Genomic DNA, 53,852 nt, shown 5'->3' with positions numbered 1-53,852 from the left:
GGCGCAACCCGAAGCGGGGATAGCGCTTGCGCGTTGCGCGCTGGTCGTCTGGGCGGTCAAGCCGCAGACCTTCGCCGATGCCGCCGTGCCGGTGCGTCAGTGGACCGGCGACAGTCTGCATGTGAGCGTCGCTGCGGGAATCCCGTCTGACAGCATCGCGCGCTGGCTCGGGACGGAAAACGTGGTGCGCGCCATGCCCAACACGCCGGCGTTGATCGGCAAGGGCACAACCGGAATGTTCGCGCGAACCGACGTCACGGACGAGGGTCGGAGCCTGGTCGAACGCCTGTTGTCGCCGACCGGCGAACTGCTTTGGGTGGACTCGGAAAGTGCCCTGGACGCCGTCACGGCCATGTCGGGCTCCGGCCCCGCGTATATCTTCTATTTCATCGAAGCGATGATCGAGGCAGGTGCCGAGATGGGCCTGAGCGCTACGCAGGCGCGACAACTGGCCATCGGAACCTTCACCGGCGCTTCTGCGTTGGCTGAGGCGGCGAGCGAGCCGCCCTCCGTGCTGCGCGAGCGGGTGACTTCCAAGGGCGGCACCACGCATGCGGCTTTGACGTCCATGGAGTCGGACCAGATCAAAGCGAAATTCAAGGTGGCGATTCGTGCCGCGGAACAGCGCGCCCGTGAGCTGGCGATCGAATTCGGCCGCGCCTGAACGAACCGCAAGCGCACGACTCAGCGTATCGCTTGCCCGGCTTTGATGGCATAGCCGGCGACTATTCCGGCGAATACGGCGATGCCGATCCAGTGGTTGAGGCGGAAAGCCTTGAAGCAACCGTCGCGGGTGCGGTCGCGAATCAGTTTCCAATGCCACAGCGCCTGGATAACGGCGGCTCCCATGCCGAGCAGGAAGACAAGGCCGAGTCCTGCCCTCAAACCCGCGACACCCCAGATGCACACGAACGCCGCATAGCAAAGCATCACGATGCCGACATCGGCGCGTCCGAAGGTGATGGCCGATGTCTTCATGCCAATCTTGAGATCGTCATCGCGATCGACCATCGCGTATTCGGTGTCGTAGGCCAGCACCCATGCGAGGTTGCCGACGAGCAGTGCCCAGGCCAATGGCGGGACGCGAGAAAGCATTTCGCCCGCACCCACATCCGGACCGCCGACGGCGCAGAAAGCCATCGGAATGCCGATCGAGAACGCGATTCCCAGAACTGCCTGCGGGACCGAAACGAAACGCTTCGCGAACGGATAGGCCAGCGTCACTGCCAACCCTACGACCGACCAGGCGATCACCGCCGCGTTGGTCGTCAATGCCAGACCGAACGCGGCGAGCGCAAGCAGCCCGCCGAAACCAAGTGCCTGCCTGACCGAAATCGCTCCGCTCGTCACCGGCCGTCGTGCCGTGCGTTTGACATGCCGATCGAAATCGCGATCCGCGACATCGTTGACGCAACAACCCGCGCTGCGCATCAGGATCGTGCCGAACACGAACACCACCAGCAGATGCCATCCCGGCCACCCACCCGCCGCGAACCATAGAGCCCCGAGCGTCGGCCAGAGCAGCAACAGCCACCCGGCAGGCCGATTCCAGCGGATCAGGTCCAGATACAGCGCCACGCGACCACCGGCCATCATCGACACGAAGTGCGCAAGCCTGGGGCGAGCCTAGTCCTCGAGGAGCGAGCGCAGCATCCAGGCGGTCTGGTCGTGCACCGTGCAGCGCGCAGTGAGCATGTCGGCGGTCGGGGCGTCGCTGGCTTCTTCGGCGACCGGAATGAACTCGCGCGAGATGCGCGAGACGGTTTCATGCCCCTTGACCAGGATGCGGACCATCTCCATCGCCTTGGGTGGCGTCTGCGGAACGTCGGGCACCGTCGCGATCTTGCTGAATTCGGCGTACGAACCTGGCGCGTAATGGCCCAGCGCGCGGATGCGTTCGGCGATGACGTCGGTGGCGCCCCACAGTTCGGTGTACTGGTCCATGAACATCGCATGCAGCGAGTTGAAATGCGGGCCGGTCACGTTCCAGTGGAAATTGTGGGTCGTGAGGTACAGCGTGTACGTATCGGCCAGCACGCGGCTCAGGCCTTCGGCAATGGCGGCACGATCCTGGCGCTCGATGCCGATGTTGATGATCGGTGCGTTGCGGCTGCCCGATTCCTGCGCGACTTGTGCATCGCCCTTGGTCGGAACCTTGCCTTCGCCGGACGACGACATCGGCGGAACGGGTTTGGTCTTCTTCAGGGATTTGCTGGGTTCTTTTGCCATGACGACGGATCCTTCGGTTTGAAACAACATGAACGACTCTAGCGCAGCCCTCGTGGGAAACCACGTCAGCCGGGTGCGCGAAAAACACATCAAGACAGTCGCTTGACGCCCGGCAATTCGCAACCATAGATCGCATTGCGCAATGCCGCAATCGCCTCGTAGCGCGTGAAACTGCGCCGCCAGGCCAGCACCACGCGTCGCATGGGCGGTTCGCGGCCTTCCCCGTCGTGGATCGGCAGGTAACGAACCAGCTGCTCCGGCTCCTTGCGGCTTTTCCCCTTCGGACTGAGCCCATCCGCGGGCACCGACAGGCGCGGTACCAACGTCACGCCCATGCCCGAGGCCACCATGTGCTTGATGGTCTCCAGCGAAGAGCCTTCGAAACTCTTGCGGATGCCTTCCGCGTTGCTGGAGAAGCGCGCGAATTCCGGACACACCTCGAGCACGTGATCCCGAAAGCAGTGGCCGGTGCCGAGCAGCAGCATGGTCTCGCTCTTGAGCTCGTCGGACGTGATCGATTGGCGAGCGGCCAGCGGATGGCTCACCGGCACGACCGCGACGAAGGGCTCATCGTACAAAGGGGCGATCGCCAGGCCGGTGTCTGGAAAAGGCTCGGCCATGATGGCGCAGTCGACCTCGCCGGCACGCAGCATCTCCAGCAACTTGGCGGTGAAGTTTTCCTGCAGCATCAGAGGCATTTGCGGCGTACGCGCGATGTTCTGGCGCACCAGGTCGGGCAGCAGATAGGGCCCGATCGTGTAGATGATCCCGAGATTGAGAGGACCGGCCAGCGGATCTTTTCCGCGCTTGGCAATTTCCTTGATGCTCGCGGCCTGATCGAGAACGCTCTGCGCCTGCTGCACGATCTGCTCGCCGAGCGGCGTCACCGTGACTTCGCCGGCGCTGCGCTCGAAAAGCTTAACCTCGAGCTCGTCTTCCAGCTTCTTGATGGCCACCGACAATGTGGGTTGAGACACGTAGCAGGCATCTGCCGCCTTGCCGAAATGCCGCTCCCGAGCGACTGCGACGATGTATTTGAGTTCGGTGAGGGTCATGCGCGACCTGATTATGCGTAAGCGCCACCACACTCTTACAAATATTCACCGCCGACCTTCAAGTTGTCGGGCTGTACGCCTTCATTTACGTCTTCATCTACGCCTTCAGGTATTCGGCCTTGGTGCCGAGCCAGCGATCGACATGCTTTTGCGCCATCGCCGGATGCTCGTCGAGCATCTGCGGCGCCAGTTCCCGGGCCCAGTCGAGCAGCAGCGCATCCGTTTCGAGATCGGCGAATCGCAGCAGCGGCGCCCCGGATTGCTTGGCACCCAGAAATTCGCCGGGGCCGCGAATTTCGAGATCGCGCCGCGCGATCTCGAAGCCGTCGCCCGTCTCCGCCATCGCCTTCAGCCGGGCACGCGCCGTCTCGCCGACGCGGCCGCCTTCGTTCGGCGCATAGAGAAGCACGCAGGCCGACGCCGCAGCGCCGCGCCCGACGCGCCCGCGCAGCTGGTGCAGCTGCGACAGCCCGAAGCGCTCCGCATGCTCGATCACCATCAGCGAGGCATTCGGCACGTCGACGCCGACCTCGATCACGGTCGTGCTCACCAGCACCTGCACTTCGTTGGCCGTGAACTGCGCCATCACCGCCTGCTTCTCGGCTGTCGGCATGCGCGAGTGCAGCAGCCCGACCTGAACGTCGTCGCCCAGCACGCCGGCGAGTTCATCGCGCGTTTCGGTGGCGTTGCGCAGATCGACCGCCTCGCTCTCCTCGATCAGCGGACACACCCAATACACCTGCCGGCCCTGCGCGAGCTGCGACTGGATGCGGTCGATGACCTCGTCGCGGCGGTGCTCGGCGACCAGCTTGGTCACGATGGGCGTGCGTCCCGGCGGCAACTCGTCGAGCGTGGAGACGTCGAGGTCGGCGTAGTAGCTCATCGCCAGCGTTCGCGGGATCGGGGTCGCGCTCATCATCAGCATGTGCGGTTCGCGTGCGGCGCCCGAACCGTCGCCGACCGCCTTGCCGCGCAAAGCCAGCCGCTGCGCCACGCCGAAGCGGTGCTGCTCGTCGATGATGGCCAGCGCCAATCGCTTGAAGCGCACTTTCTCCGAAATGACTGCGTGCGTGCCGATCACCAGCGCGGCTTCTCCGCTTTCCACGGCAGCCGACATCTCGTCTCGCGCCTTCTTCTTCTGGCTGCCGGTGAGCCAGGCGACGCGCAAGCCGCGCGCGGCGAGCAGCGGATCGAGCCAGCCGACCAGCTTGCTGAAATGCTGTGCGGCAAGGATCTCGGTCGGTGCCATCAGGGCGCACTGGAAACCGGCGTCGATGCAGCGCGCAGCGGCCAGTGCAGCCACGACCGTCTTGCCGGAACCGACATCGCCCTGCAGCAACCGGTGCATCGGCAGGTCGCGCGCGAGGTCGTGCGTGATTTCCTGGCCGACGCGCTGCTGCGCGCCGGTCAGCCCGAACGGCAGCACCGCCAGCAGCTGCGCATGCAACGACGTCGCGGCGGCGGACGGTTTCAAGGCGGGTGCGCGCAATTCGGCACGCGCGCGACGCGCCTGGAGCTGCGACAACTGCTGCGCCAGCAGCTCTTCCGCCTTGAGCCGTTGCCATGCCGGATGGCTGCGGTCCTCGAGTGCTGCCATCGACACGTCGGGCGTCGGATAGTGCAGGAACTGGAGCGCCTGGCGCAGCGTCCAGGCGCCGCGCAGGTCCTCCGGTTCGGGCACGGTTTCTTCAAGCGGCGCACGCGCCAGCCCGGACCGCACCTCGCGCCGCAACTGCGGCTGCGCGAGCCCGGCGATGGTCGAATAGACCGGCGTCAGCGCTTCAGGCAACGAAGTGCCGGCCGCCTTCACGGTCGGATGCATCATCTGCCGCCCGATGAAGCCGCCGCGGACCTCGCCGCGCAGCCGCACGCGTTTGCCGACTTCCAGCTGCTTCTGCTGCGACGGGTAGAAGTTGAAGAAGCGCAACTGGCAGGTGTCGCTTCCGTCATCCACATCCACCACGAGCTGGCGGCGCGGGCGATAGGAAACCTCGCACGTCGTCACGACAGCTTCGATCTGCGCCAGTTCGCCGTCGCGCACGTCGGCCAAGCGGACGACGCGGGTTTCGTCCTCGTAGCGCATCGGCAGGTAGAGCGCGAAGTCGATGTCGCGTACCAGCCCGAGCTTGCGCAAGGCGCGCTGGGCCAGGCTCGGGCCGGTGCCGGGCGGTTTCGGCGGCGCAGCAGCCGGTGCGGCTGGCACGGCGGGTTCGGGTTCGGCGGGCTGGGTCAGCACAGATCCTTCAACGCGCCCTTGGCATCGGGAAACTCGAAGCGAAAGCCGGTCTGCAGGAGATGCGCCGGCGCGACGCGCTGACCTTCGAGCAACAGATCGGACTGTTCGCCCAGCGCCAGCCGCACCGGCCATCCGGGCGTCGGCAGCAGGCAGGGCCGATGCAGCACCTCCGCAGCGGTGCGCGCGAAGGCCTCCTGCGTCAGCGCTCCGGGCGCAGTGAAGTTGTAGACCTGGGCCTGCGTCGGCGACGGCGAGCCCGGCGTCAGTGCCACTGCCCAGACATGCGCCATCGCGCGCAATACGTCGCGCTCATGGATCCAGGACAGCACCTGCCTGCCGCCACCCATCGGCCCGCCGAGCCCCAGGCGCACCGGCAGCAGCAGTTTCGGCAGCGAGCCGCCGCCGCGTCCGAACACGACGCCGAAGCGCATGCAGACCACGCGCACGCCGTGGCGGGTGGCCGCGTCGGCGGAGGCCTCCCAGCGGCGGCAGAGTTCGGACATGAATTCGGGCTTCGGCGGACTGGCTTCGGTCAGCGCCTGCGGATCGTCCTGCCGCTGCACGCCGTAATAGCCGATGGCCGATCCGGACAGCAGCAGCGCCGGTTTTGTGGCCAGAGAGCCGACCCAGTCGACCAGCGTGTTCGTCGTGCCCTCGCGGCTGCGCAGCAATGCGGCCTGGCGCGCGGCGGTCCAGCGCGGTCCGAAGATCGGTGCGCCGGCCAGATTGATGACGACATCGACGGTTGGCGTCGCCGGCAGATCTTCCAGTCGGCCGACGCACTGCACGCCGGCGCCGAGCTTGTGTGCGGCTGATTTCGGATCGCGCGCCCACACGCTGACCGTGTGACCGTCCGCTCGCAGCGCGCGCACCAGTTGCCGGCCGATGAATCCGGTCGCGCCGGTGACCAGCACATGCTTTGAAACGGCGCCGAAGTGCAGGGAATGAATACCGGTCGATTTGCTCATGACCCGATTCTGACGCGCACCCGATCAATGCCGCGTCGGACGCATGGGAGAATCCGCGCCCGCTTCCGGCCTTCAAGCACCATGCGCGCCTTCACGCTCTCCGATTTCGATTTCGACCTGCCGCCCGAACTGGTGGCGCAGCATCCCGCCGCCGAGCGCACGTCCTCGCGTCTGCTCGACGGAACCGTTGACGCGCATGCCGCTCCGGTCGACCGCATCTTCCGCGACCTGCCCGACCTGCTCCGCAGCGGCGACCTGCTGGTCTTCAACGACACCCGCGTCGTCAAGGCGAGGCTCTTCGGCGAGAAGCCGACCGGCGGCAAGCTCGAACTGCTGGTCGAGCGGGTGTTGCAAGGCCAGGAGGTCGTCGCGCACATGAAGGTCAGCAAGAAACCGCCGGTCGGCACCGTGCTGCGCATGATCGGCGGCTTCACCGCCACGCTGCTCGGCCGCTGGCCCGAAGAAGACGGCGCCCTCTTCCGCTTCGCCTTCCAGAGCCGCGGCGGCGAAGACCCGTACGCGCTGATGGCCCGCTGCGGCCATGTTCCGCTGCCCCCCTATATAGAACACACCGATTCGGCCGACGACGAAAGCCGCTACCAGACGGTTTTCGCGCGCGTTCCCGGTGCCGTTGCCGCACCGACCGCTGCACTGCATTTCGACGAAGGCCTGCTGGCGCAGCTCGAAGCGCGCGGCGTGCAGCGCGCCAGCGTGACGCTGCATGTCGGCGCCGGCACCTTCCAGCCGGTGAAAACGGAAAACATTGCCGAGCACACCATGCATGCCGAGCGCTACGAAGTGCCGGAAGCGACCCAGCGCGCTATCGCCGACTGCAAGGCGCGCGGGGGGCGGGTGGTCGCGGTCGGTACGACGACTGTACGCACGCTCGAGTCTTGGGCGAAGAGCGGCGAGGCGTCGGGCGACACGCGCATCTTCATCACGCCGGGATTCGAGTTCGCGCATGTCGATCTGCTGGTGACCAACTTCCACCTGCCGAAGAGCACGCTGATGATGCTGGTGAGCGCGCTGGCGGGCTATGAGCGGGTGATGGCGCTGTATGCGCATGCGATCGCGAACCGCTACCGGTTCTTCAGTTACGGCGATGCGATGCTGTTGAAGATCGCACCCGTCGATGGCATCGATAAGAAAACCGTGCAACGGTAGAATGATCGATATGAAGACCAATATCGTCACTGTGTCGCCCAAATACCAGGTAGTCATACCGATGGAGTTGCGCGAGCGGTTGAACATCCGCCCCGGCAGCAAGATGACGATGCTGGAAATCAACGGTCAGGTGCGGCTGCTTCCGCTGTTGCCGCCGGAAGCCTACCGTGGCATCGCCAAGGGCCTGAAGGACACCGATATCCCCGACGAGCCCGATCGTTTCTGATGCCGATATCCCGAAAGCGTCCGGTCGCCTCGGACACGGCGGCCCTGGTGCTCGACTCGTCGTGCTGGCTCGAATTCTTCATGGACACGCCACGTGCCGACGCCTTTGCAAATCCGATCCTCGCACCCGAGGCATTGATCGTGCCGGTTTTGACGATCTACGAAGTCTTCAAGAAGATGTCGCGCGAAGTCGGCCAGGAAGTCGCCAGCTACGCGGTCGGACTGATGCGACGTGGACAGGTCATCGACATCGACTTGCAGCTGTGCCTCGATGCAGCCGGCAACGGCCTCCCATTCGCAGACAGCCTCATCTATGCGACTGCGCAGAGCCGGAGCGCCATTCTGTGGACCCAGGACGCGCATTTCGACGGCCTCCCCGGCGTCAAATACTTCCCTAAATCCTGAAGCCGCCGCGCCCATGCTGAACTTCGACCTCCTCGCCACCGACCCCGCCAGCCACGCGCGCCGCGGCACGCTCACCCTGAACCACGGCAAGGTGCAAACGCCGATCTTCATGCCCGTCGGCACCTACGGCACCGTCAAGGGCGTGATGCCACGCAGCCTCGAGGAAATGGGCGCGCAGATCATCCTGGGCAACACCTTCCATTTGTGGATGCGTCCCGGCCTCGACGTGATGGCCAGCTTCGGCGGGCTGCACGGATTCGAGAAATGGGACAAGCCGATCCTCACCGACTCCGGCGGCTTCCAGGTGTGGTCGCTCGGCGCGATGCGCAAGATCAGCGAGGAAGGCGTGAAGTTCGCGTCGCCGGTCAATGGCGACAAGCTGTTCCTCACGCCCGAAGTCTCGATGCAGATCCAGACCATCCTCAACAGCGACATCGTCATGCAGTTCGACGAATGCACGCCCTACGACACGGCAGGCCACATCACGACCGAAGCCGAAGCGCGCACGTCGATGGAACTCAGCCTGCGCTGGGCCAAGCGCTGCAAGACGGAGTTCGAGAAGCTGGAGAACCCGAACGCGCTGTTCGGCATCGTCCAGGGCGGGATGTTCGAGCATCTGCGCGGCGAGTCGCTGGCGCAGCTGGTCGAGATGGATTTTCCCGGCTACGCCATCGGCGGCGTCAGCGTCGGCGAGCCGAAGGACGAAATGTTGCGCATCATGTCGCACACGCCGCACAAGCTTCCCGCGCACAAGCCGCGCTACCTGATGGGCGTCGGCACGCCCGAAGACCTGGTGCAGGGCGTGGCCGACGGCGTCGACATGTTCGACTGCGTGATGCCGACCCGCAACGCACGCAACGGCACTATGTTCACGCGCTTCGGCGACCTGAAGATGCGCAATGCCCGCCACAAGATCGACCCGCAGCCGGTCGATCCGAGCTGCACCTGCCACGCCTGCGCGGGCACGTCGGGCGTGTCATGGAACGACGGCGGCCGCGAAGGCTTCAGCCGCGCATATCTGCATCACCTCGACCGCTGCGGCGAGATGCTCGGGCCGATGCTCTGCACGATCCACAACCTGCATTACTACCTGAACCTCATGCAGGAAATGCGGGACGCGCTGGACGCGGGGCGGTTCGCGGAGTTCCGGATGCAGTTCAAGCAGGATCGGGCGCGAGGGGTTTGAGGTCACCTTCCTGCGACGGCGACGTGGATTTCGAATCCGCCCCGCAGGCGTGGCAGAACTTCGAGAACGCACTCTTCCGCGCGTCGCAGCGCCCGCAGTGGTCGTAAAGACCGATACCGCAGTGCGGACAGAAGTCGATCGCCGGATTCTTCAGGTCGACCGGGCGCTCGCAACCCGGGCAGACGCCTTTCGATAGCCGCGTCAGCGCCGTGTCGTAGCTCAGTTCCTCGCGCCGCACCAGATCGGGTTGTGCTTCTGCCAGCTTCTGGCGCGCCAGATAGCGGTTGAGCGCGACGATCGCATAGCGCCCTACCAGCACCGTGACCACGATGCCCACCACGTAGCGCACATAGCCGCCGTAGCTCGGCAGGTAGGGCACCAGCTCGACGAAGAACGCGAACAGCGCGAAGAAGATGAAGCCCCAGACGAAAGGCCAGTACGTGCTCTTGCGCTTTTTCGCGAACAGCCAGCCGGCGGCAAGCAGCAACGGCAAGGTCAGCGCCAACCGATAGCCGAAGACACGCAGTTCGACACGGCGGTACTCCGCCTGCAGTTTTTCATCGGCTGCCGATTCCAGCACGGCAAGTTCGCGCCGCGCCGCGTCCTGCTTCTGACGGGCGTCCAGCGCGAGCTGCTGCTGCGCGTCGATGGTCTGCTGGGCCGCGTCTTCGGCGCGTTTGAGAGCATCCAGCGCACGGGTGCGCGCAATCAGCTCGGCGTCCTGATCGGGCTGTGCGGTGGCACGGCGCGTCGCGATCCAGTTGCCGAAGCTTTCACGCGCATTGCGGCTGGCCTGCTGGGCAGCGCCGAGCCTGAGCCCGGCCTGTTCCAGGCTGTCCTCGGCGCGCTGCTGCACGACATTGGCCTGCTTGAGACTGGCGCGCAGCGGATCGGCTGCCGCTCGGTCGATGAAGTCCTCGACACCGAGCGTGTGCTCGACCTTCGGCAGGTCGCCGACGATCGTGCCGCCGAGTCCGATCAGGAAGGCCGCGAAGACCGCGGCCACGACCCACAGGCCGCGGTGGAACCATTTTTCGGAGAGGCGCAGGGACTTGCTCATGACTGTATTTTTTCTAGCGTCGGCGCAGCAGTTCGGCGCGCGTGTAGGGCTGCGTCGTCCCGGCCATCCGTACCGCGATCACTTCCAGAAGGTCCTGGGTCGGCGCCGGTGTTCCGGGCTGCAGGACGAACAGCGGCAAAACCAGCCCGGCGACGCCGACCTGCCAAGGGAAGCGCGGCATCGGGCGATGCCGGGCCAGCGCCAGGAAAATCGCACTGACCGCAAGGCCCAGCAGGAAGCCGCCGACAACTTCGGACACCGAATGCGCATAGAGCGCAAGCCGCGAAATACCGATTCCCGCGCCGAGCGACCAGCCGGCGAGCGCAGCCAGCTGCAGTCCGCGCCTCGAAGAAAGACCTTGCGGATGGCGTGCGGTCCAGCGCGAACTCGCCAGCCACAGCAGCACCGGCCAGACGCTTGTCGCGATGGCCGTGTGGCCGCTGAAACCAGTGAAATTGAGGCGCGGGCTGCCGATGCCCCAGCCCATGAAAGCCAGTTTCGACACCATGATCACCAGGCTGCCGACGCCGAACACGACGCACCAGAGCAGCGCCGTGACCCTGGTTTCGCGCGACCACGCGAGCAGCACCACGATCAGCAGCGACGCGGGCAGCAGGAGCCCGCTGTCTCCGAGCCAGGTGAAGCCGCGCCAATAGCCGTGCGGCACGGCGCCCAGGAAATTCCAGAAAACGTCGCGAAGACCGTTCATGAATTCGCCGTCCTCACGATGCGAGCAGGTCGCCGACGCGGGCACGCAGCAACTCGGGCTGCACTTCGCTGGCCGGGATCGCAGCCCCGACATGGAGCCCGACGCGGCTGTAGAAACCGCGACGGAACGGCTGCACCATCGCGACGCGCTTGCCGCCGCGCACCTCGATCCGGCTGAAGAACGAACCCCACAGGTTGATGAGCGCCATCGGCACCACCGGCGGCGCAATGCCTTTGGCGCGCGCGTCGTCGAGGATCTTCATCACGCCACCCCGGAAAACCTGCACCGACCCGTCCTGCGTGATCGCGCCTTCCGGAAAGATCGCCAGCAGATCGCCGTCGCGCAGCACCTTCGCGGCTTCGGCAAACGCACGCGCATAGGCGACCGGATCGTCCTTCTGCGGCGCGATCGGAATCGCCTTCGCCAGCCGGAAAAGCCAGCCGAGCACCGGCACGCGGAAGATGCGGTGGTCCATCAGGAAGCGGATCGGCCGGGGGCTCGCGGCCATCAGCAATACCGCATCGATGAAGCTGACGTGGTTGCAGACGAGCACGGCCGGGCCTTCGGTCGGGATGTGCGCGTCGCCGCGGATGCGAAAGCGGTAGATGAAGTTCGACGCCAGCCAGGAAATAAAACGCAGGAAATATTCGGGAACGAGCATGAAGATGTAGAAAGCGACCACCGCGTTGGCAATGCCGGTGAAGAGAAAGATCTGCGGGATGGTGAAGCCGGCGCCCAGCAGTGCGCCTGCAATCACCGAGCTGGCGATCATGAACAGCGCGTTGAGAATGTTATTCGCCGCGATGATGCGGGCCCGGTGCGTCGGCTGGCTGCGCAGCTGGATCAGCGCATACATCGGCACGCTGTAGAGCCCGGCGAACATCGACAGCAGGCCGAGGTCCGCCATCACGCGCCAGTGCGCCGGCTGAGCCATGAAAGCGCGAACGCCCATCTCGGCCACGGCAGGCAGCCCGCGCGCCGCGAAGTACAGGTCGATCGCGAACACGCTCATGCCGATCGCACCCAGAGGCACCAGCCCGATCTCGACCTGCCGCCGCCCCAGCACTTCGCACAGCAGCGAACCGATGCCGATGCCGACCGAAAACACCACCAGCAGCAGCGATGCGACCTGTTCGTCGCCGTGCAGCACTTCCTTGGCGAAGCTCGGGAACTGGCTTAGGAAGACGGCACCGAAGAACCACATCCAAGAAATACCGAGCAGCGACCGGAACACGACGACGTTGGTGTTCGCCAGCTTCAGGTTGCGCCAGGTTTCGCTGACCGGATTCCAGTTGATGGCCAGCGCCGGATCGGTAGCCGGCGCACGCGGAATCGCCTGCGCCACGCCGCGCCCGACCAGCGCCAGCAACACGCAGGCGATCGCCACGCTCGCGTGACCGACCTGCGGCAGCGCCACCAGCAATCCGCCAGCCACCTGCCCCAGCAGGATCGCGACGAAGGTGCCCATCTCGACCATGCCTGTGCCGCCGGTGAGCTCGCGCGGGCCGAGCACCTGCGGCAGATAGGCGAATTTCACCGGACCGAAGAAGGTGGAATGCAGCCCCATGAGAAATACGCAGCCCAGCAGCACCACTGCATTCGCGCTGAAAAAGCCCCAGGCGGCGAGCGCCATGATGGCGATCTCTGCGTTCTTGACGATGCGGATGATCTTCGTCTTGTCGAACTTGTCTGTGAACTGGCCGGCCGTTGCCGAAAACAGCAGGAACGGCAGGATGAACAGTGCGCCGATCACCAGACCCGCCATCGACGGCGGCATCCAGCCGAGCTGGAGCTGGTAGGTCACCATCACGGTGAAGGCGAACTTGAAGAGGTTGTCGTTGGCTGCGCCGGCGAACTGGGTCCAGAAGAACGGTGCGAAGCGGCGCTGGCCGAGCAGCGCGAACTGGTTGGGATGAACGTCGGGGGCCGAAACGGCGGGGTCGGATCTCGTCATTCGAATGTCCCTGTCGGGCTCCTCGGACCATCAGGTACGGCGGTTGCGGTGGCAGCGCGTGGATTGTGCCGCAGCACTCGGTCGCGGCTTCTTCGCACGACACGAAGCACCGGCCACGCAGCGCAAGCCGCGACCACGTGTTTCAGGCTGTGGCCGGCGACCCAATGATTCGTCGCTTCGTATACGGCGTGGTCGCCCAGCTCAAGCAGTTTGGCCAGCAGATAGAAACCGATGACGGCCGCCAGGCTCAGCCCGACAGCACCCGGCACTGGCCGCAACGGCGCCAGAACCAGTATCAGCGCAATGCCGCCGAATTGCACGACCGCCCACGGCAGCACATTGCCGCTGCGCATGTAGACGGCTGCCGCAAGCAGGCCGGCGCCGAGCGCGAAACAGGCGATCGGCCAGCCCGCGCGTCGGCTGCCTCGTTCGCAGACGGCAAGGCCGATCATTCCGGCGAAAGCGACAGCCATGCCTGCGCGGTCGATGCCGAGTCGCAGCACGTCCGGGCTCAGGTGATAGAGCGACGAACACGCCGCCGTGCACACGAGTCCGACGAAGAAAAGCCGGGCACAACGCAACGCATCGTCGGGAAGCGGCGGCGGCGCCAGTTCGATGCGGCGCAGCGCGAGGAGTCCCCCGATTCCGAAGATGGCGAACGGCAGGTTGCTCGACACGTCCATCGCGAACGGAAGTCCGAGCCAGGCCCGGGCGTCTGCGAACTGCACATTGGCGGTCGGATCTGGAACGGCAGGCGCCAACAGCGCGACCAGCAACAGCGTCCCCACCAGGGCAACAAGTGCACGCTCCCGCGTCAAAACGTTGTTCAGGATTTTCATGGCACGTGATCCGGTAGTTTTCTCAGAACACGAATCTAGGGGCGGCAAAGCCGATCCAGCATCGAAAATCGATACAGTTCTCCCAATCAAGCCCAGCAGTATCGACTGAAGGTACTTTTCGCGTAATCCATGAGCACATCCATCGATCTCGTCCTGGTCCTGAAGCAGGAACTCAAACGCGCCCATATGACCTACGCGGATCTAGCGAAGGCTCTAGGCATGGCCGAGTCGTCCGTCAAACGGATGCTGGCCAAAGGCGACATGCCGCTCAGCCGGATCGACGCCATCTGCCGCGCGCTGAAGCTCGACTTCGCCGAATTGGCGCAGCGGGTGGCCGACGCACGGCCGCTGCTGCGCGAACTGACGCACGCGCAGGAGCAAGCGGTCGTCGTCGACAAGAAGCTGCTGCTGGTTGCCATCAACGTGCTGAGCCAGTGGACGCTGGAGCAGATCACCGGCGCCTACCGGATCAGCGAGGCCGAATGCATTGCCTGTCTTGCGCAACTCGACCGCATCGGCATCATCGAATTGCGACCGCTCAATCGCTATCGATTCAAGCTGGCGAAGACTTTCAGCTGGCGGCCGAACGGGCCGGTGATGGAATTTTTCCGGGAGAACGTGGTGCTCGATTACTACGGCGGCGGCTTCGACGGTCCCGGCGAAAGCCTGCTGCTGGTGCACGGCTCGATCAGCCGGACGCTGGCGCCCTCCTTTGTCGAGCGGCTGCAGCGCGTCGCACAGGACTTTGCGCAACAGCACCAGGCCGACCAGAAGCTGGCTGCATCCGACCGTGAGGGCTACACGCTGCTCCTGGGTATGCGCAACTGGGAATTCGCGCTGTTCGCTCAACTTCGCCGTTAACCGGCGGCACGGCCCCAGTCAGGCGGCGAAACGATCGGTTGCGCGGATCAGCTGGTCGAGGATGCCAGGTTCCGAATAGGCATGGCCCGCGCCTTCGATGAGATGGAAGTCGGCCTCCGGCCAGGCCTTGTGCAGCGCCCAGGCGAAGCGCGCCGGGCACGGCATGTCGTAGCGGCCGTGGACGATCGTGCCGGGAATCTGCCGCAGCCGGTTCGCGTCGCGCAGCAACTGGCCCTCTTCCAGCCAGCACCGATGGGTGAAGTAATGGTTCTCGAGCCGCGCGAAAGCGAGCGCGAAATAGTCTTCGCCATGCGTCGCCGAGAACGCAGGATCCGGCAGCAGCGTGATGGTTTCGCCCTCCCAGAGGCTCCAGGCCTTCGCCGCCTCGATCTGACGCGCCCGGTCATCGCCGGTGAGCAGGCGGTGGTAGGCCGCGATCATGTCGCCGCGTTCCGCTTCGGGAATCGGCGCCTGGAAACGTTCCCACTTGTCGGGAAACATCTCCGACACCCCGAACTGGTAGTACCAGCGCAACTCGGCCGCGGTCACCGTGTAGATGCCGCGCAGCACCAGCGCGCTCACGCGATCCGGGTGCTTCTGCGCGTAGGCCAGTGCCAGCGTCGAGCCCCAGGAGCCGCCGAACACCAGCCAGCGCTCGGCACCGACGATGCGGCGAAGGCGCTCGATGTCGTCGACCAGATGCCAGGTGGTATTGGCTTCCAGCCCGGCATGCGGCGTCGAACGACCGCAGCCGCGCTGGTCGAACAGCAACACGTCGTAGCGCGCTGGATCGAACAGCTGTCGATGCGCAGGCGAGATGCCGCCGCCGGGACCGCCATGCAGAAACACGGCCGGCTTACCGCCGGGCGTGCCGACCCGCTCGTAATAGATGGAATGACCGTCGCCGACATCGAGCAAGCCGGTTTCGTAAGGCTCGATCGACGGGTAGAGCGTGCGCAGCGGCTCCACTTTCACAGATCCGGATCGGTGACGAACACCGTCAGCACGCCGGTGTAGGCATAGACATGGTGGCGTGCGATTTCGCCAGCGGCGAAGAAGCCGACCAGCGGCACATCGCCCAGCGCATGTCGGACGATCTGCATCTCCGCATTCGGTGCGCCGAAATGCGGACCGCCACGTCCCGAACAACTCACGTAGACAGCGCCCGCAACGCGACGTGCCGGATGTGGCGCGGCTTCTGCCTCACCCGCCGCGACGGCGCGCGCCGTGGCCAGCGTCTGTTCCTCGGGTTCCAGCTCTTCGCGGATTTCGGCGCAGATGCGCATCAGGTCGGCACGCGCAGCCTGTGCGTTGCGGCGGCAGAACGTCATCCGCATGCCGGCCTCGACCGTGTCGGCGATGGCCACGCCGCGACGGGTCGGGTCGAGCCCGATGATGTGACGTACCAGTACGTCGGCGCCCAGGTCGCCGGTGCGGCGGACGCCGTCGCTGCCGGCAGCGACCACGCCGACCAGCGTCGCGCGCACCGCGTCGATCGCATCCTGCGGTTCGTCGAGCGAGACTTTCAGGTCGGCCAGCAGCACGTCGAGCGCCGGTTCTCCGTCGAGCGTGAGCAGCAGGTTGCCGTCGGCGGACGTGATCTCGCGTTCGCGCGACACCGGCTGGCAGCCCTGCGTGACGCGAGATACCAGCTTGACGCCGTCGCCGAACACCACGCCGGAAAGTCCACCCGAGAACACGCCGCCCGCCGCGCCGTGGCCGCGAATGTTGCCGTTGCCGCCGACCGCGAACTGCACCGACTCGGACCGGCTCGACGTCAGGCCGCCGAACAGGTAACCGGTGTCGGTGCGGAAGGCCATTTCGCCGATCAGCTCCGACAGGTCGGTCGTCGCCGGATCGGCATGCACCAGCGCCGTGTGCGCCTCGAAGCCTGCCATCTCGGCGCTGCCGAGCGGCGCCACGCCGGAGAAGACGCGGTACTGATCGCTGGGCAGAGCGCACAGCATCACGCTGAGCGCAGGCTCGTCGAAGTACTCGGCGTTATTGGCTGCCACGCCGATGCCCACCGTGCCCGACCAGTCGGTGATCTCGGGCAGTTCGGCACTCAGGTGATCGAGGATTTCCTGAGCCTCTGAAGCGTAGTAATCGGTGATGTAGAGCAGGCCGAGCGTCGGCGTGTGCGCGTATTCGGGCAAGGCCATCTGTGCGCGCAGTTGCGCCAGGACAAGGCCGGCAGCCATCTGCCATTGCGGATGGGTGGCGTGCCCGGTGGAGAAAAGCTTCACGGTGTCGTTCGTCGGGGTTGAGGTGGAATGAGTCCGAAAAAATTCAGGCGCCGCGAGTTCGCTTTCGCGGCGCGGTTGCCTTGGCCGTCGGCTTCGCGGCGGTCTTTCCACCGGTCTTCGATGCCAGCTTCTTGCGAGCGGCGGCCGCCGTCGACGGCTTCTGTGAGGTGGGCATCACCGGCATCACCGGCATCTTGATCTGCGCCGCGTCGTGGATGGCGGAAGTCGCGATCTGCTGGAACTGGTCGGTCAGCGCGTTCCACCACTGCATGGGATCGACGACGCCGGGCGACGCATCGCCGGAAGCATCGCCGGCGTCCGCATCGCTTTCAGCTTGTGCCGGCGCCGACGGTGCGGGGGCAGGCGAAGATGCCCAGGCAGACGCGGCAGGCATGGTGGGTGCGGCAGGTGCAGCTGGCGCGGAAGAGGCCGACGCCGTGGCATGGCGCGTGAATGCGCTGGCCAGATCTTCCATTCGCACATTCATGCCGCGCAGCGTGGAGAGCGTCATCTTCTGCACCTCCAGCGCCTGGATCGTGGCCTTGAGCGCATGGCCGTTCTGCTCGAGCCAGTACTGCACGGTCTTGAGTTCCTGGATGCGCTTGTCGACTTCTTCGACGCTGATGGTCGGCGCCACCCAGCTCGACAGGCTGGGCATGCCCGGCAGTGCGCCGGCCGCAGCCCCGGCGATGCCGCCGGCTGCCGGATTCTTCGCAGTGGTCGCCGCCGCGGCATCTGCGAGGTTCTTCAGAAAGTCGAAACCCGGGACGAACTGGCTGAAGGCGAAAGGTGGGGTCGCGTCGCTCATGGCTATCTCCATCGGTTTTTGTGGCGTCAGCTTACTCCACGCCCCGGCCGATAATCCCTCTCCACCCAGAGCCTTTTTCCCCCGCGATCAATGACCTACACCTTCGCGTCTGCGACTGTCCTGCTGCTCCTGATCTGCGATCCGCTCGGCAACATACCGATCTTCGCCAACGCGCTGCGCAACGTCGCGCCGGAGCGCCGCGCCCGCGTGATCCTGCGCGAAGTGTCGATCGCATTCGGCCTGCTGCTCGGCTTCATGTTCATCGGCGACAGCTTCCTGCGCGTGATGGGGCTCTCGGGGCTTTCGCTGCAGATCGCAGGCGCGGTGGTGCTGTTCCTGATCGCACTGCGCATGATCTTCCCGAACCACACCGCCTACGAAAGCACCGACACCCGCGAGCCGCTGATCGTGCCGCTGGCGATTCCGGCGCTGGCCGGACCGTCGGCGCTGGCCACCGTGATGCTGCTGGTGTCGCAGGCGCCCGAGCGGCGTCTCGAATGGATCGCGGCGCTGAGCGTGACGATGGGTGTCTGCGCCGTCGTGCTGGTGCTCGCGGACCGCATCCAGCGCCACATCGGCGACCGCGTCGTGCTCGCGCTGGAGCGGCTGATGGGCCTGATCCTGGTCGCGGTGTCAGTCGAGATGATGATCCGCGGCATCAAGTCGCTGGTCGCGCAGATGGGCGCGTGACGCCGGGATGCTCAGTCCAGTTTGATGCCCTGCGCCTTGATCACCGGCCCCCACCGACCGGCTTCGACGCGCGCCAGCATCCGGAACTGCTCCGGCGTGCCTGCCAGCGACTCCATCCCGAAGTCGTTCATGCGCTTCATGACCGCCGGCGTCGCGAGCGCCTTGTTCAGCTCGGCATTCAGACGCTGAACGATGGAAGCCGGCAGCTTCGCCGGACCGAGCAGACCCTGGAACGCGAACACCTCCGCGTTCGGCACGCCCGCTTCGGCCAGCGTCGGCAGTTCGGGCAAGGCCGGCGCGCGACGCGCCGAACCGATGCCCAGCGCCCGCACCTTGCCCGACTGCACCACCGACAGCCCGGCAGCGAGGTCGAGGAACATGCACTGCACCTGACCGCCCATCACGTCCTGCATGGCCGGCGCCGCGCCGCGGTACGGAATGTGCGTCACGAAAATGCCGGTACGCGACTTGAACAACTCCATCGCCAGGTGATGCGGCGAGCCGTTGCCGGACGACGCGTAGTTCAGCTTGCCCGGATTGGCCTTGGCGAAGGCGACGAATTCCGCGACCGTCTTCACCGGCACCGACGGATGCACAACCAGCGCCAGCGGGAAACGGCTGATGCCGCCGATGTAGGTGAAGTCGGTCGTCGGATCGAACGGCAGCTTGCCGAACAGGAACTCGTTGAAGGCGAGCAACGCGTTGTCGGCGGAGATCACGGTGTAGCCGTCGGGCCGCGCGGTCGCGACGATCTGCGCGCCGATGTTGGTCGACGCGCCGGGCCGGTTGTCGACCACGATCTGCTGCCCGAGCGATTCGCGCATCGCCTCGCCCACCGCGCGGGCGAGCACGTCGGTGCCGCCGCCTGCGGGGTAGGGAACGACCCAGCGGATGGGCTGGTCGGGGTAGGTGGTTTGGGGTTGCGCAAGCGCGGCGCCGCCTGCAAGGGCGGCAAGCGAGGCGATGAGAGTTCTGCGGTGCATTTTTTGTCTCCTACTTTTGGTTGTTAGATTTTTTGACCGCTCAAACGGTCACACGGTTAGCCGGTCAGCGTCCGTGTTCGACGACGACACGACCTCCTGCTCGATCGCCCCGAACACCGACTTCCCATCCAGCCCCTTCATCTCGATCCGCGCCGTGTCACCGAACTTCATGAATTCCGTCGCCGGCTTCCCGTCCTGGATCGTCTCTATGCAGCGTTTCTCGGCGATGCACGAATAGCCTTTCGGCCACTCCATCCGCCCGTCCTTCTCGACGCCCTTGTTGCTCACCGTCCCGCTGCCGACGATGCTTCCCGCTCGCACGTTGCGCGTCTTCGCGATGTGCGCGATCAGCTGGCCGAAATGGAACGTCATGTCGTCGCCGGCGTCGCACATGCCGACCTTGCGACCGTTCCAGGTGCTTTGCAACGTCAGATGCAGCCGGCCGCGCTGCCAGGCGTTGCCGAGTTCGTCGAGCGTCACGGCGACCGGGCTGAAGGCTGTCGCCGGCTTGCTCTGCAGAAAGCCGAAACCCTTGGCGAGTTCGGCCGGGATCAGGTTGCGCAGGCTGACGTCGTTTGCCAGCATGACGAGCCGGATGCCGTCCAACGCCTGTTCGGGCGATGCGCCCATGCGCACGTCGCCGGTGACGACCGCGATCTCGGCCTCGAAGTCGATGCCGAAAGCCTCGCTCGCGACCACGACCGGATCGCACGGACCGCTGAAATCGTCGCTGCCGCCCTGGTACATCAGCGGGTCGGAGTAGAAGCTTTCGGGCACTTCGGCATTCCGGGCCTTGCGCACGAGTTCGACGTGATTGATGTAAGCGGAGCCGTCGGCCCACTGGTAGGCGCGCGGCAACGGGGCCATGCACTGCGCCGGGTCGAAGGGGAACGGATGGCGGGCCTTGCCCCAGTTGAGCTGGTCGTAGAGATCTTCCAGCTGCGGGCTGATGAAGCCCCAGTCGTCGAGTGCCTGCTGCAGGCGGTCGGCGATGCCGGTGGCGTAATGGGCGAGTGAGAGATCGCGGGAAACGACGACCAGCTGGCCGTCGCGCGATCCGTCTTTGAGGGTGGCGAGTTTCATGGTGGCTCGATCGTGGCGCTACTAAACTGACTGGTCGGGCGGCAGTGTAGCGAGCCGAACCTCTGCGACGCGCTTCGATCCATCCTCCATGACGCCATCTTCCCCCACCGTTTCCGACTCCGCCGCGCTGCCGACGCCTGCGAACCGGCGCGCGTCGTGGATGCCGATCGCGGTGCTGACTGCGGTGGTCGTGCTGGTGCACGGGATGTTGCTGGGCGCCGTGCCGATGATCGCCGGGCCAGGTCCCTCGCCGGTGACTGCGCGATTTGAAACTCGGACGATCGTGGCTGCGGCGCCCACGTTGCCGCTGCAACCTGTCATGCCCGCAGTCACCAGCAAACCGACGCCACCGAAAGCGGTGCCGACGCCGACGGCGAAACCCAAACCCAAACCCGTCGCCGCGCCGGTTTCCGCTCCCGCCGAAGCGTTATCGGACGCAGGCACGAAAGCGCCGGCGCCTGCTGAATCTGCCCTGCCGGCGAACACCGGCGAAACCGCACTGGCGCCCGCGGCCGAGCAGGTCGCAACGCCAGCCGCGCCGCTTTCCGCTCCAGCCCCGGCGCAAGCCGAAGCTTCGGCGCCGATTCCTCTGGCCCTCGACGTGCCCAGGTCTGTCAACCTCAAGTTCAACGTCAGCGGCCAGCAGGGCGCAGTGCCGCTGCAGGGCGTCATGGGCGAACTGGCCTGGTCGCAGGACGGCAATGCCTACGACGCGCGGCTCACGCTGCGCTTTCTGTTCAAGACACTGCGCACGCAGCACAGCAGCGGCGCGATCGGCCCGACCGGCATCGAGCCGACGCGCTTTTCCGATACCCGCAAGACCGAGGTCGCTTCGCATTTCGTGCGCGATCAGGGCCAGGTGGTGTTCAGCAGCAACGCACCGCCCGTGGCGCTGATGTCCGGCGCGCAGGACCGGTTGAGCGTGATGCTGCAGCTCGGCGCGCTGCTGGCCGGCGATCCGGCGCGCTACCAGGCCAACGGCGCCATCGCGGTGCAGACGGTCGGCCCGCGCGATGCCGACATCTGGATCTTCAAGATCGGCGACGAGGAAAAGCTGGATCTGCCGACCGGCGAACTGACCGCCCGCAAACTGACGCGGAACCCGCGCGTGCCCTTCGACGACACGGTCGAACTCTGGCTGGCGCCCGCGTACGGCTATTTGCCGGTGCGCATCAAGATTACGCAACCGGGCGGCGACTTCGCCGATATGCAATTGCGCAATATCGAAGGCGGTTCTTGAAACTGGCGCGTTGGTTGCTATCTAGGTTTCTTATGAATGCCATCGACATCTTCACCAGCCCCGCAATGAACATGCTCTACGACTCCGAGTCGTACGTCGTCGTGCATGTGCAGCCGACCGAGGGCGATGCCCCGCTGGCGCCGCATCTGCCGGTGCTGACGCGGCACGGCTTCGAGATCGTCGACAAGCGCTCGGGCAAGGAGGTGTACCTCGACGGCTCCTGGGCCGAGCTGTTCCAGCAGCAGATTTCGGCATGGCAGCTGAAGACGCCGACGCAGGAAGAAGTCGAGGACACGCTTGAGGGCTACGCCGAACTGGCGCAGAACCCGGTTCTGGTCCACTGAGGACGGCGCGCCGAGGCGCAGGCGCTAGGCGCTAGGCGCTGCGCCTGCCGTAGATCCACCGGTACATCGGCCCGACGATCAGCAGCACCGCGATCAGCCGGCAGACCTGGAAAGCCGTCACGACCGGCACACCCAACTGCAGCACCTTGGCCGTGATCGACATTTCGGCAATGCCGCCGGGCGAGGTGCCGAGGATCAGCGTCGCCGGATGCAAGCCGGTGCTCCAGGCCAGCACAGCCGCGAAGGCCGCGCAGATCAGCATCATGAAGACGGTGCCGCCCGCCACGCTCAGCATCCAGCGCGGGGCGGTATGCAGGAATTCACGACTGAACCGCACGCCCAGGCTCACCGCGATCACGACCTGCGCCGCATTCGTCAGCCACTGCGGTATCGCCGACAGCGACCAGCCGGCCGCCGTGATGCAGATCGAAAACACCAGCGGCCCGATGAACCACGGATTGGTTCGTCCGGTCGCGCGCATCACTCGCGCGCCCGCGCCGGTGGCGGCCGCGAGAAGCGCCAGACCGGTCGCATCCACCAGCCTGACGGGCGACGGGTGGAGGTCGAGCCCGTGCAATCCGCTCCACTGCATCGCGAACGGCACCGTGATGGTGACGATCATCAGGCGCAGGCTGTGCGCGGCAGCCACCAGATCGGTGCGCGCGCCGACGCGCTCTGCCAGCAACGTCATTTCCGAAGCGCCGCCAATCGCGCCGGAAAAGTAAGCGGTTGCTCGCATCGTCTCTTCGGAAAGCTGCGGCATGCGTCGCGCGTTCTGCCGCTCCAGCCAGCGACCGAAACCCCAGCCAGCCAGCAGCGCCCATCCGATGGCCAGCGCGATCGCCCACCAGACGCTGACGACCAGCGCCACGACCTGCGGCGTGAAGTAGAGCCCGAGCGCCGCGCCGATGATCCACTGGCCGATGTTGCGCAGCCATGAAGCGCTGGCGGTCGGCGCACCGGACACCGATGCGATCGACACGGCCAGCAGCGGGCCGATCATCCAGGGAAGCGGCGTGTGGAAATACCGGCAGACAAAGGCGGCGACCGCTGCGAAAAGCAGGGTGACCACGACGCGGGAATGGAAGCGCAAGGACATCGAAAGGGATCCGGGGAGACGCGGCAATACGGCTATCGATTCAGTGATCACTACAGAGATGCCGCGCCGAATAGTATCGGCGCATGAACAAGCGCCCTGCCCGGTCCGTCGTGTCGTCCGTGTCCGCATCCGCCGTGCTCGCAATCTTTCTGGCGGGATGCGCTTCGGCGCCGCCAACGCTCGATCAGCGCGTTGATCGATTGCTGCCGGCCGACATCCTCCTCGTCGGCGAGCAGCACGACGCCGCAGCGCACCAGCAGATCGAGCGCGAGATCGTCGAATCGCTGGCTTCGCGCGGGCGACTGGCGGCGCTCGCCGTGGAGATGGCCGAATCAGGTAACGACACCGGCAAGCTGCCCGCCGCCGCGACCGAAACGCAGGTTCGGACTGCTCTTCGATGGAGCGATGAGGCCTGGCCGTGGAAGAGCTATGGCCCGGTCGTCATGGCGGCGGTGCGGGCCGGCGTTCCGGTGCTGGGAGCCAACCTGCCGCGTGCGCGCATGAAGGATGCGATGGCAGATGTTTCGCTGGATGCGCAGTTGCCGGCGGGCGCCATGCAGACGCAGCAGGACGCGATCCGCGAAGGCCACTGCGGGCTGTTGCCGGCAACGCAGATCGGGCCGATGACGCGCATCCAGATCGCGCGGGATCGCGAAATGGCGCGCACGCTGGTCGAAGCACGCATGCCGGGCAAGACGGTAGTGCTGGTGTCGGGCGCCGGACATACCGCGCCGACGCTGGGCGTTCCGCAGCATCTTCCAACGGATGTCCGTGTGCGCACGCTCAGGCTGGATGCCGGCGCCGACGAAAGAAACGCCGGCTTCGACGCGGTCTGGACCACACCGCCCGCGCCGACCAAGGATCATTGCGCCGAGCTTCGCGACACGCTGCGCAAGCCCGGCTGATCCGCTACAGCTATCAGGCGGCGTGCCTGATCGCGTCCGCCAGCGTGTTGACCAGCGTGTCGATGTGCGACTTCTCGACGATGTACGGCGGCGCGATGACCACGACGTCGCCGGCCGGCCGCACCAGCGCGCCCTTGTGGAAGCATTCCACGAAGATGTCGTAGGCGCGCTTGCCGGGCGAACCGGCGATCGGAGCCAGTTCCACCGCGGCCGCCAGCCCCAGGCTGCGGATGCCGATCACGTTCGGCAAGCCCCGGAATGCGCTGTGGAACGCATTGCCCAGCACCGGACCCATTTCGCCGGCGCGCGAGAAAAGCTGTTCGTTCTCGAACAGGTCGAGCGTCGCGATGGCTGCGGCGCACGCGACCGGATGGCCGGAATAGGTGTAGCCGTGGAAGAACTCGACCACGTGCTCCGGCGCGTCGGTCTTCATCATCTGGTCGTAGAGCTTGTCGCGGCAGATCACGCCGCCCATCGGGATGAGCCCGTTGGTCACGCACTTGGCGAAATTCAGCATGTCCGGCACGACGCCGTAGTAATCGGACGCGAAGTTGGTGCCCATGCGCCCGAAGCCGGTGATGACCTCGTCGAAGATCAGCAGGATGCCGTGCTTGTCGCAGATTTCGCGTAGGCGCTTCAGGTAGCCCTGGGGCGGCAGGTACCAGCCGGCCGAGCCGGAAACCGGCTCCACGATGATCGCCGCGACGTTGCTCGGATCGTGCAGCGGCAGGATGCGCTGCTCGAGCTCCAGCAGCGGATCCTCGGCCCAGATCGGCTCCTCGTTCTGGATGTACGCATGATTCACCGGATCGTGGATGAAGCGCATGTGATCGACGCGCGGCAGGAACGCCGACCCGAACGCCTTGCGATTGCCCGGAATGCCGCCCACCGACATGCCGCCGAAGCCCACGCCGTGATAGCCCTTCTCGCGTCCGATGAAGACGTTGCGATGACCTTCGCCGCGCGCCCGGTGATACGCCAGCGCCACTTTCAATGACGTATCGGCCGCCTCGCTGCCCGAATTGCAGAACAGCACCTTGTTGAGGTCGCCCGGCGCCAGTGCTGCGATGCGCGTCGCAGCTTCGAAGGCCTTGTCGTTGCTGACCTGGAACGCAGTTGCGTAATCGAGCGTGTCGAGCTGCTTCTTGATCGCTTCGTTGATCGGCCGGCGGTTGTGGCCGGCACCCACGCACCAGAGCGACGAAATGCCGTCGATGACGGTGCGGCCATCGTGTGTCTTGAATTCCATGCCGTCGGCGCCGACGAACACGCGCGGGTCTTTCAGGAAGGCACGGTTGGGGGTGAAGGGCAACCACTGGTTGTCCATGTTGAATTCCTTGAAGGCCATGTCGGATCTCCACTGAGCAAAATGTCATTCTGGCACCGCAAGGCATGCGGAAGTGCGTGCAGCCACGCGGCAATTTGTGGCCTGCGACAATCGTTGCCCTTATGACATCCGCCTACATCCTGACCCTCTCCTGCCCCGACCGGACCGGCATCGTGCATGCCGTCTCCGGCTTTCTGCTCGAACGCGGCGGCAACATCGAAGAGGCAGCGCAGTACAACGACCACGGCACCGGCCTGTTCTTCATGCGGGTTCGTTTCAACTGCAAGACCGATATCCAACAGACCCACGCGCAGCTCTGCACCGAAATGACCGCGCTCGGCCAGTCGTTCGGCATGCAATGGAAGCTGCACGACGCCGCGCAGCCGATGAAGACGGTGATCCTGGTCAGCAAGGACGGCCATTGCCTGAACGACCTGCTGTTCCGCTGGAAGAGCGGCCTGCTGGCCATCGACGTGCGCGCCATCGTCTCGAACCACCGCGAGTTCTACCAGCTGGCCGCGAGCTACAACGTTCCGTTCCATCACATCCCGGTGACCGCCGCGACCAAGGCGCAGGCCGAAGCGAAGCAGCTGGAGATCATCGAAGCCGAAGGCTCGGAACTGGTCGTGCTGGCGCGCTACATGCAGGTGCTGAGCAACGACATGTGCACGCAGCTGGCCGGCCGCGCCATCAACATCCACCACTCGTTCCTGCCCAGCTTCAAGGGCGCCAAGCCTTATTACCAGGCGCACGACCGCGGCGTGAAGCTGATCGGCGCGACAGCGCACTACGTGACGGCCGACCTCGACGAAGGCCCGATCATCGAGCAGGACGTGACGCGGGCGGACCACACCGACACGGTCGAAGACCTCACGGCGCGCGGACGGGATACGGAAAGCCAGGTGCTGGCACGCGCCGTCAAGTGGCATGCCGAGCGCCGCGTGCTCATGAATGGGCACAAGACGGTGGTGTTCAAGTAACGGGTTTCAGAGGCTGCAGACGTTGAAGACCGAATCGAATCGCTTCAGCGCGGATTCCAGCAACTTCGTGTGACCCGCGCCCATCGGGTGCGGCCTCGCATTGCGCTGGCGCCAGTCGAACGACTTCGGCTGGTGAATCAGCACATAACCGACTTCGTCCTTCTCTCCTTTGGTGGCGATGGCGAATGGGTTGTCGGCATTGAAGGCTGCGTGCGTCATGGGAAAGCCGACGACGATGCCGGTCTTGTCGGCGAAGGCTCTGGCGGAAAACACCAGCATCGGATGATCGTCCGGCATTTCCTTGCCGACTTGCGGCTTGTACTGGATGAAGATGATTTCCGCCCGCTCGGGCACCCAGAGCGGCGACTTGCGAGACACCATCAGGAAAAGGCCTCGACGCCCACTGCGCCGCCGGCCATGACTTCACCGCCATGCTTGACTGGATCGAACTTCGCCAGCATCTGATCGAGCGTCGGCTCGGTTTCGACCTCGATGATGATGCGACCCGGCTCGACCGTTACCCGAACCTGCGAGCCGTCGCCCACGCCAGCGGCCTTTGCCTGAGGCTTTGTCAGGCGGAATGCGAGACCGTTGCCCCAAGCGCTGATCTGACCCATCGATGTGTTCATTGAAAGTCTCCCAAGTTGACACGAATGTATCAACGACGGTATTTCGTGTCAACAAACGTATAAACACTCTTGCGACACATGCCAATGCCTGTCGGCGGTAGAGTTCCACCATGAACGCACCCGCCACGCCCACCCAGCACGCGCTGCTCCAGCGCTCCGAACGCCAGTCGCAGATCGTCCGTGCCTTGCAGGCTCACCTGCCGGCGCATGCGCTGATCTGGCAGGACGAGGACACCACGCCCTATGAATGCGACGGCCTCACGGCCTACCGGGCGCGTCCGCTGGTGGTGGCATTGCCCGAAACCGAGGCGCAAGTCGCTGCCGTGCTGGCAACCTGCCACAAGCTCGGCGTCCCGGTGGTGGCGCGCGGCGCGGGCACCGGGCTGTCGGGTGGTGCGATGCCCGATCCGATGGGCGTCACGATGTCGCTGGCCAAGTTCAACCGCATCCTGAAGATCGACCCGGTCAGCCGTACCGCCGTCGTGCAGTGCGGCGTGCGCAATCTGGCGATCAGCGAGGCGGCGGCGCCTTTCAACCTGTACTACGCGCCCGATCCGTCGAGCCAGATCGCCTGCACCATCGGCGGCAACGTGGCCGAGAACTCGGGCGGCGTGCACTGTCTGAAGTACGGGCTCACGCTGCACAACGTGATGCGCGTGCGTGGATTCACGGCCGAGGGCGAACCGATCGAATTCGGCGGCGATGCGCTCGATGCGCCGGGGCTCGACCTGCTGGCGCTGGTCGTCGGCAGCGAAGGCATGCTGGCGGTGACGCTCGAAGTCACAGTCAAGCTGGTGCCCAAACCTCAACTGGCGCGCTGCATCATGGCCAGCTTCGACGACGTTCGCAAAGCCGGCGACGCAGTGGCGGCGGTGATCGCGGCCGGCATCATCCCGGCCGGCCTGGAAATGATGGACAAGCCGATGACGGCTGCAGTGGAAGATTTCGTGCGCGCCGGCTACGACCTCGACGCCGCCGCGATCCTGCTGTGCGAATCCGACGGCACGCCGGAAGAGGTCGAGGAAGAGATCGGCCGCATGACCGCCGTGCTGCGCGGCTGCGGCGCCACCGCCATCTCGATCAGCGAGAACGAGGACGAGCGCCTGAAATTCTGGAGCGGCCGCAAGAACGCATTCCCTGCATCCGGCCGTATCAGCCCCGATTACATGTGCCTGGATTCGACCATCCCGCGCAAGCGCCTGGCCGACATCCTGCTCGCCATCCAGCAGATGGAGATCAAATACAACCTGCGCTGCTGCAACGTGTTCCATGCCGGCGACGGCAACCTGCATCCGCTGGTGCTGTTCGATGCCAACGACCCGGACGAGCTGCATCGCTGCGAACTCTTCGGCGCCGACATCCTGGAAACCAGCGTGGCGATGGGCGGTACGGTGTCGGGCGAGCACGGCGTCGGCGTCGAAAAGCTGAACAGCATGTGCGTCCAGTTCACGGCCGCCGAGAACGAGATGATGTTCGGCGTCAAGCGTGCGTTCGACCCGGAAGGCATGCTGAACCCCGGCAAGGTGATCCCGACGCTGCAGCGCTGCGCCGAGTACGGCAAGCAGGTCATGCGCGGCGGGAAGACCCTGCCTTTCGCCGACCTGCCGCGTTTCTAGAACTCCGGGTTTCAGTTCCGGTACGGATTGTTCGGACGGCGGTCGTAGCGGTTCGGCACGCCGTCGCCGTCCCGGTCCCAGCGGCCGCGGTCGTATTCCCAGCGGCCGCCGCGCTCGCGCCATTCGGGCGCACGGTAGGCGTAACCGGGGCGCGCGCGCATGTAGTCGCCGCGAATCCAGACATGCCGGTTGCCGCGGTATTCGTAGTGACCCGGCGCCCAGACATAGCCTCGACGCGGCGGCGGCACCCGCTCGTAACGCGGCGGCGGCGGCGGGCCTTGCACATACACCGCGACCTGCGCCTGCGCGGCCGTCGGGACGGTGACTGCGGCCAGCGGCAGCAGCGCCGCGAAGCCGGTTGTCAGGATGATTGCGATCTTCTTCATGGCTTGCTCCTTTGGAATAGTGGGTCGACAAATGATGGCCTCGCCGTGTGAAGCGGATGTAAGGCTCAGGCAAAAGCTTGTGTCACACTGCCACCCCCATGCGCAAACCCGCCACACACTTGCCGCAAGGTACAGGGCGCCAGCGCGCCGCGACCGAAAGTACTGACCTGCAGCGCGAACGCATCCTGCAGGCCGCGACCACGCTTTTCTCGACGCAGGGCTACGCGAACACCACGATGGCGCAGATCGTGCGCGCGCTCGGCGTCACGAAGCCCTTCGTCTATTACTACTTCCGCGACAAGCAGGAAATCTTCGAGACGCTGTCCTGGCGCCCGACGGTCGACTGCTTCACCTCGATGGATTTCGAGCCGACCGACAAGCGCCCGGCGCGCGAGAAAGTGACCGAAGGCATCGAGCGTCTTGTGCGCGTCACGATCGCGCACCATCCTTGCGCCGTCTTTCCCTACCGCGAGCCCCAGGTCTACCGTCCCGAGTACCTCGCCGCACAGCGCAAGCTGGCGCGCCACTTCTACAACCGGCTCTGCAAGCTCCTTGAAGAAGGCCGGCGCGACGGCGATTTCGAGTTCGACGACACCATGATCACCGCACTGGCCGCCTGCAGCCTGCCCGGCTTCCTCTTCACCTGGTACCGCCCGGACGGCCGCATGCCGCCCGACGAGGTCGTCACCCAACTCTCCAAACTGGCCTGGCGCGTGCTGGGACTTCGCACATGACCGATTCATCACACATCCCGCGCACCGTTCGACTCATCGGCGCGCCGACGGACATCGGTGCCAGCGTGCGCGGCGCCGGCATGGGGCCGGACGCGCTGCGCGTCGCCGACATCGCGGCCACCCTCGCGCGGCTCGGCTTCGAGATCGTCGACAAGGGCAATCTCGCCGGCCCAGCCACGCCGTGGGCTGCGCCAGCCGACGGCCTGCGCCATCTCGGAGAGGCCGTGGCCTGGAACCGCGCCGTGTACGACGCCGTCGATTCGGCGCTCGAAGCCGGTCACGTTCCCCTGATGATGGGCGGCGATCACTGCCTGGCCGTAGGCTCGATCAGCGCGGTCGCCCGCCATGTACGCCGGCGCGGGCAGAAGTTGCGGGTGCTGTGGCTGGACGCGCATACCGACGTGAACACCGACGCCACCAGCCCGAGCGGCAACATCCACGGCATGCCCGTCGCGTGTCTTCTGGGCCACGGCCCGGCTGCACTGACCGGCTGGAGCGGCGAACAGGCCGCGCTGTCGCACGATGCGATCCAGTTCCTCGGCATCCGCAGCGTCGACGCGGCCGAGAAGCAGGCGATACGCGAACTCGGCCTCACCGTGTTCGACATGCGCCACATCGACGAGCACGGCATGCGCGACACCATGACCGAAGCGCTCAAGGACATCGACGAAGACACGCACCTCCACATCAGTTTCGATCTCGACTGTCTCGATCCGGCCGATGCGCCCGGCGTCGGAACGGCGGTCCGCGGCGGACCGACCTACCGCGAGATGCAGCTGTGCATGGAAATGATCGCCGACACCGGTCGACTGGGTTCGCTCGATGTCGTGGAGCTCAATCCGGCGCTCGACCTGCGCAACCGGACAGCCGAAGTCGCGGTGGAACTGATCGAAAGCATGCTCGGGAAGTCGACGCTGGAAAGATTCCTACGTCTGGATGTGACCGGCGGGAAGCAGCAATAGGAACTATTGCGCATACAGTTAACATTTCAGCGGAAAGCGGCGCGAGCCTTCATGTCACTCAACACCAACTCCATGCAAGACGAAGCAGAAGCGCAGCAGGCGCCGTTGCGCATTCTGGTTGTCGAGGACGATCCCGATGCACTGGCGGCTACCGTCGACATGCTTCAGGCACTCGGCCACTGGACGGCCGGTGTCAAAAGCGCGGAAGTGGCACGCGATCGGTTCATCGAAGGTGCCTTCGACGTGCTGATGACCGACATCGGACTGCCGGCGCTTTCGGGATTCGATCTGGTCGAAATCCTGCAGGCCAATCACAAGCTCCGCGTGATCTTCGCAACCGGTCGAATACGACCCGAAGAGCCGATGCCGGGCACCATCTGGCTACAGAAACCATTCGGCCTCGACGCGCTCAGCGCAGCGCTTCACGGTGTCGAGCCGGAGGCTGCAGAGCGTTCGGACTGATCATCCCCGCTCCGGCGTAGGCGCCACGGGGGTTCCTGCAGGCGCCGGACTCATCGGCGCGACGGGCGCTACTGGTGCGACCGGCACCGTCTTCATCTGCGGCACGGGTGTCACCGGTGAAGCGACCACTGGCTCGTCGCCCGTCTCGCCAGCCCCGCCGGTCACGCCGGTGACGAGAAAACGATCCAGAAGCGCGAAGAACCGGTCGTAGAAGCGCCCGTCGGTCAGCGTCTCGCTGGCGACCTTCACCATAGCATCGTCGCTCGAAGAAAAAGGCACCGACAACGAACCGAACGCCGGCACCCCGACGCTGGCCGAATTGTTGATCTTCTTGATGCCGTAACGGTCCTGGAGCGCGGTGACGAAAGCGATCGTCCGTTGCGGCGCACCTCTGGCGCTACCGCCAGCGGAATCCTTGGCACACACCACCCGGAATTCCACCTCCACATGGACTTCGGCCGCGGGCTGGAAGCTCTTCCGGCCGGTCACCAGATCAGTGTTCGCCGCGCTGATCAGGTAACCCTGGCTCAACAGCGCCCGACGCGCGGCCTCGCAGGTCTGCGCCTCGGTGGCGCCGTAGCTGCGCGCGTGGGTGGTGGTGGAGTCGAACTCTTCGGGGTCGTAGGTCACGCGTTTCGTGCCGGTGCCACAAGCTGAGAGCGCCGCAGTGGCGAGCAACAGGGCGGCAAAGCACCACGCGCGGTCGCGAGATCGAAGAACTGAATGCGGGGGGAGCGAAGTCGGCATGGAAGGCATGAAGTGGCGGATCCTAACCGGCGGGTTCCGGCGACCGTTCGAGCCTTCCGCATGCTGCTTCGTTCCCCTTCTCCAAACCCTCAATCCAGCGTCAGCATGTGATGCGCTCGCACCCGCGTCGCGGCGATTAGACGCGCGTTGGGCGCATCTGTCCGTTCGACCCAGGCGCGCGCAGCTTCTTCGCTGCGGCCGAACTGCCTATGGCGTCGCACGAGGCGCTCTTCGCGCAGCGCGTCGTCGACATCCACGTACCAGACTTCATCCAGCAAGCCTGCCACGCGGGCCCAGGCGCCTGCGTCGTGGAGCAGATAGTTGCCCTCGGTGATGACGAGTTGCGTCGCGGGCAGCACGGCGATCGCACCCGCCACCGGCTCCTCGATCTCGCGCCTGAATTCGGGCGCATAGACGATTTCGTCGTCGCTCTGTGTCCGCAGGCGCTGCAGCAGCGCCACGTAGCCGGCGCTGTCGAAGGTATCGGGCGCGCCCTTGCGATCCGCCCGACCGAGCCGCTGCAACTCGACGTTCGCCAGATGGAAGCCGTCCATCGGCACCACCTGCGCACGCTCGCCGAGCGCGGCCAGCAAAGCCGCAGCCAGCGTCGACTTGCCCGCGCCCGGCGCGCCGACCAGTCCGAGCAGCTTGCGCCGGCCGTCGGCCAGCAGCGCTTCGATGCGCCGCCGCTCTTCGATGCCGATTCCGTTCACAGACGGCGACTCATGGATACAGGCCACGCTCCTGGCGCGCCATCAGGATGCGCTCGCAGGCCACGGCATACGTCGCGGTGCGCAGCGTGATCTTGTGCTTGTCGGCGGTGTCCCAGATCTGGTTGAGCGCGTTCATCATGATGCGGTCGAGGCGCACGTTGATCTCGTCCTCGTCCCAGAAGAACGACGAGAAGTCCTGTACCCATTCGAAGTAGCTCACCGTCACGCCGCCGGCATTGCAGATCACGTCGGGCACCACCAGCACGCCGCGCTCGGCCAGGATGTCGTCGGCGCTCGGCACGGTCGGGCCGTTGGCGCCTTCGAGCACCAGCTTGGCCTTGGTCTTCTTCGCGCGGTCGGCCGTGATCTGGCCCTCGAGCGCGGCGGGGATCAGGATGTCGCAGGCGACGTCCCAGAAGGCTTCGTTCTCGACCACGTCGCCGCCCTTGAAGGCGATCACGCCTTCGGCGTTGGCGATCGGGATCAAGGTGGCCAGGTCGAGGCCGTTGTCGTTCACGATGGTGCCGGTGTGGTCCTGCACCGCGACGATCTTCGCGCCCGCCTCGGCGAACAGTTCGGCCGCGACCGAGCCCACGTTGCCGAAGCCCTGCACCGCCACCTTGGCGCCGCGCAGATCGAGTCCGAGGCGGCGCGCCGCTTCGCGGCCGGTCACGAACACGCCGCGGCCGGTCGCCTTGACGCGGCCCAGCGATCCGCCCAGATGCAAGGGCTTGCCGGTGACGACGCCGGTGGCGGTGCCGCCGACGTTCATGGAATAGGTGTCCATCATCCAGGCCATGATCTGGCCGTTGGTGTTCACGTCGGGCGCCGGAATGTCCTGCTGCGGGCCGATGATGATGCCGATCTCGCTGGTGTAGCGGCGGGTGACCTTCTCCAGTTCCTTCATCGACAGCTTCTTGGGGTCGACGCGCACGCCGCCCTTGGCGCCGCCGTACGGCAGGTTCACTGCCGCCGTCTTGATCGTCATCCATGCCGACAGCGCCATGACTTCTTCCAGCGTGACGTCGGGATGGAAGCGCACGCCGCCCTTGCCCGGGCCGCGCGACATGTTGTGCTGCACGCGGTAGCCCTCGAAATGCGCGATGCTGCCGTCGTCCATCTCGATCGGCACGTCGACGATCAGCGCGCGCTTGGGGCGCTTGAGCGTCTCGGCCCAACGTCCGAGATCGCCGAGGTACGGAATCACCCGGTCGACCTGCGACAGATAAGTGCCCCACGGACTGTTCGCGGTGGGGTGGACGAAGGACAGCTTTTCGATCATGACGTTGGAACCCTGGTGATAGAGACGGGTGGACGATAGCCGCGTGCACACGCCATGCCAAGGGTTATGCGCGGCGCAGTCTGGCGTTATGCACAAGCGGTCATGCGCAGGCCGTCGGCGGTCGGCGGTCGCTACCGCGCTGACGGCCGGCTGCCGAAGATCGCGCTGCCGATGCGCACCATCGTCGCGCCTTCCATCACCGCAGCCTCCAGATCCGCGCTCATGCCGATCGACAGCGTGTCTAGCTGCAGGCCGGCTTCCTGCAGCGACTGCATCAGCGCGTGCAGCGCCCGGTGCGGTGCGCGCTGGGCTTCGAGCGTGTCGGCGGGTTCGGGAATCGCCATCAGCCCGCGAAGCACCACGCGCGGCAATTTGGAAACCGTGCGTGCGATGTCGGCCACATCGGCAGGCAGCAGCCCGCTCTTCGTCGCCTCGCCGCTGATGTTGACCTGCAGGCACAGCTGCAGCGGCGGCAGGTGCGCAGGCCGCTGTTCGCTTAGGCGCTGGGCGATCTTCAGGCGGTCGACCGAGTGCACCCAGTCGAAATGCTCGGCGACCACGCGCGTCTTGTTCGATTGCAGCGGGCCGATCATGTGCCATTCGATGCCGTCACCGTCGGCGCGCAGATCTTGCAGCGTCGCAATCTTGTCAACGCCTTCCTGTACATAGTTTTCGCCGAACGCCCGCTGACCAGCCTCGAACGCCTCACGCACCGCATCGGCGCCGAAGGTCTTCGACACCGCCAGCAGGCGCACACTTTCTTCCAGGCGTCCCGCGGACGCACAAGCCGCCGCGACACGGGACTGGATTTGCTGGAGATTGGCGGTAATCATCGTCATAATCATTCAAAGCGTATCAAAACGTCACAGAGGAATTTCGTGGACATCACCCAACTGCTGGCATTCAGCGTCAAGAACAAGGCTTCCGACCTGCATCTGTCGGCCGGTCTTCCGCCCATGATCCGGGTTCACGGCGACGTGCGGCGCATCAACGTCGATGCGCTGGACCACAAGGCGGTGCATGCGATGGTGTACGACATCATGAGCGACACCCATCGCAAGCATTACGAAGAATTCCTGGAGGTCGACTTCTCTTTCGAGATCGACGGCCTGGCGCGCTTCCGCGTGAACGCCTTCAACCAGGCGCGCGGCGCGGCGGCGGTGTTTCGGACCATTCCTTCGAAGATCCTCACGCTGGAGCAGCTCAACGCACCGAAGATCTTCGCCGACCTCGCGCTCAAGCCGCGCGGCCTGGTGCTTGTCACCGGCCCGACTGGCTCCGGCAAGTCGACCACGCTGGCCGCGATGGTCAACTACCTGAACGAAACCGAGTACGGCCACATCCTCACGGTCGAGGACCCGATCGAGTTCGTCCACGAATCCAAGAAGTGCCTGATCAACCAGCGCGAAGTCGGGCCGATGACGCTCAGCTTCGCCGCGGCGCTGCGTTCCGCGCTGCGCGAAGACCCCGACGCGATCCTCGTCGGCGAAATGCGCGACCTCGAAACCATCCGCCTGGCGATGACAGCGGCCGAAACCGGCCATCTGGTGTTCGGCACGCTGCACACCTCGTCGGCGGCCAAGACCATCGACCGGATCATCGACGTGTTCCCGGGCGAAGAAAAAGACATGATCCGCGCGATGCTGTCCGAATCCCTGCAGGCCGTGATCTCGCAGACGCTTTGCAAGACCAAGGACGGACAGGGTCGTGTCGCGGCGCACGAGATCATGCTGGGCACGGCAGCCATCCGGAACCTGATCCGCGAAGGCAAGGTCGCGCAGATGTACTCGTCGATCCAGACCGGCAGCGGCCAAGGCATGCAGACGCTCGACCAGAACCTCACCGACCTCGTTCGCCGTGGCGTCATTTCCGCGGCCGAAGCGCGCGGAAAAGCCAAGACGCCGGAAAACTTCCCAGGCTGACCAGCCCCGATCCACAGCAGACGCCGGAGCACCTCATGGAACGCGATCAAGCCAGCCAGTTCATCAACGATCTGCTGAAGCTCATGGTGAGCCGCAACGGCAGCGACCTGTTCATCACCGCCGAATTCCCGCCGGCCATCAAGGTCGACGGCAAGATCACCAAGGTGTCGGCGCAGTCGCTTGGTGCATCGCACACGATGGCGCTGACGCGATCGATCATGAACGACCGGCAGGTGGCCGAATTCGAGCGCACCAAGGAATGCAACTTCGCTATCTCGCCGACGGCCATCGGGCGGTTTCGCGTCAACGCCTTCGTGCAGCAGGGCAAGGTAGGGATGGTGCTGCGGACGATTCCGGCGGTCGTGCCGACGATCGACGGACTCAACATGCCGCAGGCGCTCAAGGAAGTGTCGATGACGAAGCGCGGCCTGGTGATCCTGGTCGGCGCCACCGGATCGGGCAAGTCGACCACGCTGGCCTCGATGGTCGACTGGCGCAACGAGAACTCCTACGGCCACATCGTGACGATCGAGGACCCGATCGAGTTCGTTCACGCGCACAAGAACTGCGTCGTGACCCAGCGCGAGGTCGGAATCGACACCGACAGCTGGGAGGCCGCGCTCAAGAACACCCTGCGCCAGGCGCCGGACGTGATCCTGATGGGCGAGATCCGCGACCGCGAGACGATGGAGCATGCAGTCGCCTTCGCCGAGACCGGCCATCTGTGCATGGCGACGCTGCATGCCAACAGCGCCAACCAGGCGCTCGACCGCATCATCAATTTCTTCCCCGAGGAACGACGCACGCAGTTGCTGATGGACCTGTCGCTCAATCTGCGCTCGCTGGTCTCGCAACGCCTGATACCGACCGAGGACGGGCTGGGTCGCGTCGCGGCGGTCGAGGTGCTGCTGAACACGCCGCTGATCGCCGACCTGATCTTCAAGGGCGAGGTCGGCGAGATCAAGGAGATCATGAAGAAGAGCCGCAACCTCGGCATGCAGACTTTCGACCAGGCGCTGTTCGACCTGTTCGAGATGCACTCGATTTCGCTCGACGACGCGCTGCGCAACGCCGATTCGGCCAACGACCTGCGCCTGCAGGTGAAACTCAACAGCCGCCGCGCGCGCTCGACCGATCTCTCTGCCGGCACCGAGCACTTCAGTATTGTTTAGCTCGCCCCCAGGCTTGCGCACTTCGTGTCGCAGCGCCTACCCCCTGCCGGGGGCAACACCAGCGGCCCGGCAGAGCCGGTTCCGCGGTGTTTCTGGCAATGCAAGACCCCCGCTGGTATGCGCTTTTCGAGTTCGACGACACTCCCGCCGTGTCCTTACCTGCTACATCCTCTTCTCCTGTCTGCACCGTCGAATGGGCCGGCCAGTCGCTGGCCTTGCTGCCCGAGCGTGCGCTCTGGTGGCCGGCGGAGCGCACGCTGTTCATCGCCGATCTGCACATCGGCAAGGCTGCAACCTTTCGGGCGCTCGGGCAGCCGGTTCCGGGCGGTACGACGGAGGAGAACCTGCGCCGGATCGATGCGCTGATCGCTGCGTGGTCGCCAGTTCGCATCGTCTTCCTGGGTGACTTCCTTCACGCCGCGCAGGCCAGAACGCCCCAGGTCCTGGGGCTGCTGGCCGACTGGCGCGAACGTCATCCCGGCCTGCAGATGACACTGGTGCGCGGCAATCACGACAGTCGCGCCGGCGATCCACCGGCCGCTCTCGGCATCGCAGTGGTCGACGAACCGCATCTCGTCGGCCCGTTCGCGTGCTGCCATCATCCGCAGATTCATCCGACGCATTTCGTGCTCGCCGGTCATCTGCATCCGGCTTGCCGACTCGTCGGACCGGGCCGCGACCGGCTGCGGATGCCGTGCTTCGTGCAGGACGGCGAACAAGCCATCCTGCCGGCCTTCGGCGAATTCACTGGTGGCTGGCTGATGCCGCCGGCTCCGGGCCGACGCTTCTACGGTGTCGGGGGCGCGGCAGTCTGGGCATTGCCGGAGCGTCTGGTTGCATGAGTCCGGCGGACCTCCAGCCCGAACAGAACCTGCGGGACGATGCTGCGCTGCTGCTGGAAGGGCAGGTGCGTGCCGAGAGCCGCGGCGCCGATTTCGGTCCGGCGGCTTCCGGCAAAGATGTCGACGTCGTCATCTCGATCTTCGATCCCGGCGCGATGATCGGCGAAATGGGCCTGATCGACGGCTCGCCGCGCTCGGCCACCTGCACCGCACTGACCGATCTCAAGCTGGCCGTGTTGTCCCGCAGCGCTTTGCGCGGGCTGATCGAGGTTCAGCCCGGCGTGGCTTCCCGGCTGCTGCTGTCGGTGTCGCGCGTGCTCTGCGACCGCATCCGCGAGAACAATCGTCGCCTTCATCTGCTCTCGCAGGTGACGAAGGCGATGCACCGCGAACTCGATGCGACGCATGCGGTGAACAGGCGCTTGCTGGACGACTCGCGCTGAGCGACTCCAGGGCCCGTCGGCAGCGTCTAGATCACGACCGGCGCGTCAGGCAGTTCGTTGCCTGACGGCTGCGAGCCGTCGCGCGGGAAGTACGTCACCAGCAACGCGGAGACTTCTTCCAGCGCCTGCGTGACGCCGTCCTCGAAACGGCCTTCGCGGAAGGAGGCGGCCATGCGCTTCGTCATCGCCGCCCATTCTTCTGCATCGACATGGCGATCAATACCGCGGTCGGCAACGATCTCGATCGCATGCTCGGCGATCAGCAGATAGATCAGCACGCCGTTGTTCTGCTCGGTGTCCCACACGCGCAGCTTGCCGAACAGCATCACCGCACGCTCGCGCGCAGGCGCATCGCGCCAGAGGTAGCTGGTCGGCAATCCGGCTTCGACGCAGATGCGGACCTGGCCGGTGTGCCGATGCTCGCTCGCCGCGACGCGGCGCGTCAGCCGTTCCATGACATCGGACGGAAGGATGCGACGAACGTCGGCTTCGTCGGTGAAGCGATGCCGCCAGAGGCGACCGAAACGACCGAATCCAGTGCTCGATGCAGCCATCACCATCCTCCCGACGCACCGCCGCCGCCAAAGTTTCCACCGCCGCCCGAACTGAATCCACCGCCCGAAGAACCGCCCCCGAAGCCTCCGCCCCGGCCGAATCCGCCGCCGAGAGCGCCGCCCAAAGCACCGCCACCCAGGCCGCCGCCGAAACCTCCGCCGCCACGCCCTCCTGCGCCGCCGCCTCCGCCGCCGATCCCGCTCACGCCCGAGATCACGGTCACCACCAGCGCCACGATGCCGGCGACGACGGCAATCAGGACCGTCGCCGTCAGCACCATGGCGATTGCACCGACGCCGACACCCATCACCACCGGCGCGAGCTTGGCTCCGAAGATTCGACGCGCGATCGGCGCACCGAAGATCACCGCGACGAACAAGAAGATCGCGAGGTTCTGCCAATCGAAGCCGCCTTGGCCGCGCTGCGCGGGACGCTCATCGACCACTGCAGGCAACGGCTCGCCGGATATCCGCGCGATCAGCTGGTCGGCGGCCGCATCGAGGCCGCCCGCGTAGTCGCCGTTGCGAAAACGCGGCGCCATCGCCGAATCGATGATGCGTGCCGCCGCGAGGTCGGGCACCGCGCCTTCGAGCGTCTTGGCGACCTCAATACGCATCTGGCGGTCGTTCTTGGCGACGATCACCAGCACGCCGTCGCCGACCGCCCTGCGACCGATCTTCCAGTCGTTGGCAACGCGGTTGGCATAGCTGGCGATGTCTTCCGGCTGCGTGCTCGGCACCAGCAGCATCACGATCTGGCTGCCCTTCTTCTGCTCGAAGGCGGCCAGCTTCGCATCCAGCGCCTGCTGCTGCGATGCGTCGAGTGTGCCCGTCCGATCGATCACGCGCGCAGTCAGCGCCGGTACGGCCTGCACGGCCTGTGCCTGCGCCGCCTGCGCGCCGCCGAGCGCGAGCGCGAGCATGAGCCCTAGCGCCAGGAAGCCTGCGATGCGCCGGAAGTCGCGCGCCAGATTCGACACTGCCTTACTTCTTGTTGAAGTCGACGGAAGGCGGCACCGAAATCTGCGCCTCGTTCTGCACCGAGAACACCGGCTTCGGCGGATAGCTGAAGACCTTCGCCGTGATGTTGGTCGGGAAACTGCGTGCCAGCACGTTGTACGACTGCACGGTCTCGATGTAGCGGTTGCGGGCCACGGTGATACGGTTCTCCGTGCCTTCGAGCGTCACGCGAAGGTCGCGGAACGCCTGGTTGGCCTGCAGCTGCGGATAGCGCTCCGACACGACCATCAACCGCGACAGCGCGCCCGAAAGCTCGCCCTGCGCCTGCTGGAACTTGTTGAATGCTTCAGGATTGTTCAGCGTCTCGGGCGTGACCTGGATCGATGTGGCCTTGGAACGCGCCTCGATCACCTTGGTCAGCGTGTCCTGCTCGAAGGCGGCTTCGCCCTTGACGGTGGCGACGATGTTCGGCACCAGGTCGGCGCGGCGCTGATACTGGTTAAGCACCTCGCTCCAGGCCGACTTGCTGGCTTCGTCAAGTTTCTGGAAATCGTTGTAGCCGCATCCGGTGAGCGATGCGATCGAGACGGCGGCGAAAAATGCAAGCAGCGCGCGATGGATTCTTTTCATGGTGGTCGATTCCCCTGGTAAATACTGATCAGTCGGTCGAGGCTGCGGAGCATAGCCCACGGTACCTGACAGTTTCGCGCGTCTTCCGTCGCAGGCAAAATCCCCGTTCTTCTCCAGCCTTCCATCGCCATGCCCACCAAGACCAAGCTTCGCGCCGCCGCCCTCGACGGCACCGCCGACGACGTCGAAGCCGCTTTCTACGAAGCGCTGCAGCGCGGGGACCTCGATGCGCTGATGGCCTGCTGGGCCGACGAGGACGACGTGTTCTGCGTGCATCCCGGCGGACCCCGGCTGGTCGGCACGACGGCAATCCGGGCCGCTTTCGAGCAGATGTTCAGCCACGGCGCCATCCACGCACGACCGGCGCATGTCCGAAAAGTCGATTCGCTGACCAGCGCGGTGCACAGCGTGCTGGAGCGTATCGAGGTGCTCGCGCCCGACGGGCCGCAGCATGCTTTCGTGCTGGCCACCAACGTCTATCAGCGCACCGCACAGGGCTGGCGGATGGTCGCGCACCATGCGAGCCCCGGCACCTCCCGCGCACCGGACGAAGCGAACGACGCGCGTCAGACGCTGCACTGAACCCGCAGGAACATCTCGCAGCGCCGATGCAGTACGTCGCTCCCCGCTGGTTGCCAGGCGGCAATCTCCAGACGATCTGGCCGGCGCTCTACGGCCGGCGCGTCGACGGCCCGCCGCCCGCCTATCGCCGGGAACGCTGGGCCACGCCGGACGGCGACTTCATCGACGTCGATTTCGCGATCCCGGGCACGAACGAAAGCAATTCGCGCCCGCTGCTGGTGCTTTTCCATGGGCTCGAAGGTTCCTCGCGCAGCCATTACGCCGAAGCGTTTGCCGGCTTCGCGGCGGCGCGCGGCTGGGATTTCGCGGTGCCGCATTTCCGTGGATGCAGCGGCGAGATCAACCTGGCACCGCGCGCCTATCACTCGGGCGATTTCGAGGAGATTGGCTGGATCCTGGGTCGCTTCGCCTCAAGGCAGGCCTCGAATGCCGATGCGCCCGGCATCGTCGCGGTCGGCGTTTCGCTGGGCGGCAATGCGCTGCTGCGATGGGCGGAAGAAGCCGGAGAGGAAGCGAACAGGACTGTGCGCGCCGTCGCCTCCGTATCGGCGCCGCTGGATCTGGCAGCCGGCGGCGCAGCGATCGGACGGGGTTTCAACCGGCTGGTCTACACGCGGATGTTCCTGGCCAGCATGAAACCCAAGGCGCTGGCCAAGCTGGCGCAATACCCGGGCCTGTTCGATCGCGAAACGCTGCTCGCCGCGCGCAACCTGCGTGAATTCGACAACGTCTTCACCGCGCCGCTGCACGGGTTCCGCGACACCGACGACTATTGGGCGCGCGGCTCTGCAAAGCCGCATCTTCACGCGATCCGCATCCCGGCGCTGGTGGTGAATGCGACCAACGATCCGTTCGTACCTGCTTCGAGCCTGCCGCGCCACGGCGAGACCGGCGAACACGTCACGCTCTGGCAACCTGCACACGGCGGGCATGTGGGCTTTCCGCTCGGCCGGCCGCCCGGCCATGTGCGCGCCATGCCCGAGCGCGTCGGTCGGTGGCTCGCGCAGCATCTGTCGCCGCAATCGAAACCCAAGCCAGAATGAACCATGGATGAAATCGTCAGACAGGCCATCGCGAAGTGGCCGAACGTTCCGCATTGCTATGGCTGGCTCGGCCTCGACGCGCGCGGCAACTGGTACATGCGCGACGACCGCACGCAGGCTGCAGGTCCGTTTCCGGCCGAGCGCGGATCGCTGTTGCGCCACGACAAGCTGATCGACTTCATCCAGCGCAACTACGAATGCGATGCAGCCGGGCAGTGGTTCTTCCAGAACGGGCCGCAGCGGGTTTACGTGGAGCTTGAGGCGGCGCCGATCGTCTGGCGCATCGGCAACGATTTTTCAGTGAGGACGCACACCGGCATTGCGGCAGAACCGACGGCTTGCCTGCTGGACGAGGCCGGGCGGGTGTTCCTGGCAGCGCCGATCGGGCTCGGGCTGGTGCATACGCAGGACGTCGGTTTGCTGGCGGAAGCGCTGGAACGGGGTCTGTGGGCAGATCCCGAATCAGTGATTGCAGCCGATCTTCCGAAGCGCTTCGGTCATGTGATGAGCCCGGCTGCGCTGTCTGCGCAGCCAGCGCGTCCGTAAAGAAACTACTTGACAGCAGCCGATGCGGGCGCCGCAGGCATAGCGGCGCCGGATTCTGCGGGCGCCGTGGGCGCCATGGGCGCCGTCGATGCCGCAGGGGCAGCACCGTCTGCGGGAGCTGCAGCCGCATCGCCGGCCCCCGGGCGCTCTGGCACCGGGAACTTCGCACCGCCCGCATCGGCCATGTAGACCACCGCACGGCCGATCTCGAGATCTTCGTAGTCGCCGCCGCCCTGGGCAGGCATCACGCCCTTGCCCTTGAGCGCATGTTCGAGCAGCGTCGCATAGCCTTGTCCGATGCGCGGCGCCCAGGCTGCCGCATCGCCGAGATGCGGTGCGCCGGGAATGCCCGGTACGCCGTGGCACGCGATGCACTGCGCCTTGAAAACCGCTTCGCCGGCCGCCAGCGGGCGATTGGCGTCGCGGATTTCGATGGCGCCGACCTTGCGCAGGCGATCGGCCAGTTCACGGTCGCGGTTGTCTTGAGACACGCCGTAGAGCGACATGCCGTCGCCGGACGCCGCTCCCGACGGCTTGTTGCCGGAGACCACGAACATCACGAGCCCGACGATGATCAGGATGGGCCCGATGAAGAAGACGCCGACCGCCACCAGCAATTGCTTCGGGCTCTTGATCGGGCCGGTATGGGCGTCTTGGGTGGCCTGGTAGTGCGGGTCTGCGCTCATGGCGTCCTCTATTCGGGGCTTCGGGGCTGCTCGGGGGGCTTCAAATCAACGCGCAATTATAGGGAGCGCGTCGATCTGCCCCTTGTCGCCTACCTGTCCGTCCAGCCGCCGCCGAGCGCCTTGTAGAGCGTGACCTGGTTCTGCAGTTGCTGCAGCCGCGCCTGCGTCGCCGCCTGCTGTGCGGTGAACAGAGAGCGCTGGGCGTCGAGAAGGTCGAGCGAGCTCGAAATGCCGTTGCGGTAACGCAGGTCCTGCAGCCGGAAGCGGGTCGCCTCGGCATCGGTCTGTGCGCGCAATGCCCGCACCTGCTCACCATAGGTCGAACGGCCGGCAAGGGCGTCGGCCACTTCTCGGAATGCGGTCTGGATGGTTTTCTCGTACTGGGCCACCGCGATCTGCTGGTTGGCCCGCGAGATGTCGAGGTTGGCTCGGTTCAGACCGGCGTTGAAGATCGGCAGCGTGATCGACGGCGAAAAGGACCATGCCTTGGTGCCGGCCGAGAACAGGTTCGAGAACTCCGTGCTCTGCGTGCCGATCGCGCCGGTCAGGGAGATGCGCGGGAAGAAGGCCGCACGCGCCGCGCCGATGTTCGCGTTGGCCGCGATGAGTTGCTGCTCGGCGGCGCGGACGTCCGGCCGCTCGGTCAGCAGGTCCGATGGGAGGCCGGCGGGCACGTCGGCCATGACCGCGGCGGTCGACAGTCCGCGCTCGATGCCGGTGAGCGACGTCGACGGCACCGGTGCGCCGACCAGCAGGGCCAGCGCGTTTTCGTCCTGCGCACGCTGGCGCTGCAGTTGCGCATAGGAAGCGCGGGCGGTTTCCGCAAGCGAATTGGCGAGCTGGAAGTCGATTTCCGACGAGACGCCGTTCTCGAAACGCAGCTTCGTGAGCCGCACGGACTCGTCGCGCGTGCCGAGCGTCTGGCGCGTGATCTCTAGCAGCTCGTCGTCGGCCAGGACGGTGAGCCAGCCGTTCGCGACGGCGGCGATCAGGCTGATCTGCGTCGCCTTGCGCGATTCTTCGGTGGCCAGGTATTGCGCGAGCGCCTGCTCCTTCAGGCTGGCGATACGGCCGAAGAAGTCAAGCTCCCAGGCCGTGACGCCCAGATTGACCGCATAGCTCGACGACACGCTGCCGCCGCCGAAGGCCTGGTAGATGTTCGGGCTCGAACGCGAGCCGCTGCCGTTGAGGCCGACCGCCGGAAACTGCGCCGCGCGCTGGATCTGGAACTGCGCGCGCGCCTGCTCGATGTTGAGCACCGAAACGCGCAGATCGCGGTTGTTGGCGAGCGCCGTCTCGATCAGCCCGCGAAGACGCGTGTCGGTGAAGAAGTCCTGCCAGGCCACCGTGGCCGGAGCGGCACCGGTCGGCTGCACCGGATCGTTCGGGAAGATCGACGGCACGGGGGCCGCCGGACGCTCGTAGGTCGGGATGAGGGAGCAGCCGGCCAGCACCATGCTGGCGACGAGCGCCGTCAGCGCAGGGCGCGCGACGCGCAGCCCGAATCCGTGGATGGTCTTATTCATGGCTCTTGTCCATCTCGATTCCTGCCGCTTCGGCATGTCGCCGCTCGGCCTCCTGCTGGCGCGCGCTGCTCTTGAACAGTCCGCGCACGACGACGAAAAACACCGGCACGAAGAACACCGCCAGGATGGTGCCGGTGATCATGCCGCCGAGAACGCCGGTGCCGATGGCACGCTGGCTCGCCGAACCGGCGCCGGATGCAAGCACCAGCGGCACGACACCCAGGCCGAAGGCCAGCGAGGTCATGATGATCGGCCGGAAGCGCAGATGCGCGGCCTCGAGCGCCGCTTCGACCGCGCTCTTGCCCTGCGCCTGCAGGTCCTTCGCGAACTCGATGATCAGAATCGCGTTCTTCGCCGACAGGCCGATGATGGTGATCAGGCCGACCTGGAAATACACGTCGTTCGAGAAGCCGCGCAGATGCGTCGCGATCAGCACGCCGAGGACGCCCAGCGGCACCACCAGGATCACCGACAGCGGAATCGACCAGCTCTCGTAGAGCGCGGCCAGGCACAGGAACACCGCCAGGATCGCGAAACCATAAAGGATCACGGCCTGCGAGCCGGCGAGTTTTTCCTCGCGCGTCTGACCGGTCCATTCGTAGCCGAAACCTGGCGGCAGTTGCGATGCGAGCTTCTCCATCTCGGCAATGGCGGCACCGCTGCTGGAACCGGTCGCCGGGGAGCCGTCGATGCGCATGGCCGGATAGCCGTTGTAGCGCACGGTCTGTGTCGGGCCGGTGACCCAGCGCGTCGTCGCGAAGGCCGACAGCGGCACCGCCTGGCCCTGCATGTTGGCTGCGTTGAGCTTCAGCAGGTCGTCGGGCTGCATCCGCGCCGGCGCATCGGCCTGCACGACCACGCGCTGCAGACGGCCCTGGTTCGGGAAGTCGTTCACGTAGCTCGAACCGAGCGAATTCGACAACGCGCTGTTTATCGCGTCGAACGTCACGCCCAGCGCGCTGGCCTTGTCGCGGTCGATGTCGATCTGCAGCTGCGGCGCGTCTTCGAGGCCGTTCGGGCGGACCTGGGCCAGGATCGGGCTCTTGCTCGCAAGGCCGAGCAGCTGGTTGCGGGCATTGACCAGGGCGTCGTGACCCAGGCCGGCACGGTCCTGCAGCCGGAACGTGAAGCCGCTGGCGTTGCCCAGTTCGGGAATCGGCGGCGGGCTCAGCGGATAGATGAACGCATCGCGGATGCCCGACAGGCCGCCGAACGCACGGCCGGCGACCGCATCGGCCGTTTCGCCGGCGCCCTTGCGCTCGTCCCAGTTCTTCAGCGTCACGAAAGCGAGCGCTGCGTTCTGGCCGAGACCGGAGAAGCTGAAACCCAGCACGCCCACCATGCTCTGCACTTCAGGCTGCTTGAGCATGAATTCCTCGACCTTCTGGATCACCGAGAGCGTGCGCTCCTGCGTCGCGCCGGGCGGCAGCTGCACGTTGACCAGAACGTTGCCCTGGTCTTCCTGCGGCAGGAACGACGTCGGCAGGCGCATGTAGGCGAAGGCGACCACGCCGATCAGCACCGCATAGATGATCAGGTAGCGGCCGGCGCGGCGAAGGATGCGCTTGACGAATCCCTCATAGCCCTTGGCCGTGCGCGTGAAGCTGCGGTTGAACCAGCCGAAGAAGCCCTTCTTCTCGTGGTGACCGCCCGCTTCGACGGGCTTCAGCAACGTGGCGCAGAGCGCCGGCGTCAGCGAAAGCGCCATGAAGGCAGAAAACGCGATCGACGACACCATCACCGCCGAGAACTGGCGGTAGATGCTGCCGGTCGAGCCGGAGAAGAAAGCCAGCGGTACGAACACCGAGATCAGCACCACCGTCACGCCGATGATGGCGCCGGAGATCTGCTTCATGGCCTTGCGCGTCGCCTCGATCGGCGACAGGCCTTCCTCGGTCATGATCCGCTCGACGTTCTCTACCACCACGATCGCATCGTCCACCACGATGCCGATCACCAGCACCATGCCGAACATGGTCAGCACGTTGATCGAGAACCCAAGCGCCAGCAATACCGCGAAAGTGCCCAGCAGCGCGATCGGCACCACGATGGTCGGGATGATCGTGTAGCGCCAGTTCTGCAGGAACAGGAACATCACGACGAACACCAGCGCCACGGCCTCGAGCAGCGTTTCGGCCACCTGCGTGATCGAAATCTTCACGAAGTTCGAGCTGTCGTAAGGCATGTTCCATTTCACGCCCTCAGGAAAGAATTTTTCCAGTTCGGCCATCTTGGTGCGCACGGACTTGGCTGCGTTCAGCGCATTGCCGCTCGGCGACAGCTGGACGCCGATGCCGATGGCTGGCTGGCCGTTCAGGCGCGCTGAAGTCGAGTACGACTGGCCGCCCAGCTCGATGCGAGCGACGTCGCGCAACCGCACGGTCGAGCCGTCGGTATTGGCGCGCAGGGCAATGTTGCCGAACTGCTCGACGGTGGAAAGCTGCCCGGTGACCACGACCGTGGCGGAAATGCCCTGGCCGCTGATGTTCGGCAGGTCGCCGATCGTGCCCGACGACACTTGAGCGTTCTGCGCCTTGATCGCCGCGCTGACTTCGGCGGACGAGATGTTGTAACCGCGCATCTTGACCGGGTCGATCCAGATCCGCATGGCACGCTCGGTGCCGAAAAGCTGCGCTTGGCCGATGCCGGGCACGCGCTGCAGTTCGGGCAGCACGTTGCGCGAGGCGTAGTCGCCCAGCGCGATCGGGTCGTAGGCTGGATTGGTGGACGACAGGATCACGAACGCCAGGAAGTTGGCACGCGACTTGTCGACCCGCACGCCCTGCTGCGTCACCGCGGCGGGCAGCCGCGGCGTGGCGCGCGACAACCGGTTCTGCACGTCCACCTGCGCCAGATCGGCGTTGGTGCCGGGCTCGAAGGTGACGGTGATGGTGCCGGTACCGTCCGCCTGAGCGACCGACTCGACGTAGATCATTCCCGGCGAGCCGTTCATCTCGCGCTCGATCACCGACAGCACGCTCTCCTCGAGCGTCTGCGCCGATGCGCCCGGATAGGCGGTGTTGATGACGATCGCGGGCGGTGCGACCGGCGGGTACTGCGCGATCGGCAGCTGCGTGATCGCCACGCCGCCCATCACGATGATGAAGAGTGCGATCACCCACGCGAAGATGGGCCGATCGATGAAGAACTTTGCCATGCGGCGGGCTCCTTACTTGGCAGCCGATGCCGAAGCAGCGGGCGCGGCGGCGGCGGGCTTGGTCCACGGCACGGCCTTCACGGCGGAACCCGGCGGCAGCATCTGCAGCTTCTGGAAGCCGTCGACCATCACCTGCTCGCCGGCCTTCAGGCCGTCGAGCACCACCCACTGGTTGTCCTTCGCCGCGCTGATCTTGACCGTGCGCTGGCTCATCTTGCCTTCGGCGTCGACCACCGTCACGGTGTCGCCCTTCTGGCTGCGCGTCACGGCCTGCTGCGGCAGCGTGATCGCGTTCTCGACCTGCGCCTGCTCGATGCGCACGCGCACGTACAGGCCGGGCAACAGATCGCCCTTCGGATTCGGCACCTCGGCACGCAGCGTGACCTGGCCAGTGGTCTGGTCGACGGTCAGGTCGGTGAAAAGCAGCTTGCCCGGCGTCGGATATTCGGAGCCGTCTTCCATCACCAGGCGCACGCTGGCGGCACCGCTGTCGTCGGCGCGCTTGAACTTGCCTTCCTGCATGGCGCGGCGCAGCTTTAGCACGTCATTGGCCGACTGCGTGAAGTTCACATACAGCGGATTGACCTGCTGGACGACGGCCATCTCGGTCACGTCGCCCTGCCCGACCAGCGCACCTTCGGTGACCAGCGCGCGACCGATGCGGCCCGATATGGGCGCCGTCACGGTGGCGTAGCCGAGACTGATCTTCGCGGTCTGCAGCGAAGCACGGCTCACGGCGACGTCGGCTTCGGCGGCCTTCTGGGAAGCCACGGCATTGGCGTATTCCTGCTTGCTCACCGCGTTGGCCTCGACCAGCGGCTTGTAGCGGTCGGCCAGCGCCTTGGCCTGCACGGCATTGGCTTCGGCGCGCGCAAGACCGGCCTGGGCGCTCGAAGACGCTGCCGTCAGCGTTGCGGGATCGATGCGGAACAACGGTTGTCCGGCCTTCACATCGCTGCCTTCCTTGAACAGACGCTGCTGCAGGATGCCGGCGGCGCGCGCTCGCACCTGGGCGATCCGGGAAGCTTCGAGCCGGCCCGGCAATTCCGTCACCAGACCGATGTTGGTCGGAGTCGCGACGACGACACCCACTTCGGTCGGCGGACGGGCTGCGGCAGGCGCAGCGGCAGCCGGCTCCTTGCCTTTGCCGCAAGCCGCGAGGGTGGCCATGACCACGACGGCGACGCCGGCGAAAGCCAGACGCCCGGGAGACAGGAAGCGGCGCGAAGAGGCATGCGAATGCGGCATGTGAGTCCTTAGAAGCAGAAACGGGGGTCTGATGTGGATAACTCGATCGCCGTCAAGGCGATATACCCGCAAGAGACATCGAAGAGTCGGCAAGTTTACATACATTCATGGATGTATAGTCAACCCTTTCAAGAACTTGTCGCATTTCTGCAGGAGACCCATTGGCTCGTCACACGAAGGAAGAGGCGCTCGCCACACGCAACAGGTTGCTTGACGCGGCTGAATTGCTGTTCCAGGCGCAGGGCGTTTCCCAGACCTCGCTGCAGCAGATCGCGGTGCAGGCGAGCGCGACGCGCGGCGCGATCTACTGGCATTTCAAGGACAAGGCAGATCTCTTCAACGCGATGATGGAGCGCGTCACTCTGCCGCTCGAAGCCGCGCTGCAGAAATCGGCGGCAGTCGACGAGGAACCGCTGAGAGCCGTCGTCGGCATGCTGGTTGCGGCGCTCGAACTCATGACCACCGATCCGCAGATGCGTCGCGTGTTCGAAGTGGCGACCCAGAAGGTCGAGTACACGCAGGATATGCAGTCGGTGCATCACCGTCATCTGGCGTCGCTCAATGCCTGCGTGGCCGACTACGAGAAAGCACTGCACCACGCCGCGAACCGACATCGCGTGACCCTGGCCGTTCCGGCGTCCGTGGCGGCGCAGGGCCTGCATGCGCTCGTGTGCGGGCTGATCCAGAACTGGTTGCTGGACCCCGAAGCCTTCGATCTGATCGAAACGGGACGGCAGGCTTTCGGCGTCTATGTGGCCGGGCTGGGGTTCGAGCGATCCGAAGCTTCGGAGTTAGGCGATAATGGAAAGCTTCCCGCATCGACGGGGAACCCTCTCTCGCTGTATTTCAACGGATAGAATTCGGCCCTCCGAAGGCTGAGATCCTGGTTCGATTCCAGGCGGCGGGACCAGACACTGTTTTCCGGTAGTCCCAGAAAGCCTCAAAACCCGCATGCTGCAAGGCATCGCGGGTTTTTTGTTGCCTCGCACGTCTGCCCTCGTCGTGTGTGTGCGCATGCGCGGCCGCTAGATCACCTTCACCACGACCTTGCCCTTGGCACGTCCACTCTCGACGTACGCCAAAGCCCTGGCTGTGTCGGCAAACGAAAACACCCGATCGACGACCGGGCGGATCGCGCCCGATTCGATCAGCGAAGCGATCTCGCCAAGCTGGCCTCCGTCGGCGTGCATGAACAGAAACGAGTAGGCAACGCCACGCTGCCCGGCCTTCTTGCGGATGCCGTGGCTGAGCAGGCGCAGAACCAGTCGCAACGGCCAGGCGAAGCCTTGTTCGGCTCCGTAGTCTGGCGTTGGCGGACCGGAGATGGAAACGAGATGACCGCCCGGCCTGAGTATCCGGAGCGACTTCTTCAACTCGTCGCTGCCCAGACTGTTCAGCACGACGTCGTAGTCGCGCAACTCCGTGGCGAAGTCCTGCTTCCTGTAGTCGATGACGAGATCGGCGCCGAGCGACCTGACCCAATCGACATTGGCCGTGCTGGTGGTCGTGGCGACGAACGCGCCCAGATGCTTCGCCAACTGGATGGCGATCGCGCCGACGCCACCCGAGCCCGCCTGGATGAAGACCTTTTGCCCCTTCTCGAGCCTGGCGATCTCGACGAGCGCCTGCCACGATGTCAGCGCGACCAGCGGAATCGATGCCGCCTCTTCCATGCTTAGGTTGGCAGGCTTGCGCGCCACCGAGTCTTCCTTGACCGCGATGTATTCGGCGAACGTGCCGATCCGGAGATCGTCCGGCCGCGCATAGACCTCGTCGCCCACCTCGAAACGCGTGACGCGTGTGCCGACCGCGACCACCTCGCCGGCCACGTCGTGGCCGAGCACCAGCGGCATGCGATAGGGCAGGACGAGCTTGAATTCCCCTCTCCTGATCTTGACGTCGAGCACATTGACGGCCGCCGCGTGGATCTTGATCAGGACGTCATCGTCCTGCAGCTCGGGCTCCGGAACCTGGGCCATCCGGCCGATTTCCTTCTTGCCGTAGCGATCAATGAGAAAGGCTTTCACGCCAGGTAACGCGCGGCCGCGTGTGCCTGCCGAATGTCGGAGAGCAGCCCTTGACGGGCACCGTCCAGCGCATCCCAGCGCGCTGCGACATGCAGCGGCGGAATCGTGACCGATTCTTGACGGTCGAAGCCGACCAGCGCTGCATCGACCAGTTCATTCACGTCCATCAGGTCGGAGAGCGAATCGATGTCAATGCCCGCTCGCTCCCAGATCTCGGTCCGTGTGCCGGCAGGCAGAACGGCTTGCACGTAGACCCCCTTGGGCGACAGTTCGAGGTGCAGCCCTTGCGACAGGAACAGCACGAAGGCCTTGGTCGCGCCGTAGACCGTCATGTTGAATTCGGGCGCGAGGCCCACCACCGAGCCGATGTTGACGATCGCGCCCGTGCCGGACTGCACGAAGCGCGGTGCCACCGCGGTCGCGAGACGCGTCAGTGCCGTGGTGTTGAGCGTGATCAGGCGGTCGATGCTTTCGCCGGTCTGCTGCAGGATGTCGCCCGACTGGGCCATGCCGGCGTTGTTGATCAGTACGCCGATGCGGGCGTCGTCGCGCAGGCGCGCCTCCACCAGTGCGATGTCGGCAAGCTGGGTGAGGTCGGCCTGCAGCACGTCGACGTCCACGCCGGCGGACTCTCGCAGGCGCGCGGCCAGTGAGTCCAGGCGGACCTTGTCGCGCGCGACCAGTACGAGAGGGTGGCCGCGGCGCGCGAAGCGCTCGGCGTAGACGGCGCCGATGCCGCTGGAAGCGCCGGTGATGAGAACGGTCGGATGGATGGTCATGTGCACTCCTGGATTAATGATTACGATGATAATCTAAATTGGGATTTATGATGACGATCGACATCAATATCTCATGCGTGCTACGACGCGAAGCCATTTATCTGGAAGGAACGATGAAAGTCACCAAGGCGAAAGCACAGGCCAACCGTGCCCATGTGGTCGAGACGGCGTCCGCCCTGTTTCGGGAGCGCGGCTACGACGGGGTCGGTGTCGCCGATCTGATGGCTGCCGCCGGCTTCACTCACGGCGGCTTCTACAAACAGTTCGGCTCGAAAACGGACTTGATGGCGGAGTCCGCCGCCTGCGGCATCGCGCAGACCGCAGCGTTGAGCGCCGGCGTGGACATGTCGACGTTCGTGCGGCACTACCTTTCGCGCAGTCACCGCGACGCGCGCGCGGCCGGTTGCACGATGGCTGCGCTGGGCGCGGACGCAGCGCGACAACCCGATGCGGTCCGGACCGCCTTCGCCGCCGGCATCGAAAGCCTGCTCGCTGCCCTCGAACCCGAAAACGTTTCGACCGACGAAGCGGACGCCGGTCGAAGACGGATCGATTCGCTCGACCTGCTGGCACATGCGGTCGGCGCCATCGTCATGTCGCGCGCCTGTCCGGACGATTCATCGTTGGCCGACGAGATCCTGGCGGCATGCAGCGACAGGATCCTCGCCTCGCTGAATCCGCCGGCGACCACGGCGCCGAGCAAACGCACCCACCTTTAACCCGAACCACCAGGAGACGACCATGACAGTCGAGTCAGTCATCGAGCGCTGGGAGGCCGACGAGGCCGCGGTGCGCGCCCGTCTGCGAGTAGCCGGCACGGCATCGCAGAAAGAAATCGTCGGGCGGTCGGGCATGGAGATCTTCGAAGGGATCTTCTCCGGCGAACTTCCGCCGCCGCCGATCGGCGACACGCTCGACTTCTGGCCGATTCACGTGGCGCCAGGAGAGGCCGTATTCCAGGGACGACCGCAACGCCGGCACTACAACCCGATGGGCACGGTGCACGGCGGCTGGTTCGCGACCTTGCTCGACTCCGCCGTCGGGTGCGCCGTTCATTCCACCCTGGCTGCAGGCAAGGCGTTCACGACGCTGGAACTCAAGGTGAACATGGTGCGTGCCCTGAGCGACAACGTGTCGCTGGTGCGCGCGGAGGGCAAGGTGATCCACGTGGGACGCCAGGTCGCCACGGCCGAAGGACGCATCGTCGGTCCCGATGGCAAGCTCTTCGCCCATGCGACCACGACCTGCCTGATCTTCGACCACCCCGCACTCGCCATGTGACATGTGACATGTGACATGCGACAGAGCCAGCGCACACCTATGCTCTGGTCGACATGCACAACCAGAACTCGCCCCCGGAAACACCGCCACCGCGCCGGAGAGGCCGTCCTCCCCTGCTGGAAGCAGGACTGGTCGAGCAACGAATACTCGACGCAGCAACCGCGCTTTTCCTCGAGCAAGGTTTCGGACGGACCACACTCGACCAGGTGTCACAGATTTCCAAAGCTGGCAAATCGACGCTTTACGGCCGTTATCCCGACAAGCAGGCGTTGTTCGCCGCCGTGACCAATCGTTCGATCCAGACCATGTTTTCCGAGGTCAAGGCAC

The 53,852-nt window shown here is 65.6% G+C and carries 58 protein-coding genes and 1 tRNA gene (2 of these 59 cut by a window edge); 27 read left to right on the top strand and 32 right to left on the bottom strand.

What is annotated here, in order from left to right:
* Positions 1–664, top strand: the 3' portion of a protein-coding gene (gene proC, locus ACSFA3_RS18920) for a pyrroline-5-carboxylate reductase (RefSeq protein ID WP_435507050.1). It extends 182 nt beyond the left edge of the window; the window shows 664 of its 846 coding nt (coding positions 183–846); its start codon lies off the left edge, out of view; its stop codon occupies positions 662–664.
* 20 nt (positions 665–684) lie between these two features.
* On the opposite strand, the gene ubiA is transcribed toward proC, so the two are convergent.
* The 5 genes from ubiA to ACSFA3_RS18895 all read right to left on the bottom strand — a co-directional run bounded on the left by ubiA (position 685) and on the right by ACSFA3_RS18895 (position 6,488).
* Entirely contained in the window at positions 685–1,593 is a 909-nt protein-coding gene (gene ubiA / locus ACSFA3_RS18915) for a 4-hydroxybenzoate octaprenyltransferase (protein WP_435507385.1), read from the bottom strand.
* Positions 1,594–1,626: 33 nt separating this feature from the next.
* A complete protein-coding gene (locus ACSFA3_RS18910; protein WP_435507049.1) occupies positions 1,627–2,229 on the bottom strand; it encodes a Dps family protein in 603 nt (200 codons plus the stop codon).
* An 89-nt stretch (positions 2,230–2,318) separates the two neighbouring features.
* On the bottom strand, positions 2,319–3,284 hold the full coding sequence (locus ACSFA3_RS18905) for a LysR substrate-binding domain-containing protein (protein WP_435507048.1): 966 nt from the start codon (positions 3,282–3,284) through the stop codon (positions 2,319–2,321).
* A gap of 97 nt (positions 3,285–3,381) precedes the next feature.
* Entirely contained in the window at positions 3,382–5,520 is a 2,139-nt protein-coding gene (gene recG, locus ACSFA3_RS18900; RefSeq protein ID WP_435507047.1) for an ATP-dependent DNA helicase RecG, read from the bottom strand.
* Positions 5,514–6,488 (bottom strand): TIGR01777 family oxidoreductase, encoded by a 975-nt coding sequence (locus ACSFA3_RS18895; RefSeq protein ID WP_435507046.1) that lies wholly within the window; start codon positions 6,486–6,488, stop codon positions 5,514–5,516. Before ACSFA3_RS18895 ends, recG begins: the two co-directional genes overlap by 7 nt.
* A gap of 81 nt (positions 6,489–6,569) precedes the next feature.
* Here ACSFA3_RS18895 and queA point away from each other — a divergent pair, with 81 nt between their 5' ends.
* Genes queA through tgt form a run of 4 tightly spaced genes read left to right on the top strand, consistent with a single transcriptional unit; the run spans position 6,570 to position 9,468 of the window.
* Positions 6,570–7,652 (top strand): tRNA preQ1(34) S-adenosylmethionine ribosyltransferase-isomerase QueA, encoded by a 1,083-nt coding sequence (queA, locus tag ACSFA3_RS18890; RefSeq protein WP_435507045.1) that lies wholly within the window; start codon positions 6,570–6,572, stop codon positions 7,650–7,652.
* Positions 7,653–7,662: 10 nt separating this feature from the next.
* Complete coding sequence (locus tag ACSFA3_RS18885) at positions 7,663–7,878, top strand: AbrB/MazE/SpoVT family DNA-binding domain-containing protein (protein WP_435507044.1); 216 nt, start codon at positions 7,663–7,665, stop codon at positions 7,876–7,878.
* Positions 7,878–8,282, top strand: coding sequence for a type II toxin-antitoxin system VapC family toxin (locus tag ACSFA3_RS18880; RefSeq protein WP_435507043.1), 405 nt, complete (start codon positions 7,878–7,880; stop codon positions 8,280–8,282). Before ACSFA3_RS18885 ends, ACSFA3_RS18880 begins: the two co-directional genes overlap by 1 nt.
* Before the next feature lie 13 nt (positions 8,283–8,295).
* Positions 8,296–9,468: a tRNA guanosine(34) transglycosylase Tgt gene (tgt, locus tag ACSFA3_RS18875; protein ID WP_435507042.1), complete on the top strand. Its 1,173-nt coding sequence runs from the start codon at positions 8,296–8,298 to the stop codon at positions 9,466–9,468.
* Here the strand turns inward: tgt and ACSFA3_RS18870 are convergent.
* The 4 genes from ACSFA3_RS18870 to ACSFA3_RS18855 are packed head-to-tail and all read right to left on the bottom strand — an operon-like array spanning position 9,440 to position 14,030.
* Positions 9,440–10,528 carry a serine endopeptidase gene (locus tag ACSFA3_RS18870; RefSeq protein ID WP_435507041.1) on the bottom strand — a complete coding sequence of 363 codons (1,089 nt, stop codon included), beginning with the start codon at positions 10,526–10,528 and terminating at the stop codon, positions 9,440–9,442. The two genes, tgt and ACSFA3_RS18870, sit on opposite strands and share 29 nt — an antisense overlap.
* A gap of 13 nt (positions 10,529–10,541) precedes the next feature.
* Positions 10,542–11,237: a phosphatase PAP2 family protein gene (locus tag ACSFA3_RS18865; RefSeq protein WP_435507040.1), complete on the bottom strand. Its 696-nt coding sequence runs from the start codon at positions 11,235–11,237 to the stop codon at positions 10,542–10,544.
* A gap of 13 nt (positions 11,238–11,250) precedes the next feature.
* The gene (locus tag ACSFA3_RS18860) at positions 11,251–13,191 is read right to left on the bottom strand and encodes an MFS transporter (protein WP_435507039.1); all 1,941 of its coding nucleotides are present in this window, start codon (positions 13,189–13,191) and stop codon (positions 11,251–11,253) included.
* The gene (locus ACSFA3_RS18855; RefSeq protein ID WP_435507038.1) at positions 13,188–14,030 is read right to left on the bottom strand and encodes a hypothetical protein; all 843 of its coding nucleotides are present in this window, start codon (positions 14,028–14,030) and stop codon (positions 13,188–13,190) included. Before ACSFA3_RS18855 ends, ACSFA3_RS18860 begins: the two co-directional genes overlap by 4 nt.
* A 129-nt stretch (positions 14,031–14,159) precedes the next feature.
* Between ACSFA3_RS18855 and ACSFA3_RS18850 the strand changes: the two genes are divergently transcribed.
* On the top strand, positions 14,160–14,891 hold the full coding sequence (locus ACSFA3_RS18850) for a helix-turn-helix domain-containing protein (protein ID WP_435507037.1): 732 nt from the start codon (positions 14,160–14,162) through the stop codon (positions 14,889–14,891).
* Positions 14,892–14,909: 18 nt separating this feature from the next.
* Here the strand turns inward: ACSFA3_RS18850 and pip are convergent, their stop codons facing one another.
* Genes pip through ACSFA3_RS18835 form a run of 3 tightly spaced genes read right to left on the bottom strand, consistent with a single transcriptional unit; the run spans position 14,910 to position 17,945 of the window.
* Complete coding sequence (pip, locus tag ACSFA3_RS18845) at positions 14,910–15,860, bottom strand: prolyl aminopeptidase (protein WP_435507036.1); 951 nt, start codon at positions 15,858–15,860, stop codon at positions 14,910–14,912.
* Between the two features lie 2 nt (positions 15,861–15,862).
* A complete protein-coding gene (locus ACSFA3_RS18840) occupies positions 15,863–17,137 on the bottom strand; it encodes an FIST signal transduction protein (protein WP_435507035.1) in 1,275 nt (424 codons plus the stop codon).
* A 43-nt stretch (positions 17,138–17,180) separates the two neighbouring features.
* Positions 17,181–17,945: a PhaM family polyhydroxyalkanoate granule multifunctional regulatory protein gene (locus tag ACSFA3_RS18835; RefSeq protein WP_435507034.1), complete on the bottom strand. Its 765-nt coding sequence runs from the start codon at positions 17,943–17,945 to the stop codon at positions 17,181–17,183.
* Between the two features lie 90 nt (positions 17,946–18,035).
* On the opposite strand from ACSFA3_RS18835, the gene ACSFA3_RS18830 reads away from it, so the two are divergent.
* Positions 18,036–18,635: a MarC family protein gene (locus tag ACSFA3_RS18830; RefSeq protein ID WP_435507033.1), complete on the top strand. Its 600-nt coding sequence runs from the start codon at positions 18,036–18,038 to the stop codon at positions 18,633–18,635.
* Positions 18,636–18,646: 11 nt separating this feature from the next.
* Here the strand turns inward: ACSFA3_RS18830 and ACSFA3_RS18825 are convergent, their stop codons facing one another.
* Entirely contained in the window at positions 18,647–19,618 is a 972-nt protein-coding gene (locus ACSFA3_RS18825) for a Bug family tripartite tricarboxylate transporter substrate binding protein (protein ID WP_435507032.1), read from the bottom strand.
* A 48-nt stretch (positions 19,619–19,666) separates the two neighbouring features.
* Positions 19,667–20,701, bottom strand: a complete 1,035-nt coding sequence (locus ACSFA3_RS18820) for a fumarylacetoacetate hydrolase family protein (RefSeq protein WP_435507031.1) — start codon at positions 20,699–20,701, stop codon at positions 19,667–19,669.
* An 88-nt stretch (positions 20,702–20,789) separates the two neighbouring features.
* On the opposite strand from ACSFA3_RS18820, the gene ACSFA3_RS18815 reads away from it, so the two are divergent.
* Positions 20,790–21,941 carry a DUF3108 domain-containing protein gene (locus tag ACSFA3_RS18815; RefSeq protein ID WP_435507030.1) on the top strand — a complete coding sequence of 384 codons (1,152 nt, stop codon included), beginning with the start codon at positions 20,790–20,792 and terminating at the stop codon, positions 21,939–21,941.
* A gap of 65 nt (positions 21,942–22,006) precedes the next feature.
* Positions 22,007–22,285 (top strand): BTH_I0359 family protein, encoded by a 279-nt coding sequence (locus ACSFA3_RS18810; protein WP_435507384.1) that lies wholly within the window; start codon positions 22,007–22,009, stop codon positions 22,283–22,285.
* A 31-nt stretch (positions 22,286–22,316) separates the two neighbouring features.
* On the opposite strand, the gene ACSFA3_RS18805 is transcribed toward ACSFA3_RS18810, so the two are convergent.
* A complete protein-coding gene (locus ACSFA3_RS18805; RefSeq protein ID WP_435507029.1) occupies positions 22,317–23,384 on the bottom strand; it encodes an AbrB family transcriptional regulator in 1,068 nt (355 codons plus the stop codon).
* Between the two features lie 83 nt (positions 23,385–23,467).
* On the opposite strand from ACSFA3_RS18805, the gene ACSFA3_RS18800 reads away from it, so the two are divergent.
* Positions 23,468–24,289: a ChaN family lipoprotein gene (locus ACSFA3_RS18800; RefSeq protein WP_435507028.1), complete on the top strand. Its 822-nt coding sequence runs from the start codon at positions 23,468–23,470 to the stop codon at positions 24,287–24,289.
* Positions 24,290–24,302: 13 nt separating this feature from the next.
* On the opposite strand, the gene aptA is transcribed toward ACSFA3_RS18800, so the two are convergent.
* Complete coding sequence (aptA, locus tag ACSFA3_RS18795; protein ID WP_435507027.1) at positions 24,303–25,637, bottom strand: omega-aminotransferase AptA; 1,335 nt, start codon at positions 25,635–25,637, stop codon at positions 24,303–24,305.
* Positions 25,638–25,738: 101 nt separating this feature from the next.
* On the opposite strand from aptA, the gene purU reads away from it, so the two are divergent.
* Entirely contained in the window at positions 25,739–26,596 is an 858-nt protein-coding gene (gene purU / locus ACSFA3_RS18790) for a formyltetrahydrofolate deformylase (RefSeq protein WP_435507026.1), read from the top strand.
* 6 nt (positions 26,597–26,602) lie between these two features.
* On the opposite strand, the gene ACSFA3_RS18785 is transcribed toward purU, so the two are convergent.
* Positions 26,603–26,977, bottom strand: coding sequence for a type II toxin-antitoxin system PemK/MazF family toxin (locus ACSFA3_RS18785; protein WP_435507025.1), 375 nt, complete (start codon positions 26,975–26,977; stop codon positions 26,603–26,605).
* Complete coding sequence (locus ACSFA3_RS18780) at positions 26,977–27,225, bottom strand: AbrB/MazE/SpoVT family DNA-binding domain-containing protein (protein ID WP_435507024.1); 249 nt, start codon at positions 27,223–27,225, stop codon at positions 26,977–26,979. Before ACSFA3_RS18780 ends, ACSFA3_RS18785 begins: the two co-directional genes overlap by 1 nt.
* Before the next feature lie 110 nt (positions 27,226–27,335).
* On the opposite strand from ACSFA3_RS18780, the gene ACSFA3_RS18775 reads away from it, so the two are divergent.
* Positions 27,336–28,841, top strand: a complete 1,506-nt coding sequence (locus ACSFA3_RS18775; RefSeq protein ID WP_435507023.1) for an FAD-linked oxidase C-terminal domain-containing protein — start codon at positions 27,336–27,338, stop codon at positions 28,839–28,841.
* Between the two features lie 11 nt (positions 28,842–28,852).
* Here ACSFA3_RS18775 and ACSFA3_RS18770 read toward each other — a convergent pair whose 3' ends face one another.
* Positions 28,853–29,227, bottom strand: a complete 375-nt coding sequence (locus ACSFA3_RS18770) for a YXWGXW repeat-containing protein (protein ID WP_435507022.1) — start codon at positions 29,225–29,227, stop codon at positions 28,853–28,855.
* 98 nt (positions 29,228–29,325) lie between these two features.
* Here ACSFA3_RS18770 and ACSFA3_RS18765 point away from each other — a divergent pair, with 98 nt between their 5' ends.
* The 3 genes from ACSFA3_RS18765 (at position 29,326) to ACSFA3_RS18755 (ending at position 31,385) form a co-directional block, all read left to right on the top strand.
* Positions 29,326–29,961 carry a TetR/AcrR family transcriptional regulator gene (locus tag ACSFA3_RS18765; protein ID WP_435507021.1) on the top strand — a complete coding sequence of 212 codons (636 nt, stop codon included), beginning with the start codon at positions 29,326–29,328 and terminating at the stop codon, positions 29,959–29,961.
* Positions 29,958–30,923, top strand: a complete 966-nt coding sequence (rocF, locus tag ACSFA3_RS18760; protein WP_435507020.1) for an arginase — start codon at positions 29,958–29,960, stop codon at positions 30,921–30,923. The genes ACSFA3_RS18765 and rocF overlap by 4 nt, the downstream gene beginning before the upstream one ends.
* A 72-nt stretch (positions 30,924–30,995) precedes the next feature.
* Positions 30,996–31,385: a response regulator gene (locus ACSFA3_RS18755; RefSeq protein ID WP_435507019.1), complete on the top strand. Its 390-nt coding sequence runs from the start codon at positions 30,996–30,998 to the stop codon at positions 31,383–31,385.
* On the opposite strand, the gene ACSFA3_RS18750 is transcribed toward ACSFA3_RS18755, so the two are convergent.
* The 4 genes from ACSFA3_RS18750 to ACSFA3_RS18735 form a co-directional block, all read right to left on the bottom strand.
* The gene (locus ACSFA3_RS18750; RefSeq protein ID WP_435507018.1) at positions 31,386–32,015 is read right to left on the bottom strand and encodes a DUF2242 domain-containing protein; all 630 of its coding nucleotides are present in this window, start codon (positions 32,013–32,015) and stop codon (positions 31,386–31,388) included.
* A gap of 206 nt (positions 32,016–32,221) precedes the next feature.
* A complete protein-coding gene (locus ACSFA3_RS18745; RefSeq protein WP_435507017.1) occupies positions 32,222–32,845 on the bottom strand; it encodes a nucleoside/nucleotide kinase family protein in 624 nt (207 codons plus the stop codon).
* A gap of 10 nt (positions 32,846–32,855) precedes the next feature.
* Positions 32,856–34,127 carry a Glu/Leu/Phe/Val family dehydrogenase gene (locus tag ACSFA3_RS18740; RefSeq protein ID WP_435507016.1) on the bottom strand — a complete coding sequence of 424 codons (1,272 nt, stop codon included), beginning with the start codon at positions 34,125–34,127 and terminating at the stop codon, positions 32,856–32,858.
* A gap of 131 nt (positions 34,128–34,258) precedes the next feature.
* Positions 34,259–34,966: a YggS family pyridoxal phosphate-dependent enzyme gene (locus ACSFA3_RS18735; RefSeq protein WP_435507015.1), complete on the bottom strand. Its 708-nt coding sequence runs from the start codon at positions 34,964–34,966 to the stop codon at positions 34,259–34,261.
* Between the two features lie 39 nt (positions 34,967–35,005).
* Between ACSFA3_RS18735 and ACSFA3_RS18730 the strand changes: the two genes are divergently transcribed.
* The 4 genes from ACSFA3_RS18730 (at position 35,006) to ACSFA3_RS18715 (ending at position 38,506) form a co-directional block, all read left to right on the top strand.
* A complete protein-coding gene (locus tag ACSFA3_RS18730) occupies positions 35,006–36,049 on the top strand; it encodes a type IV pilus twitching motility protein PilT (protein WP_435507014.1) in 1,044 nt (347 codons plus the stop codon).
* A gap of 35 nt (positions 36,050–36,084) precedes the next feature.
* Complete coding sequence (locus ACSFA3_RS18725; protein WP_435507013.1) at positions 36,085–37,221, top strand: PilT/PilU family type 4a pilus ATPase; 1,137 nt, start codon at positions 36,085–36,087, stop codon at positions 37,219–37,221.
* A gap of 98 nt (positions 37,222–37,319) precedes the next feature.
* Positions 37,320–38,063: a ligase-associated DNA damage response endonuclease PdeM gene (pdeM, locus tag ACSFA3_RS18720; RefSeq protein ID WP_435507012.1), complete on the top strand. Its 744-nt coding sequence runs from the start codon at positions 37,320–37,322 to the stop codon at positions 38,061–38,063.
* The gene (locus ACSFA3_RS18715; RefSeq protein WP_435507011.1) at positions 38,060–38,506 is read left to right on the top strand and encodes a Crp/Fnr family transcriptional regulator; all 447 of its coding nucleotides are present in this window, start codon (positions 38,060–38,062) and stop codon (positions 38,504–38,506) included. The genes pdeM and ACSFA3_RS18715 overlap by 4 nt, the downstream gene beginning before the upstream one ends.
* 26 nt (positions 38,507–38,532) lie before the next feature.
* Here the strand turns inward: ACSFA3_RS18715 and ACSFA3_RS18710 are convergent, their stop codons facing one another.
* The 3 genes from ACSFA3_RS18710 to ACSFA3_RS18700 form a co-directional block, all read right to left on the bottom strand.
* The gene (locus ACSFA3_RS18710) at positions 38,533–39,066 is read right to left on the bottom strand and encodes a TPM domain-containing protein (protein ID WP_435507010.1); all 534 of its coding nucleotides are present in this window, start codon (positions 39,064–39,066) and stop codon (positions 38,533–38,535) included.
* Positions 39,060–39,983, bottom strand: a complete 924-nt coding sequence (locus tag ACSFA3_RS18705) for a TPM domain-containing protein (RefSeq protein WP_435507383.1) — start codon at positions 39,981–39,983, stop codon at positions 39,060–39,062. The genes ACSFA3_RS18710 and ACSFA3_RS18705 overlap by 7 nt, the downstream gene beginning before the upstream one ends.
* Before the next feature lie 61 nt (positions 39,984–40,044).
* Positions 40,045–40,650, bottom strand: coding sequence for a LemA family protein (locus ACSFA3_RS18700; protein ID WP_435507009.1), 606 nt, complete (start codon positions 40,648–40,650; stop codon positions 40,045–40,047).
* 129 nt (positions 40,651–40,779) lie between these two features.
* On the opposite strand from ACSFA3_RS18700, the gene ACSFA3_RS18695 reads away from it, so the two are divergent.
* Genes ACSFA3_RS18695 through ACSFA3_RS18685 form a run of 3 tightly spaced genes read left to right on the top strand, consistent with a single transcriptional unit; the run spans position 40,780 to position 42,821 of the window.
* The gene (locus ACSFA3_RS18695; RefSeq protein ID WP_435507008.1) at positions 40,780–41,232 is read left to right on the top strand and encodes a YybH family protein; all 453 of its coding nucleotides are present in this window, start codon (positions 40,780–40,782) and stop codon (positions 41,230–41,232) included.
* Between the two features lie 26 nt (positions 41,233–41,258).
* On the top strand, positions 41,259–42,275 hold the full coding sequence (locus ACSFA3_RS18690; protein ID WP_435507007.1) for a YheT family hydrolase: 1,017 nt from the start codon (positions 41,259–41,261) through the stop codon (positions 42,273–42,275).
* Between the two features lie 3 nt (positions 42,276–42,278).
* A complete protein-coding gene (locus tag ACSFA3_RS18685; RefSeq protein ID WP_435507006.1) occupies positions 42,279–42,821 on the top strand; it encodes a DUF2946 family protein in 543 nt (180 codons plus the stop codon).
* Between the two features lie 5 nt (positions 42,822–42,826).
* Here the strand turns inward: ACSFA3_RS18685 and ACSFA3_RS18680 are convergent, their stop codons facing one another.
* From ACSFA3_RS18680 to ACSFA3_RS18665, 4 genes are all read right to left on the bottom strand, one after another.
* Positions 42,827–43,507, bottom strand: a complete 681-nt coding sequence (locus tag ACSFA3_RS18680) for a c-type cytochrome (protein WP_435507005.1) — start codon at positions 43,505–43,507, stop codon at positions 42,827–42,829.
* An 89-nt stretch (positions 43,508–43,596) separates the two neighbouring features.
* Positions 43,597–45,033 carry an efflux transporter outer membrane subunit gene (locus tag ACSFA3_RS18675; RefSeq protein ID WP_435507004.1) on the bottom strand — a complete coding sequence of 479 codons (1,437 nt, stop codon included), beginning with the start codon at positions 45,031–45,033 and terminating at the stop codon, positions 43,597–43,599.
* Positions 45,026–48,190, bottom strand: a complete 3,165-nt coding sequence (locus tag ACSFA3_RS18670; RefSeq protein ID WP_435507003.1) for an efflux RND transporter permease subunit — start codon at positions 48,188–48,190, stop codon at positions 45,026–45,028. Before ACSFA3_RS18670 ends, ACSFA3_RS18675 begins: the two co-directional genes overlap by 8 nt.
* Positions 48,191–48,202: 12 nt before the next feature.
* Complete coding sequence (locus ACSFA3_RS18665) at positions 48,203–49,438, bottom strand: efflux RND transporter periplasmic adaptor subunit (protein ID WP_435507002.1); 1,236 nt, start codon at positions 49,436–49,438, stop codon at positions 48,203–48,205.
* Positions 49,439–49,599: 161 nt separating this feature from the next.
* Between ACSFA3_RS18665 and ACSFA3_RS18660 the strand changes: the two genes are divergently transcribed.
* Positions 49,600–50,295 carry a TetR family transcriptional regulator gene (locus ACSFA3_RS18660; RefSeq protein ID WP_435507001.1) on the top strand — a complete coding sequence of 232 codons (696 nt, stop codon included), beginning with the start codon at positions 49,600–49,602 and terminating at the stop codon, positions 50,293–50,295.
* Positions 50,274–50,348, top strand: a tRNA-Arg gene (locus tag ACSFA3_RS18655). Before ACSFA3_RS18660 ends, ACSFA3_RS18655 begins: the two co-directional genes overlap by 22 nt.
* Positions 50,349–50,463: 115 nt before the next feature.
* Here ACSFA3_RS18655 and ACSFA3_RS18650 read toward each other — a convergent pair.
* Both ACSFA3_RS18650 and ACSFA3_RS18645 read right to left on the bottom strand, forming a co-directional pair.
* Positions 50,464–51,465 carry an NADP-dependent oxidoreductase gene (locus ACSFA3_RS18650; protein WP_435507000.1) on the bottom strand — a complete coding sequence of 334 codons (1,002 nt, stop codon included), beginning with the start codon at positions 51,463–51,465 and terminating at the stop codon, positions 50,464–50,466.
* On the bottom strand, positions 51,462–52,244 hold the full coding sequence (locus ACSFA3_RS18645) for an SDR family NAD(P)-dependent oxidoreductase (protein ID WP_435506999.1): 783 nt from the start codon (positions 52,242–52,244) through the stop codon (positions 51,462–51,464). Before ACSFA3_RS18645 ends, ACSFA3_RS18650 begins: the two co-directional genes overlap by 4 nt.
* A gap of 113 nt (positions 52,245–52,357) precedes the next feature.
* On the opposite strand from ACSFA3_RS18645, the gene ACSFA3_RS18640 reads away from it, so the two are divergent.
* The 3 genes in view from ACSFA3_RS18640 to ACSFA3_RS18630 are tightly spaced (at most 53 nt apart) and all read left to right on the top strand, a layout consistent with a single transcriptional unit that may run on beyond the window.
* Entirely contained in the window at positions 52,358–52,963 is a 606-nt protein-coding gene (locus tag ACSFA3_RS18640) for a TetR/AcrR family transcriptional regulator (RefSeq protein ID WP_435506998.1), read from the top strand.
* A gap of 22 nt (positions 52,964–52,985) precedes the next feature.
* Positions 52,986–53,525, top strand: coding sequence for a PaaI family thioesterase (locus ACSFA3_RS18635; RefSeq protein ID WP_435506997.1), 540 nt, complete (start codon positions 52,986–52,988; stop codon positions 53,523–53,525).
* 53 nt (positions 53,526–53,578) lie between these two features.
* Positions 53,579–53,852: the 5' end (the start) of a TetR/AcrR family transcriptional regulator gene (locus ACSFA3_RS18630; RefSeq protein ID WP_435506996.1), read on the top strand. The gene runs 380 nt beyond the window's last position; the window shows 274 of its 654 coding nt (coding positions 1–274); its start codon is at positions 53,579–53,581; its stop codon lies off the right edge, out of view.

It is taken from the genome of Variovorax glucosi (assembly GCF_051216695.1).
Classification (GTDB): Bacteria; Pseudomonadota; Gammaproteobacteria; order Burkholderiales; family Burkholderiaceae_C; genus Variovorax.
This window is presented reverse-complemented; position numbering and strand designations above follow the sequence as displayed.

Excerpts from the sequence above, each read along its gene's own strand:
- ubiA (WP_435507385.1), bottom strand. The coding sequence starts at position 1,593 with ATGGCCGGTGGTCGCGTGGCGCTGTATCTGGACCTGATCCGCTGGAAT.
- ACSFA3_RS18910 (WP_435507049.1), bottom strand. The coding sequence starts at position 2,229 with ATGGCAAAAGAACCCAGCAAATCCCTGAAGAAGACCAAACCCGTTCCG.
- ACSFA3_RS18905 (WP_435507048.1), bottom strand. The coding sequence starts at position 3,284 with ATGACCCTCACCGAACTCAAATACATCGTCGCAGTCGCTCGGGAGCGG.
- ACSFA3_RS18895 (WP_435507046.1), bottom strand. The coding sequence starts at position 6,488 with ATGAGCAAATCGACCGGTATTCATTCCCTGCACTTCGGCGCCGTTTCA.
- queA (WP_435507045.1), top strand. The coding sequence starts at position 6,570 with ATGCGCGCCTTCACGCTCTCCGATTTCGATTTCGACCTGCCGCCCGAA.
- ACSFA3_RS18885 (WP_435507044.1), top strand. The coding sequence starts at position 7,663 with ATGAAGACCAATATCGTCACTGTGTCGCCCAAATACCAGGTAGTCATA.
- ACSFA3_RS18880 (WP_435507043.1), top strand. The coding sequence starts at position 7,878 with ATGCCGATATCCCGAAAGCGTCCGGTCGCCTCGGACACGGCGGCCCTG.
- tgt (WP_435507042.1), top strand. The coding sequence starts at position 8,296 with ATGCTGAACTTCGACCTCCTCGCCACCGACCCCGCCAGCCACGCGCGC.
- ACSFA3_RS18870 (WP_435507041.1), bottom strand. The coding sequence starts at position 10,528 with ATGAGCAAGTCCCTGCGCCTCTCCGAAAAATGGTTCCACCGCGGCCTG.
- ACSFA3_RS18865 (WP_435507040.1), bottom strand. The coding sequence starts at position 11,237 with ATGAACGGTCTTCGCGACGTTTTCTGGAATTTCCTGGGCGCCGTGCCG.
- ACSFA3_RS18860 (WP_435507039.1), bottom strand. The coding sequence starts at position 13,191 with ATGACGAGATCCGACCCCGCCGTTTCGGCCCCCGACGTTCATCCCAAC.
- ACSFA3_RS18855 (WP_435507038.1), bottom strand. The coding sequence starts at position 14,030 with ATGAAAATCCTGAACAACGTTTTGACGCGGGAGCGTGCACTTGTTGCC.
- ACSFA3_RS18850 (WP_435507037.1), top strand. The coding sequence starts at position 14,160 with ATGAGCACATCCATCGATCTCGTCCTGGTCCTGAAGCAGGAACTCAAA.
- ACSFA3_RS18835 (WP_435507034.1), bottom strand. The coding sequence starts at position 17,945 with ATGAGCGACGCGACCCCACCTTTCGCCTTCAGCCAGTTCGTCCCGGGT.
- ACSFA3_RS18830 (WP_435507033.1), top strand. The coding sequence starts at position 18,036 with ATGACCTACACCTTCGCGTCTGCGACTGTCCTGCTGCTCCTGATCTGC.
- ACSFA3_RS18825 (WP_435507032.1), bottom strand. The coding sequence starts at position 19,618 with ATGCACCGCAGAACTCTCATCGCCTCGCTTGCCGCCCTTGCAGGCGGC.
- ACSFA3_RS18820 (WP_435507031.1), bottom strand. The coding sequence starts at position 20,701 with ATGAAACTCGCCACCCTCAAAGACGGATCGCGCGACGGCCAGCTGGTC.
- ACSFA3_RS18815 (WP_435507030.1), top strand. The coding sequence starts at position 20,790 with ATGACGCCATCTTCCCCCACCGTTTCCGACTCCGCCGCGCTGCCGACG.
- ACSFA3_RS18810 (WP_435507384.1), top strand. The coding sequence starts at position 22,007 with ATGAACATGCTCTACGACTCCGAGTCGTACGTCGTCGTGCATGTGCAG.
- ACSFA3_RS18805 (WP_435507029.1), bottom strand. The coding sequence starts at position 23,384 with ATGTCCTTGCGCTTCCATTCCCGCGTCGTGGTCACCCTGCTTTTCGCA.
- ACSFA3_RS18800 (WP_435507028.1), top strand. The coding sequence starts at position 23,468 with ATGAACAAGCGCCCTGCCCGGTCCGTCGTGTCGTCCGTGTCCGCATCC.
- aptA (WP_435507027.1), bottom strand. The coding sequence starts at position 25,637 with ATGGCCTTCAAGGAATTCAACATGGACAACCAGTGGTTGCCCTTCACC.
- purU (WP_435507026.1), top strand. The coding sequence starts at position 25,739 with ATGACATCCGCCTACATCCTGACCCTCTCCTGCCCCGACCGGACCGGC.
- ACSFA3_RS18785 (WP_435507025.1), bottom strand. The coding sequence starts at position 26,977 with ATGGTGTCTCGCAAGTCGCCGCTCTGGGTGCCCGAGCGGGCGGAAATC.
- ACSFA3_RS18780 (WP_435507024.1), bottom strand. The coding sequence starts at position 27,225 with ATGAACACATCGATGGGTCAGATCAGCGCTTGGGGCAACGGTCTCGCA.
- ACSFA3_RS18775 (WP_435507023.1), top strand. The coding sequence starts at position 27,336 with ATGAACGCACCCGCCACGCCCACCCAGCACGCGCTGCTCCAGCGCTCC.
- ACSFA3_RS18770 (WP_435507022.1), bottom strand. The coding sequence starts at position 29,227 with ATGAAGAAGATCGCAATCATCCTGACAACCGGCTTCGCGGCGCTGCTG.
- ACSFA3_RS18765 (WP_435507021.1), top strand. The coding sequence starts at position 29,326 with ATGCGCAAACCCGCCACACACTTGCCGCAAGGTACAGGGCGCCAGCGC.
- rocF (WP_435507020.1), top strand. The coding sequence starts at position 29,958 with ATGACCGATTCATCACACATCCCGCGCACCGTTCGACTCATCGGCGCG.
- ACSFA3_RS18755 (WP_435507019.1), top strand. The coding sequence starts at position 30,996 with ATGCAAGACGAAGCAGAAGCGCAGCAGGCGCCGTTGCGCATTCTGGTT.
- ACSFA3_RS18740 (WP_435507016.1), bottom strand. The coding sequence starts at position 34,127 with ATGATCGAAAAGCTGTCCTTCGTCCACCCCACCGCGAACAGTCCGTGG.
- ACSFA3_RS18735 (WP_435507015.1), bottom strand. The coding sequence starts at position 34,966 with ATGACGATGATTACCGCCAATCTCCAGCAAATCCAGTCCCGTGTCGCG.
- ACSFA3_RS18725 (WP_435507013.1), top strand. The coding sequence starts at position 36,085 with ATGGAACGCGATCAAGCCAGCCAGTTCATCAACGATCTGCTGAAGCTC.
- pdeM (WP_435507012.1), top strand. The coding sequence starts at position 37,320 with ATGCAAGACCCCCGCTGGTATGCGCTTTTCGAGTTCGACGACACTCCC.
- ACSFA3_RS18715 (WP_435507011.1), top strand. The coding sequence starts at position 38,060 with ATGAGTCCGGCGGACCTCCAGCCCGAACAGAACCTGCGGGACGATGCT.
- ACSFA3_RS18710 (WP_435507010.1), bottom strand. The coding sequence starts at position 39,066 with ATGGTGATGGCTGCATCGAGCACTGGATTCGGTCGTTTCGGTCGCCTC.
- ACSFA3_RS18705 (WP_435507383.1), bottom strand. The coding sequence starts at position 39,983 with ATGCTCGCGCTCGCGCTCGGCGGCGCGCAGGCGGCGCAGGCACAGGCC.
- ACSFA3_RS18700 (WP_435507009.1), bottom strand. The coding sequence starts at position 40,650 with ATGAAAAGAATCCATCGCGCGCTGCTTGCATTTTTCGCCGCCGTCTCG.
- ACSFA3_RS18695 (WP_435507008.1), top strand. The coding sequence starts at position 40,780 with ATGCCCACCAAGACCAAGCTTCGCGCCGCCGCCCTCGACGGCACCGCC.
- ACSFA3_RS18690 (WP_435507007.1), top strand. The coding sequence starts at position 41,259 with ATGCAGTACGTCGCTCCCCGCTGGTTGCCAGGCGGCAATCTCCAGACG.
- ACSFA3_RS18685 (WP_435507006.1), top strand. The coding sequence starts at position 42,279 with ATGGATGAAATCGTCAGACAGGCCATCGCGAAGTGGCCGAACGTTCCG.
- ACSFA3_RS18680 (WP_435507005.1), bottom strand. The coding sequence starts at position 43,507 with ATGAGCGCAGACCCGCACTACCAGGCCACCCAAGACGCCCATACCGGC.
- ACSFA3_RS18675 (WP_435507004.1), bottom strand. The coding sequence starts at position 45,033 with ATGAATAAGACCATCCACGGATTCGGGCTGCGCGTCGCGCGCCCTGCG.
- ACSFA3_RS18670 (WP_435507003.1), bottom strand. The coding sequence starts at position 48,190 with ATGGCAAAGTTCTTCATCGATCGGCCCATCTTCGCGTGGGTGATCGCA.
- ACSFA3_RS18665 (WP_435507002.1), bottom strand. The coding sequence starts at position 49,438 with ATGCCGCATTCGCATGCCTCTTCGCGCCGCTTCCTGTCTCCCGGGCGT.
- ACSFA3_RS18645 (WP_435506999.1), bottom strand. The coding sequence starts at position 52,244 with ATGACCATCCATCCGACCGTTCTCATCACCGGCGCTTCCAGCGGCATC.
- ACSFA3_RS18640 (WP_435506998.1), top strand. The coding sequence starts at position 52,358 with ATGAAAGTCACCAAGGCGAAAGCACAGGCCAACCGTGCCCATGTGGTC.
- ACSFA3_RS18635 (WP_435506997.1), top strand. The coding sequence starts at position 52,986 with ATGACAGTCGAGTCAGTCATCGAGCGCTGGGAGGCCGACGAGGCCGCG.